This window comes from Thalassoroseus pseudoceratinae (genome assembly GCF_011634775.1).
Classification (GTDB): domain Bacteria; phylum Planctomycetota; class Planctomycetia; order Planctomycetales; family Planctomycetaceae; genus Thalassoroseus; species Thalassoroseus pseudoceratinae.
Genome location: NZ_JAALXT010000003.1, coordinates 1038086 through 1095756, shown reverse-complemented (window position 1 = coordinate 1095756; position 57671 = coordinate 1038086). Strand labels below are relative to the sequence as shown.

Annotated in this window: 49 protein-coding genes (2 of these 49 running past the window's edge); 22 read left to right on the top strand and 27 right to left on the bottom strand. The window is 54.1% G+C overall.

The window, feature by feature from the left end; translation table 11 throughout:
* Nucleotides 1-461, top strand: the 3' portion of a protein-coding gene (locus G6R38_RS14270) for a beta-propeller domain-containing protein (protein WP_166826568.1). Its footprint begins 478 nt before the window's first position; the window shows 461 of its 939 coding nt (coding positions 479-939); its start codon lies beyond the left edge, outside the window; the stop codon is at nt 459-461.
* 249 nt (nt 462-710) lie between these two features.
* Here the strand turns inward: G6R38_RS14270 and G6R38_RS14265 are convergent, their stop codons facing one another.
* Together G6R38_RS14265 and G6R38_RS14260 are read right to left on the bottom strand one after the other, a co-directional pair.
* Nucleotides 711-1931 (bottom strand): glycosyltransferase family 4 protein, encoded by a 1221-nt coding sequence (locus G6R38_RS14265; RefSeq protein WP_166826565.1) that lies wholly within the window; start codon nt 1929-1931, stop codon nt 711-713.
* Between the two features lie 139 nt (nt 1932-2070).
* Entirely contained in the window at nt 2071-2934 is an 864-nt protein-coding gene (locus tag G6R38_RS14260) for a hypothetical protein (RefSeq protein ID WP_166826562.1), read from the bottom strand.
* A gap of 597 nt (nt 2935-3531) precedes the next feature.
* On the opposite strand from G6R38_RS14260, the gene coaE reads away from it, so the two are divergent.
* From coaE to nusB, 4 genes are all read left to right on the top strand, one after another.
* Entirely contained in the window at nt 3532-4230 is a 699-nt protein-coding gene (gene coaE / locus G6R38_RS14255) for a dephospho-CoA kinase (RefSeq protein ID WP_166826559.1), read from the top strand.
* Between the two features lie 175 nt (nt 4231-4405).
* Nucleotides 4406-5842: a transcription termination factor Rho gene (gene rho, locus G6R38_RS14250; protein ID WP_390881395.1), complete on the top strand. Its 1437-nt coding sequence runs from the start codon at nt 4406-4408 to the stop codon at nt 5840-5842.
* 264 nt (nt 5843-6106) lie between these two features.
* A complete protein-coding gene (ribH, locus tag G6R38_RS14245) occupies nt 6107-6661 on the top strand; it encodes a 6,7-dimethyl-8-ribityllumazine synthase (protein WP_166826556.1) in 555 nt (184 codons plus the stop codon).
* A gap of 293 nt (nt 6662-6954) precedes the next feature.
* Complete coding sequence (nusB, locus tag G6R38_RS14240; protein ID WP_166826552.1) at nt 6955-7368, top strand: transcription antitermination factor NusB; 414 nt, start codon at nt 6955-6957, stop codon at nt 7366-7368.
* A 29-nt stretch (nt 7369-7397) separates the two neighbouring features.
* Here the strand turns inward: nusB and G6R38_RS14235 are convergent, their stop codons facing one another.
* The 12 genes from G6R38_RS14235 to speD all read right to left on the bottom strand — a co-directional run bounded on the left by G6R38_RS14235 (nt 7398) and on the right by speD (nt 21828).
* A complete protein-coding gene (locus G6R38_RS14235; RefSeq protein WP_166826547.1) occupies nt 7398-8915 on the bottom strand; it encodes a cytochrome P450 in 1518 nt (505 codons plus the stop codon).
* 85 nt (nt 8916-9000) lie between these two features.
* Nucleotides 9001-10011, bottom strand: coding sequence for a 2-hydroxyacid dehydrogenase (locus G6R38_RS14230; protein ID WP_166826543.1), 1011 nt, complete (start codon nt 10009-10011; stop codon nt 9001-9003).
* Nucleotides 10008-10961, bottom strand: a complete 954-nt coding sequence (locus G6R38_RS14225; protein WP_166826540.1) for a hypothetical protein — start codon at nt 10959-10961, stop codon at nt 10008-10010. Before G6R38_RS14225 ends, G6R38_RS14230 begins: the two co-directional genes overlap by 4 nt.
* A gap of 63 nt (nt 10962-11024) precedes the next feature.
* Entirely contained in the window at nt 11025-12902 is a 1878-nt protein-coding gene (locus tag G6R38_RS14220) for a DUF5060 domain-containing protein (RefSeq protein WP_240928196.1), read from the bottom strand.
* Nucleotides 12903-13059: 157 nt separating this feature from the next.
* Entirely contained in the window at nt 13060-14166 is a 1107-nt protein-coding gene (locus G6R38_RS14215; RefSeq protein WP_166826533.1) for an SPFH domain-containing protein, read from the bottom strand.
* Nucleotides 14167-14360: 194 nt separating this feature from the next.
* Nucleotides 14361-15434 (bottom strand): hypothetical protein, encoded by a 1074-nt coding sequence (locus G6R38_RS14210; RefSeq protein WP_206028581.1) that lies wholly within the window; start codon nt 15432-15434, stop codon nt 14361-14363.
* Between the two features lie 14 nt (nt 15435-15448).
* Nucleotides 15449-17101 carry an FAD-dependent oxidoreductase gene (locus G6R38_RS14205; protein WP_166826530.1) on the bottom strand — a complete coding sequence of 551 codons (1653 nt, stop codon included), beginning with the start codon at nt 17099-17101 and terminating at the stop codon, nt 15449-15451.
* Between the two features lie 150 nt (nt 17102-17251).
* Nucleotides 17252-18814 (bottom strand): polyamine aminopropyltransferase, encoded by a 1563-nt coding sequence (locus G6R38_RS14200; RefSeq protein WP_206028580.1) that lies wholly within the window; start codon nt 18812-18814, stop codon nt 17252-17254.
* A gap of 63 nt (nt 18815-18877) precedes the next feature.
* The gene (locus G6R38_RS14195; RefSeq protein WP_206028579.1) at nt 18878-19180 is read right to left on the bottom strand and encodes a DUF350 domain-containing protein; all 303 of its coding nucleotides are present in this window, start codon (nt 19178-19180) and stop codon (nt 18878-18880) included.
* 6 nt (nt 19181-19186) lie between these two features.
* Nucleotides 19187-19381, bottom strand: coding sequence for a hypothetical protein (locus G6R38_RS14190; protein WP_166826526.1), 195 nt, complete (start codon nt 19379-19381; stop codon nt 19187-19189).
* Between the two features lie 36 nt (nt 19382-19417).
* On the bottom strand, nt 19418-21334 hold the full coding sequence (locus tag G6R38_RS14185; RefSeq protein WP_166826523.1) for a DUF4178 domain-containing protein: 1917 nt from the start codon (nt 21332-21334) through the stop codon (nt 19418-19420).
* A complete protein-coding gene (gene speD, locus G6R38_RS14180) occupies nt 21331-21828 on the bottom strand; it encodes an adenosylmethionine decarboxylase (RefSeq protein ID WP_240928195.1) in 498 nt (165 codons plus the stop codon). The genes G6R38_RS14185 and speD overlap by 4 nt, the downstream gene beginning before the upstream one ends.
* A gap of 184 nt (nt 21829-22012) precedes the next feature.
* On the opposite strand from speD, the gene G6R38_RS14175 reads away from it, so the two are divergent.
* From G6R38_RS14175 to ilvD, 3 genes are all read left to right on the top strand, one after another.
* Nucleotides 22013-22795 (top strand): inositol monophosphatase family protein, encoded by a 783-nt coding sequence (locus G6R38_RS14175; protein WP_166826518.1) that lies wholly within the window; start codon nt 22013-22015, stop codon nt 22793-22795.
* Nucleotides 22796-22849: 54 nt separating this feature from the next.
* Entirely contained in the window at nt 22850-23368 is a 519-nt protein-coding gene (locus tag G6R38_RS14170) for a hypothetical protein (RefSeq protein WP_166826515.1), read from the top strand.
* A gap of 61 nt (nt 23369-23429) precedes the next feature.
* A complete protein-coding gene (gene ilvD / locus G6R38_RS14165; RefSeq protein WP_166826512.1) occupies nt 23430-25115 on the top strand; it encodes a dihydroxy-acid dehydratase in 1686 nt (561 codons plus the stop codon).
* Between the two features lie 31 nt (nt 25116-25146).
* Here the strand turns inward: ilvD and G6R38_RS14160 are convergent, their stop codons facing one another.
* The 3 genes from G6R38_RS14160 to G6R38_RS14150 form a co-directional block, all read right to left on the bottom strand.
* Nucleotides 25147-26814 carry a tetratricopeptide repeat protein gene (locus tag G6R38_RS14160; RefSeq protein ID WP_166826509.1) on the bottom strand — a complete coding sequence of 556 codons (1668 nt, stop codon included), beginning with the start codon at nt 26812-26814 and terminating at the stop codon, nt 25147-25149.
* A 48-nt stretch (nt 26815-26862) separates the two neighbouring features.
* The gene (gene ispG / locus G6R38_RS14155) at nt 26863-28011 is read right to left on the bottom strand and encodes a (E)-4-hydroxy-3-methylbut-2-enyl-diphosphate synthase (RefSeq protein ID WP_166826505.1); all 1149 of its coding nucleotides are present in this window, start codon (nt 28009-28011) and stop codon (nt 26863-26865) included.
* A 63-nt stretch (nt 28012-28074) separates the two neighbouring features.
* Nucleotides 28075-30867: a M16 family metallopeptidase gene (locus G6R38_RS14150; RefSeq protein WP_240928194.1), complete on the bottom strand. Its 2793-nt coding sequence runs from the start codon at nt 30865-30867 to the stop codon at nt 28075-28077.
* 233 nt (nt 30868-31100) lie between these two features.
* Between G6R38_RS14150 and G6R38_RS14145 the strand changes: the two genes are divergently transcribed.
* Both G6R38_RS14145 and G6R38_RS14140 read left to right on the top strand, forming a co-directional pair.
* Nucleotides 31101-32366 carry an outer membrane protein assembly factor BamB family protein gene (locus tag G6R38_RS14145; RefSeq protein ID WP_166826502.1) on the top strand — a complete coding sequence of 422 codons (1266 nt, stop codon included), beginning with the start codon at nt 31101-31103 and terminating at the stop codon, nt 32364-32366.
* Between the two features lie 71 nt (nt 32367-32437).
* Nucleotides 32438-33382: a PP2C family protein-serine/threonine phosphatase gene (locus G6R38_RS14140; protein ID WP_166826498.1), complete on the top strand. Its 945-nt coding sequence runs from the start codon at nt 32438-32440 to the stop codon at nt 33380-33382.
* Between the two features lie 55 nt (nt 33383-33437).
* On the opposite strand, the gene G6R38_RS14135 is transcribed toward G6R38_RS14140, so the two are convergent.
* From G6R38_RS14135 to G6R38_RS14110, 6 genes are all read right to left on the bottom strand, one after another.
* Complete coding sequence (locus G6R38_RS14135; protein ID WP_166826495.1) at nt 33438-34715, bottom strand: NADH-quinone oxidoreductase subunit D; 1278 nt, start codon at nt 34713-34715, stop codon at nt 33438-33440.
* 120 nt (nt 34716-34835) lie between these two features.
* Entirely contained in the window at nt 34836-35126 is a 291-nt protein-coding gene (locus G6R38_RS14130; protein ID WP_166826492.1) for a GIY-YIG nuclease family protein, read from the bottom strand.
* A 66-nt stretch (nt 35127-35192) separates the two neighbouring features.
* Nucleotides 35193-35726, bottom strand: coding sequence for an NADH-quinone oxidoreductase subunit C (locus G6R38_RS14125; protein WP_166826489.1), 534 nt, complete (start codon nt 35724-35726; stop codon nt 35193-35195).
* 63 nt (nt 35727-35789) lie between these two features.
* On the bottom strand, nt 35790-36359 hold the full coding sequence (locus G6R38_RS14120; RefSeq protein WP_166826486.1) for an NADH-quinone oxidoreductase subunit A: 570 nt from the start codon (nt 36357-36359) through the stop codon (nt 35790-35792).
* A gap of 117 nt (nt 36360-36476) precedes the next feature.
* On the bottom strand, nt 36477-36956 hold the full coding sequence (locus G6R38_RS14115; protein WP_166826482.1) for a DUF2203 domain-containing protein: 480 nt from the start codon (nt 36954-36956) through the stop codon (nt 36477-36479).
* 130 nt (nt 36957-37086) lie between these two features.
* Nucleotides 37087-37638: a NuoI/complex I 23 kDa subunit family protein gene (locus G6R38_RS14110; protein WP_166826477.1), complete on the bottom strand. Its 552-nt coding sequence runs from the start codon at nt 37636-37638 to the stop codon at nt 37087-37089.
* Nucleotides 37639-37932: 294 nt separating this feature from the next.
* Between G6R38_RS14110 and G6R38_RS14105 the strand changes: the two genes are divergently transcribed.
* Nucleotides 37933-39075 (top strand): GTPase, encoded by a 1143-nt coding sequence (locus G6R38_RS14105; protein ID WP_166826473.1) that lies wholly within the window; start codon nt 37933-37935, stop codon nt 39073-39075.
* A gap of 12 nt (nt 39076-39087) precedes the next feature.
* Here G6R38_RS14105 and G6R38_RS14100 read toward each other — a convergent pair whose 3' ends face one another.
* Nucleotides 39088-40476 (bottom strand): TIGR01777 family oxidoreductase, encoded by a 1389-nt coding sequence (locus G6R38_RS14100; protein ID WP_166826468.1) that lies wholly within the window; start codon nt 40474-40476, stop codon nt 39088-39090.
* 94 nt (nt 40477-40570) lie between these two features.
* On the opposite strand from G6R38_RS14100, the gene G6R38_RS14095 reads away from it, so the two are divergent.
* The 3 genes from G6R38_RS14095 (at nt 40571) to G6R38_RS14085 (ending at nt 44691) form a co-directional block, all read left to right on the top strand.
* The gene (locus G6R38_RS14095) at nt 40571-41338 is read left to right on the top strand and encodes a 4'-phosphopantetheinyl transferase family protein (RefSeq protein ID WP_166826462.1); all 768 of its coding nucleotides are present in this window, start codon (nt 40571-40573) and stop codon (nt 41336-41338) included.
* Between the two features lie 176 nt (nt 41339-41514).
* Nucleotides 41515-43584: a DUF1559 family PulG-like putative transporter gene (locus tag G6R38_RS14090; RefSeq protein WP_166826437.1), complete on the top strand. Its 2070-nt coding sequence runs from the start codon at nt 41515-41517 to the stop codon at nt 43582-43584.
* A gap of 30 nt (nt 43585-43614) precedes the next feature.
* Nucleotides 43615-44691, top strand: coding sequence for an ABC transporter ATP-binding protein (locus G6R38_RS14085; protein WP_166826433.1), 1077 nt, complete (start codon nt 43615-43617; stop codon nt 44689-44691).
* A gap of 73 nt (nt 44692-44764) precedes the next feature.
* On the opposite strand, the gene G6R38_RS14080 is transcribed toward G6R38_RS14085, so the two are convergent.
* The gene (locus G6R38_RS14080) at nt 44765-46630 is read right to left on the bottom strand and encodes a sulfatase family protein (protein WP_166826424.1); all 1866 of its coding nucleotides are present in this window, start codon (nt 46628-46630) and stop codon (nt 44765-44767) included.
* A gap of 91 nt (nt 46631-46721) precedes the next feature.
* Entirely contained in the window at nt 46722-47378 is a 657-nt protein-coding gene (locus G6R38_RS14075; RefSeq protein WP_261345386.1) for a Maf family protein, read from the bottom strand.
* Nucleotides 47379-47504: 126 nt separating this feature from the next.
* Here G6R38_RS14075 and G6R38_RS14070 point away from each other — a divergent pair, with 126 nt between their 5' ends.
* The 4 genes from G6R38_RS14070 (at nt 47505) to G6R38_RS14055 (ending at nt 53313) form a co-directional block, all read left to right on the top strand.
* A complete protein-coding gene (locus G6R38_RS14070) occupies nt 47505-47897 on the top strand; it encodes a thioesterase family protein (protein WP_166826417.1) in 393 nt (130 codons plus the stop codon).
* A 120-nt stretch (nt 47898-48017) separates the two neighbouring features.
* The gene (locus tag G6R38_RS14065; RefSeq protein WP_166826414.1) at nt 48018-50009 is read left to right on the top strand and encodes a redoxin domain-containing protein; all 1992 of its coding nucleotides are present in this window, start codon (nt 48018-48020) and stop codon (nt 50007-50009) included.
* 42 nt (nt 50010-50051) lie between these two features.
* Nucleotides 50052-50645 carry a hypothetical protein gene (locus G6R38_RS14060; protein ID WP_166826412.1) on the top strand — a complete coding sequence of 198 codons (594 nt, stop codon included), beginning with the start codon at nt 50052-50054 and terminating at the stop codon, nt 50643-50645.
* Between the two features lie 331 nt (nt 50646-50976).
* Entirely contained in the window at nt 50977-53313 is a 2337-nt protein-coding gene (locus G6R38_RS14055; protein ID WP_166826409.1) for a hypothetical protein, read from the top strand.
* Nucleotides 53314-53333: 20 nt separating this feature from the next.
* Here G6R38_RS14055 and epmB read toward each other — a convergent pair whose 3' ends face one another.
* On the bottom strand, nt 53334-54338 hold the full coding sequence (gene epmB, locus G6R38_RS14050) for an EF-P beta-lysylation protein EpmB (RefSeq protein WP_166826406.1): 1005 nt from the start codon (nt 54336-54338) through the stop codon (nt 53334-53336).
* Between the two features lie 165 nt (nt 54339-54503).
* On the opposite strand from epmB, the gene efp reads away from it, so the two are divergent.
* The 4 genes from efp to G6R38_RS14030 form a co-directional block, all read left to right on the top strand.
* On the top strand, nt 54504-55073 hold the full coding sequence (efp, locus tag G6R38_RS14045) for an elongation factor P (RefSeq protein ID WP_166826402.1): 570 nt from the start codon (nt 54504-54506) through the stop codon (nt 55071-55073).
* Between the two features lie 41 nt (nt 55074-55114).
* Nucleotides 55115-55291 carry a hypothetical protein gene (locus G6R38_RS14040; protein WP_166826399.1) on the top strand — a complete coding sequence of 59 codons (177 nt, stop codon included), beginning with the start codon at nt 55115-55117 and terminating at the stop codon, nt 55289-55291.
* Between the two features lie 65 nt (nt 55292-55356).
* A complete protein-coding gene (gene miaB, locus G6R38_RS14035) occupies nt 55357-56823 on the top strand; it encodes a tRNA (N6-isopentenyl adenosine(37)-C2)-methylthiotransferase MiaB (protein ID WP_166826396.1) in 1467 nt (488 codons plus the stop codon).
* 24 nt (nt 56824-56847) lie between these two features.
* Nucleotides 56848-57671, top strand: the 5' portion of a protein-coding gene (locus tag G6R38_RS14030) for an alpha/beta hydrolase family protein (protein WP_166826392.1). 196 nt of this gene lie beyond the right edge of the window; only the first 824 of its 1020 coding nucleotides appear in the window; the start codon lies at nt 56848-56850; the stop codon falls past the right edge of the window.

The window sequence follows — 57671 nt, the reverse complement described above, 5'->3', positions numbered from 1 at the left end:
TTCCGCACCTCTTAGATTTCGCGGTCTACCACTATTCATCCGACGGTGAAGTTCTTGATCGACTCGATACGACCGTCTCTGGCGACACCGATCACAACGTTCACACCTGGCCATTTACGGCAATCCGACATGGTGACGGACACACACTCGTCTGTTGCACCCATGGAAATCGTGTTGTCGATTTTGATAATCAGGGAGAAATTGTCTGGACGCTCACCAACGACGATCTACCCGGCGACTGGCTTCAAGATCCTTGCGGAGCCCAAGTTCTTCCGAATGGTCACATCGTGATCACAAGTTATGCCGGCGGACGCATTGATCCCTACGCGCCTAAGTTATTCGAGGTGACTCGGGCCAAGAAAGTCGTTTGGAAATATGTGGATGGTCTGTCGACCGGAATCCATCATTTTCAGATTCTGACTACGAACGGCGAACCGGTGCCAGGAGCCGCCTTGAAGTAGGTGCATATTGCACATATCAGCCCGTGAATTCTTTCGATTCCTGACATCAGGCAGTTCAAGTGACATTCGTTGTCAAAGCCAATTATGCCGCACGACGACTGACACATCATGTCGTCGTTGTTCGGGTAACGATGGTGTAAGGTCTCCCCGCTGTTCCGAACGTTCTCTATGGAAGCACAGACGTCGAGAGACGGAACAATCGTTGTCTAAAGAATTCAATTGAGTGAAGTGGTAGACGGAAACGAAGAATTAGACGCGAACATCCGCTGGAGTGTTTGCATCGAGTGTTAGTTCGGACTCTGGAGCGGGACTCGCATTCAGCACTCCCTCGTAGATGTTAATTAGCAACTCGTAATTCTTTTCGGATGTATATCGTTCTTCGTAGGTGTCTCGCGCAGCGCGACGCATTTTGAGCAGGTCGACATTATCCCAGATTTCCCGCATTCGATCAGCAAAGCTATCAGCATCGCCAGGAATGAAATGCAGACCGTTATGGCCGTGTTCAACAAGGTCGATCATGGCACCGCAGCGAGACGCCACCACCGGCGTGCCCTTCGCAAAGGCCTCAATCATGGAGAGGCCAAAGGGTTCGAGCCAAACGGATGGAAAAACGAGACAACGTGCTTCACCGATGAGATCAAGAACTTCGTCGTGTGAGCGTTGTCCGAGCCATTCAATCGACGGATTTTGTTCCGTGGCCGTTCGGACTTGCTCGGCCATTGGCCCATCACCGATGATCTTGAGGGGAATTCGATTCTCGAAACGCTTCCAAGTCTCAAGGAGAGTTTCGATTCCCTTTTCCGGTGAAAGTCGCCCGACGAAGATGGCGTATTCTCCCGATCCACTTCCGATGCCCGGATCATGACTGACAAAGTTCGGCTTGACGACGATCTGTTCCGGGGAGATGCCACCCTCAATGAATAAGTTTTGGCCAGAATCGGTCAACGCGATGTAGCGATCCACTTGATTTTGCCACGTGCCAAGCGCCCAGCGTGTGGCCAACATGGCGGCCGTCACGGCCGACGCGGAGCGACTACCGCGATAGCAGCGATGCATCACCGCCGGCCAGAAGGTTCGCGTTGTCATACATTTTTGGCAGATTGAGCCGTCACGCACCATTTGGGCTTTGGGACAGAGCAATCGATAGTTGTGCAGCGTCTGAACAACCGGCACCCCCTCCGCCTTGGCAGCCGCGTACGCGGACGGCGAAATCAACGGGAAGATATTGGTGCAGTGCATGACGTCCGGACGTTCTCGGCGAATCAATGATCGAATCTCACGATACGATTCACGGTTCGAAAACGTCTTCTTCGCCAATGCCAAACTGTTCAACTGGTCAACTTCGTCGTTGTGACGTGTATATCGAATGACCTGATGACCGTGTGATTCCATCAACGTGCCCTCCGCGGCGAAGACCTGGTCTTCACCACCGGGACGCTGGTAGAAATTGTGACACTGAAGAATTTTCATCGATGGCTGCTTCCTTTTCGATGCGACGTGCCATCGGCTTTCCGTGGTCGCCGAGTCGGTTCCGAACCCAGCACTTGTGTGGCTGCCGTTCCGCGGTTTGCTGCGTCTTTGATTGTCGTTGCTAGCTCGCCGATCATTTCTACATCCCTTGTGCGACCAACGTTGGTGCTTGTATCGGGGTTGCGCGAAACGGTTCGCTAATCTGGTTCCACAGGCGGTGCCAACGCGAGTACTGACGAGACAATCTCTTCACAATAGCACGTGGCGAGTCGCTCGCAGCCATTTGGAATCGGCCCCAAACGAAGGGATTTGAACGTAAGTCAACCGATTGTTGCTGATTGGTAATACAAGCGACGGCCCCCACAGCCATCGCGATCTCTTCATACTCAGAGCCCCAAATCCCTGAATTTACGGGAAAGACGAGGACTGGCTGCGTTACCGCAAAGATGGATTCCAAGCTTTCAACGCCTGTTGACATTTCCCGATAGAACTCGAGGGAGTGCGGTTTGGAATCACCTTGTGCAATGGGTTGGACCCCAAAGTCGACTAACCCGGTCAACGCCCAGCGATGCCAAGCATCATGATCTTGGGGAGACATCGCCGCTAACTGAGCAGCGTCAAAAAGAACGGTGACGGAAACGTTCAGCGAAATCAGTTCTCGAATCAATCGGGAATCTGGCTGAGCGTGTTCGGATTCGAGCGTAACAGCTAGGGTTCTTTCGGCAATCGGCTCCTCGCGGCGGACACGTTCCATCGCTGAATACAATGAACGGAACTGAAAACCGGCATCGTGAAGAGCGTCAAACTGTTGCTTCAGCAATGGCACATAACGACCGTCGGCGTGTTGGCTTCCGATCGAATCTCCACCGATACTGAGCACTGCAATTCGATCAGAGGACGACTTGGTGGGGGCTTTCTGTCGGGGCATGGGACAGAGGGACGCCAGCGATGGAGTGATGGCTTCTGATAATCCGATTTTCCGATCGCGATTGGTCATAGGCATAGGGGCGGGATTGAGGAGAGGTGGGTTGTGAGGGCGGTGAAACATACCTTCGGGCGGCGTGATGTCAAAAAGAATCCGAGTGTCGCAATCGAATCGATCGAACTTTTCAAAATCATCGCCGATTGAACCGGCAAAATGCTTTTTTTCGGCCCACGACGTGACATTGGTGCGTATAATGGCGGTGGTTTTCGAGTTTGCGGGGGATCGGTTTTCTCACCTCGAGAAAAAGAAATGAAGTCAGCCATTTGTCGTTGACAGTGAGAATTGAATACGGCAACATGGAACCAACGGGTGCCCAAATCGCCCCCGATCTTCACTCTTGCGGAATTCAGATTTCGTCCCCAGCAATACGAAGCCAATTTGTCGCTTGTGTTCGGTCTGCCCCATATCGATTCCATAAATTGCTCCCCATCACGACATCAACATTCTTCGCCAAACTCATCAGCTGAATGGGATCTCTCAGAACTGCCTAACGTCATGTGCATTTAGCTGACAGTCTTTCACTGACCTTACTGCCTCGAATCATCAAATCATCGAACATGTCGGCGACGGCATGGGTTTTTCTAATCCTGTTTACTTCTTTGTGAGTTCTCTCCGGTGAATGCCATCTCAAATCGGCAGCTTCCTTTAATTGGAATTGTCGGCGGCATTGGGTCCGGGAAATCGTCGGTCGCAAGACATGTGGCTGATCGTTTCCCCATCCGGGTGCTCGACGCAGACAGCGCCGGGCATGCAGTTCTCGAAGAAGACGTCGTCAAAACGCAGATTCGAAACCAGTTTGGCGATGAAGTGTTCAATGAGTCGGGGGCGGTGGATCGGAAGATTTTGGGGCGACGAGTTTTTGGCGATTCGCCCGCGTGTCGCGAGCAACTTGACCAACTTGAACGAATCGTTCACCCCCGCATTCGGAAGCGACTTTTGGCTCAGATCAAGACGATCCGCGACAACGAACCAAATGTCCAAGCCATTGTTCTCGATGCTCCAATTTTGTTCGAGACGGGTTGGCACGAATTGTGTGATGCGGTCGTCTTCATCGATGTCCCGCATGACATTCGCCAACAGCGATTGCAAACAGGACGGGGATGGAGCCAAGATGAGCTGATCCGACGGGAGGCCAATCAACTCCCGCTTGAGGAGAAGCAGACACGGTCCGATTGGACCATTCGTAACACTGGCGAACTGGAAGACTCTGCTCGACAGTTCGCAGAATTTTGGAACACGCGTTTTTCTTCACCGCTCAGATCGGCATTTCACGACGATACCGTACTCGAAGAAACGCAGCCATATGTCGAATGAATAGACACCACGAAGCAAGATCAATGGGTACCCCCTTTGAATTGACGATCACCCCAGCCTGAGACTCTCAACTCCTAGCTACTAACCTCCTTCGTTCTGAGCCCGCATTGCTCACAGATCACACGTCGTGATCTGCATCTTGAGCAAATGGCTTCTGAAACCAAGGCCACTCACCATGCCCAAATCATCCAAATCATCCTCTGAAGCAACCGAATCGGCAACCAGCACCGCAATCAAGGACGCACCGTTGAGTGCGGTCCGCCGTTCGTCCCGTCAGAATTCCAGCTCGAACACATCGAGTGGTAGTGGCGGGCGGGATAAGAAGGACACGCCGGATCTCTCAGACTCCGATATCCATATCGCCGAACTCCAGCGGATGACGATGAAAGAGCTGCTGGATCTGGCTAGGAAAGAGGGATTGAGCGAGTACACAGGACTGAAGAAACAGGACCTCATCTTCAAGATTCTCAAAGAACAAACGAAGATGAACGGCCTGATGTTCGGTGAAGGAACACTGGAGATCCTTCCGGACGGATTCGGGTTTCTGCGAAGTCCCGATTATCATTACCTCCCCTGCCCTGACGATATTTACGTTTCGCCAAGTCAAATTCGACGGTTCGGTTTGCGAACTGGGGCGACAGTGGCTGGTCAGATTCGGCCGCCGAAAGAAAACGAACGTTACTTCGCGTTGCTGCGTGTGGAAGCCATCAACGGAGAGGACCCGAACATCCTTTCCGACAAGGTGTTTTTTGACGATCTAACACCTCTACACCCAGAAACCCGGTTGCGGCTTTCGACCGATCCAAACATGCTCAGCACACGGGCCGTTGACATCGTGGCCCCGATCGGCATGGGACAACGCGGTTTGATCGTCTCGCCGCCACGGGCGGGGAAAACCATCCTGCTTCAACAACTCGCCCAGGCAACGCTCAAGAACCATCCCGATGCATACGTCATCATGTTGCTCATCGACGAGCGGCCGGAAGAAGTCACCGAGATGGAGCGGCATGTCAAAGGCCGTAATAGCGAAGTGATTTCCAGCACCTTCGATGAACCGCCGAGTCGACACATTCAAGTCTCGGAGATGGTGATCGAGAAAGCCAAACGCATGGTGGAGTACGGCCACGATGTGATCATTTTCCTCGATTCCATTACACGACTCGCTCGTGCCTGGAACACGGAAGTGCCGCACTCTGGGAAAATTCTGACGGGTGGTGTCGACGCGAACGCATTGCAGCACCCGAAACGATTCTTCGGAGCGGCTCGAAATGTGGAGGAAGGCGGGAGCTTGACCATCATCGCGACGGCTCTCGTCGACACTGGTAGCAAGATGGACGAGGTGATCTTCGAAGAGTTCAAAGGCACCGGCAACACGGAACTGCATCTCGACCGGCGACTCGTCGAAAAACGTGTGTGGCCTGCGATTGATGTCAACAAGTCCGGCACACGTCGTGAGGAATTGTTGATGGATGAAGAGGAACTTCGCCGCGTGTGGATTCTCCGACGAGTCCTGAACGACATGAACCCCGTCGAGGCTATGGAACTGCTGACGAACCGCATGAGACGGACCAAAACCAACGAAGAATTCCTGCTCAGTATGAACCTAGGCTGATTTTGCCAGCGAAAAGAGCTGTCATTCGGTGATGCCGTTTCACCATCGTTGTCATCGATGGCAAAACAGTGATTCATGGCCAATGGTCCCACGGACCTGGCGTAGCAATGCTCTGAGTCAACAATCGGACCGAATGCGTCAGTCGCGGCATCAAAACACGAGCCGCCTTCGGTCATTGCTCTTTGCTTCGTCATTGATGCTCCTGTTCTTGGGCCAAGCCACGTCGGGAAAGACACAACAACCGTCGGATCAGATTGAAGTCGAATGGCTGACTACCGGTTCGTCGAGAAGTTGCTACGATCCACGGGTCCATATTTGATCAAAACATGTCGTGAGGTAACGAAGTTGGCAAACACGATTGAAGGCGAATTATTGGCGAGCGATGGTGCGTATGCGGTTGTTGTTTCGCGATTTAACAGCTTGGTGACGGATCGCTTGCTTGAAGGCGCTTTGGATACGCTCCGCCGACATGGTACGCCGGACGATCGCGTTACGATTGTCCGTGTTCCGGGAGCGTTCGAGATTCCCGTGGTCGCCGATCGCTTGGCAAAGAGCGGCCAGTTCGTTGCCGTGATCTGTCTGGGAGCGGTCATCCAGGGCCAAACCACTCATCATGAGTACATCAATCAACAACTGGCAGCCGGTCTGATGCAAACCAGTCACGAAACGGGGCTACCAGTTTCGTTCGGTGTGCTGACTTGCCAGTCGATGGAACAAGCCATGGACCGAGCCGGCGGCAAAGCCGGGAACAAAGGTGTCGAAGCTACGTTGGCGGCTATCGAAACAGTCAACGTGTTGCGGAAGCTCGACCAAATCTAGCCTTCAAGTATCGGCTTTGTCTGCGGTTCGCCCCGGAAGGACAATTCCGAGGCGATTGGGAATGGCAAACCGCGCTCTAGACAGTTCTGCCGCACCGAGTCAGAATTGAATACAACGCTCAAGCAGTGCGGTGAGACTGTGAATCTGGGGATCGTTGGTCGCCCAGATCAATGATGAAATCAACGATCGTCTTTTTGGAACCAGTCGTCATGGCTCTCTAAGCAGAGCCATGTTGATATGATCTCAGTTAACATCAACTGGACTCGCGCCCCTTGGGGCATTCGGAAGGAATCATGGCTCGTCGTAGTAAAGCCCGTGAAGTCGCATTGCAAATGCTCTATCAAATGGATGTCAATGCGGACACCGACCCCAAATCGGTGCGTTTTCAGATTGCGGAGGAAATTTCCGAACCCGATCTCTGTGAATTCGCCTGGCAGGTCTTTGCTGGCGTGATGGAATGCCGCGCGGACGTTGATGCCCGTTTAGAGACGGTTGCCGAGAACTGGAGTTTGTCCCGCATGGCAATCACGGATCGAAATGCGTTGCGGATCGGAGCCTTTGAGATCTTGCACAGTGACACGCCGTATCAGGTTGCCATCGACGAAGCGATCGAACTGGCTCGGAAGTTTGGCTCAGCTCAGTCTCCGCAGTTCGTCAATGGCTTGCTCGACAAACTTGTGACGGCCGATCGGAAATCGGATCGTTAGACCATCGAGCCGATTGAAATGTAATTGGCCTAAGTCGGCAGTTCCACCATGTCTCTGACGTTGCCCGCGACAGTCCCAACGCCCCTTGCGTAGTTCTCGCCCGTAGGCCGCGTTCGCATGAGCATTCCCTGTTTCGGGATGATGACAATGGTGCCCTGCCGATCGATTGGACGTTCGGGAATAAATTCGAGCTGAAATTTCTGTAGCAGGTGCGAGAGTACGATTTTGATCTCTTGCATCGCGAATCCGGCACCGATGCAAATGCGTTGGCCAGCACTGAACGGGTTATATTCATAACCCGTATAGTGATGATCAGAAAAGCGGCTGGGTTGAAAACGTTCTGGCTCCGCGAAGATTTCCGGCATGTGATGTGTGTGATAGATACTGCCCATCACTTCTGTTCCCACCGGTAATTCGAACCCGCCAAGTTCGGCATCCTGGGCCAACACTCGGCCATTCCATGGGACCGGTGTAATGATCCGCATGCTCTCTTTGATGACTCGATCAAGCAAGGGGAGCCGCTCGAAATCGGATGGCCGAGCCGTCTCCCCGTTCAGCTCACTTTGGAGTTCCTCGACCAGATCGGCGTAGATCTCGGGATGTTGCGAAAGTAAGAAACACGTCCATGTCAGAGCATTCGCACTAGTTTCGTGACCGGCCGCAAACAGAACGTTGACGTGGCCGATAAGTTCGTCTTCCGTCAATGCTGCTCCATCGGTCTCGTCACGAGCCTTGAGCAACATGGAAAGGACATCATCGGCTTTATCTGGTTCTGCCCGACGTCGAGCAATCACGCCCTGAGCCCGGCGATAGGCGATTTCCGAGACCTCAAGGAGCTTGCGATACGGCAACCCCGGTAGATCATACGGAAACAAGCGAACCAATGGATTGCTCACCAGGGCCAATCCGGTTTGCACGCCAGCGGTAAGCTCAGTCCCACCATCCTCAAGGCTTTCACCGAACAGGCACACGCTGGCGATTTCTCTGGCGAGTTCACGCATTTCCACCGCGATATCAAAGGTCTGCCCAACTTGCCAATTCGAAGTCATTCGTTCCGTGACTTCGATCATCGCATCGGCGTAGGTTGCCACCCGATTCGGGATAAAGGCCGGCGCCATCATCTTTCGTTGTCGCCGGTGATCGTCACCGTTTACGCCAAACAAGCCAGAGGCAAAGACCCGCAGGGGGGCGGTCCGTTCGGAAGTATCGCCATAAGGATGAAGAACGCCGCTAAGGTGAAATTTGTGATACGTGTCGTGTTTGGTGGCGACTTCCTTGAGCAACTCTGGCCCGCGAACCAAAACGGATCCTGGACAGTCCTTTTTCCACGGCGTGAAGAGACGAGTTCCGCCACCCCTGACAATCGAGACCACGGGGCCATGCTTTCGGAACAACTCATTACCCAGCGCGACCGAATCGCGACTGAACCGAGACATTGCTTTCAATCGTCCCCAACGGGTCCGTGCGATTGGACCGGGGATTTCGAGTGGCAGTCGATTGCTTCGGGGACTGACGGGGATGTGAGGGGTTCCAGTTGCAGTCGCCATAATATGGGATTTCAAATTGACCAATAATTGAGAAGCGGTTCCCTTTGTTTAACCACCCAGAATGGGCAACTGCAAGTGTTTGTTGCTAACCGCCGGAAAGTTTCGCGGCGGAGACTTCGTTGGGGCACTCTCGACCGTCTGCAAGGTCTTGCAGATTGCCCAGCGTGGTCCCGGCTATCTGTTGTAGGGCTTCTTCGGTGAAAAACGCTTGATGCCCCGTGACCAAGACATTCGGAAACGTCAAAAGCCGGGCGAAGACATCGTCCCGAATGACAAAATTCGAAAGATCCTCGAAAAATAAGTCGCCTTCTTCTTCGTAAACGTCAATTCCCAGTGATCCCACGCGGCTGGTCTTCAAGCCATCGATCACGGCAGGTGTTTCGACGATGCCACCGCGGCTGGTGTTGATCAACATGACTCCCGGTTTCATTTCTGCAATGGCATCTGCATTGATGAGATGGTGTGTTTGCGGAGTCAGAGGGCAGTGCAATGTGATGACATCCGATTTGGCATAAATCTCATCGAGCGAAGTGTAGTTGACTCCAAGTTCAACACAATCAGGATTCTCTCGCACATCATATGCAAGCAAATGGCAACCGAAGCCGCTCAAGATTTTCGCAACTACGGCCCCAATGATTCCCGTGCCGATGATACCAACAACTTTTTCATGAAGGTCAAAACCCAAGAGCCCATCGAGTGCAAAGTTACCTTCACGGACTCGGTTGTAGCCGCGATGGATTTGTCGGTTTAGAGTAAGCATCAAACCGACGGTATGCTCCGCGACTGCGTGTGGCGAATATGCGGGCACTCGCACAACCGTTAGCCCGAGTCGTTCCGCTGCGTTAAGATCGACGTTGTTAAACCCGGCACACCGTAACGCGAGAACTTTCACACCACTGTCCGCTAGCACTTCGAGTGTCTCGGCGTCCGCTTGATCGTTAACAAACAAGCAAGCAGCATCGTAACCCTTAGCCAACGGTGCCGTTAATGGCGTCAGCCGAGGCTCGAGGAACGTCAACTCATGAGGAGATTCCTGATTGGCTTGTTTGAAGAACTTTCGATCGTAGGGCTTCGTGCTGAACAACGCGACTTTCATTCGGCGTTTACCTTTTCTGCAGTTTCTTCTTGGTTGATGCGCTCGATAAGTTTTTCGCGACGACGATCAATGCCTTGCCGGATTCGATCGAAATGAGTCTGAGGAAGCCGTCCTGCTTTGACTCGGTCCTCCAGTCGTTCCAATATTTCGTCCATTGATTTGAGCTGACGTTTCATTGCTTGAACGTGATTGAGAATCGGCCGCCTGAACGGAATGGGAACCGGTCGTGCGATCGGTCGACCAGCAAATCGTTGATAGAGTTCCACGATATCAGGATGGACGATCCGCAGTTCATTATAGTCCTTCGCCGTATACGTCTTCGGTTTGCGGACGATATTTCCGTTGTCGTCTTCCCTCGGCTCGGTCACGGTGATCGTAATGTCCTGACCATTCGTGTCGGCAATCTCGATTTTCTTTTTGTCCATCTGAATGGCGATGGAACGTTTGCCGTTGACCGTTTTCGTTTGCACGCGAAGATTCTTCACGCCGGGAACCATCACGCCGTTGAACTTCAATCCGCCACCGGGATTGCCCCGTCTGATGCGGCGATTCGCAGCCTTTATTGTGATGGCTTGCTCGGCGGCGTTGGCTAGGAACTTGTTTGGACTACTCGCGAGTTGCTTCAAGGCTGTTTGGGCTGCAGTTTGAGTCGTCACATCGTCGGAACTGAGCATTCGCAAGAGAACGCTCACACAATGGAGCGTCAACAATTTGTCGTCGGTCTTGGCAGCGGAGGCAATTGCGTCGACAGCTTCTGCACCGACCTTCGTTAAGTCTTCCGTAGCGGCCCGATGGTTGGGATGTCCATCGGCCGTTAGCTGACTGATCCAACCTTCGATCAATCGTTGTTGCGATGTCTCCGCCACGGCGGGCGAATTTGCAACTGCGTTTGGTATCGAGAAGACTAGCGACGCAAGCATCTGCAATTGTCCAATGACTTGCCAATTCATTGTCGTTCTCCTCGTTGGAAAGGATACCAATCGAACTACCCTTCGAACGCAAACGCTAATCACTCACTTTTTCCGACGAGCGATTGCAAGCCAGTCCTCATTGGCATCGGACGGTGGTTGCCCCAGTGTCGATGTCTGACCGCCTTTGATGCTCGTTATTGACGCCGATTGCAGTTCACCCCCCGTTCGTGGATTGAACCAAGCGATCTCGAATGGGCCCTGTTGATCAGTAAGGTCTAGCGAATGTTTCTTGCCACCGGGTTGGTAAACGAGATAGATCTCCCCGGGCTTCGCGAAGCAATAGCAAGAGTTGTCGTGCTTTGGGTTGCCGACAAGTTCGTCGTGATTCTCCAACTCTGCAATCGGAATCTGGTGGTCGCGAAAGAACTTCAATGCAATTCGGCAGTAATCCCAACTTTGGTCACGACTTCGCCAATCCTCGGCAAGCAGGTCATTCTCGGGGAATTGATAGCCAAAGTAATACTCCACCCCGGCACCACCACCCATGAGGGCGCCCCAAAGAGTTTGGCGACGAACTTCGTGTTGGGTGTAGATGAACTTGCCCGTTCGGTCTTTGCCATCGAACCCCTGGTAACCCAAGTCGGGAGCTTGGCCGTGAGCTGCCGAGCCAGATTCATCGAACGCGACCACCCAAGGCTGGCCCGCCTCTGCGGACTCTTCAACCCACTTCACAGTCTGATGATGTGTGTCCTTGATATGACTATTCTGCAGCGAGCATCCACGAAGCACGGAGCCTTTGCCGAGCAATGGTCGATACACCTTGTCTTGCTGGTTGGGATAGGTATGAACAACGATCAAATGATTGTACGGGTCGAGCTCGTGGATGTACTTCGCCATTGCGCGTTGTTGCTGCGTTGACTGCGTGTTCTCTTCCCCGAGATTCCAGTTCAATGCCAAGTTATGGGCGAACCGAGCAATAATTTCTCGGCAATACAATTTGCGTTCGGGGCCCAAGTCGCCACCATCCAACGATTCGGGAACGTTCTTTCCTCGCCGATGGCGATTGTCATCGTTTTCTGTCTCCTGCAACTTGAAATGCAGATACATTCCCAAGTTCGTGCCATGTTCGAAGACGATGCCCCACTGGTCGAGTTTCGAGCAATCGTAGTGCCGTTTGTCATCTCGCTCGACGAATGGCCAAACGTTGTCGCCATCTCCGCCAGCATTGTATGTCAGAAATGAAAACGCGTTGACGCCTTTGCCGGAGAGGTAATTGATCGCACCGATGAGCCCCTTGCCTTTTCCGTTTTTCCAGGTCGGATCGCCCGTTCGCCAATCGCGAATGTGAGGTGCCCACGTTTTCAAGGGAACTTTCTTTTTCCGGGCAACCGTGCCATCGAAATCCCGATAGCCCAGCAGAGTTTCCGGCGCGTCGGCACCGGCCTTCAAAAAGTACTCGCCAGATTGAGCAAATCGAAGATATCGTTTCCCGACGTACTGCAAACGCCCGCGATCACGGGGATGGTTTGACCCCGATGCGATCGGCTCAATCGTAAACTGCCCAGTGATGCCGTCGAATGGGGCAACGGCACTCGAGGTGACATTGCGGTCGAGTGCCACGAGTGAACCGCGGTGAAAACGGATCTCGTAAGACCATTGCCCCGCCTTGTCCGGCGAAAGATGGGCACGCCACTTGTTTCCGGAAGTCGCGGATGTATTGGCGGCTTGTCCGTCCGCAGCGAAGTAACCCGGCACAAGATAATCCGGTGAACCGGATTCATGTCGGAAACGAACCTCGAAGCGAATGTCGGTAAACGGATTCGGTTCCGTGTCAGTCTCGCTCATGGCGGGGCCATCAAGCGTCAGTGTGATGGTCCGCCACGGTCTCCGTTCACCAGAAATTGTAACGGCGTCATCCGCAAGTACCGAGGATGTGCATAGCCAAAGAACCATCGGGACGAGAGTGAGGTATCGAAACATGGGCGAGCGGCTCAAGACAGAGGTGAAAGGGGATCTAAAAACTCCGCAACACCTTCGCCTGGGACTGCATCGTGAGACCAACTCACCCGAGCACATGCATCTCTAAGGACACAGCGAAGAGTCGCGGCTGCAACATGTTCGATACCGGCGTCATCCCTTACGGAGCTGCCGGAGGTGGCGGCGGTGGCGTTTGCCGAAAGTAGACTGCCAACTGCGGGACTTGGCTTGCTGGTTGCCAGCCGGACATGCCTGCACTCCAGACGTAAGTTTCCGGCGTGATTTGGCCAGCACTGATCTGACTACCGAGTTGTTGCTCACTCATCGGTGGAGATGTTTGGCCATTCGATGAAGTGTGCCATTGCACTGCTTGCGGCGGAGGCGGTGGGACTGGCGCTCCAGCCGGAGCTGCTCCGCCTTGCGCAAATTTGTTTGCCATCGCGAATCCCATCCCAAGTCCCATCCCTTCGGAAGCACCGCCACCCGCGGGGTTGTTGGCCGCAGCTTCGATCGCCGTTCCCATCTGATACGCCTGATATTTTCCCATATCGCCAATCACGCCCATGCTCGTGCGTGTGTCCATCGCCTTTTCGACGGCTTCCGGCAGCGAAATGTTGACGATGAACATGTCCGGCAAATCCAAGCCGTACTCATCGTCCACGCGTTCGACGGCGTACTCACGCAACTCCTTCGAGATCTCGCGATAATTCGACGCCAAATCCAGAGCCGCGATGTTTTTTTCGCCGAGCATATCCGTAAATGCTTCAACGATGATCGACCGCAGCAACTCGTTGACTTCGTTGCTATCGAACTCCGAGTCCGTACCGACAAGTTCAGTCAGCAAAGCCCGCGGATCCTGGCACTTCAACGAGTACGTTCCAAAGGCCCGCAGTCGAATTGGACCAAATTCCGGATCGCGGAGCATAATGGGATTCGGCGTACCCCACTTAAGCCCAGTCAGTTTCTTCGTGCTAACGAAGTAAACTTCCGAGCGAAACGGGCTGTCGAAGCCGTATTTCCAACCTTGCAAGGTCGAAAGCAGAGGCAGGTTGTCAGTCTTCAGCGTGTAGTTGCCGGGCTCGAAAACGTCGGCCAGTTCTCCACGATGCACAAAAATCGCCACTTGACCGGGGCGGACAATTAACTGGGCTCCATTCTTGATCTCGTTTTGATATCGAGGGAACCGCCACACCAACGTTGAGTGGGAATCGTCCAACCACTCAATAATGTCGATGAGTTCATTTCGTAGTTTCTCGAACAATCCCATGGCCGGAACCTCAAATCAATCGGAACGGAGACAACTGTCGCTGGGTAAATTTCACAATACCCTTCTGACCACATTTTACCTCAGGCACGATCGAGGTTCAATCAACTCAATCGGCAGGAATGTCGAACGGAACTCGATATTCACTATTGTCAGAAACATTGTCGAACACCATACGCCGTTACACGCGGACCAGGCTAGTCAATCGGTGTTGAGAACTTAGGATTGCGTCTGCGTTTCCAAATGTATCCGTCCAAAACATAGTGGGTAATTTGAGGGACGGCGAGTAACGGAACGACGAAATTCTGCCAAGATTCAATCTCCCAAGGCGTGCCAAAAAGCCAAGACCGATCCTGCCACACGCTGCGGTCCCAGACAAGTTCCTCGACATAGGCAAATAGCCAAATCGTCGCCAGGAAAATGAAGAGTTGTTGAAACCGCGTTGTGGGCATTGAACTTTGTTGATGGGTTTGCCAGTACCAATAGACGAGGGCTAAATAGGGGACCCCGTGGATAATCACATTCGTAACCGTAAATGCATAATCCGAGTTAAAAACAACAATACCCACATACCAGCAAATGGCAGTCGTTAGGACGACCAGATCCTTTCCTGGGTTCGGTCGGCCGACTGTCCAACGCCAAATTGAACTCCCCGCATATGCAATCAGACTCAACCAATAGATCGGCCGAAGAATCTGATGAATGAACACAGGAAGCGATACAAAGTTGTCAGGTAGGAACCAAGCAAAATTTCTTGGCAAGTGGGTATGCCAATAGACGAGCGGATACACGGTCGCGAGATAGATTGCTAGTGTGTCAATCCATTTTGAGAGCCGATCGTGTTCTTTAGCTTTTGCTCGATAGAGCGCAACCCAGCCATATTGTTGACGAACAAAATGAAATACGGCTAAGTATGCTAGAATTCGCCAGAAAACCGTGGGCCCCCAAAGTCGATGAATCACAATCCCGATAACGAATGCCATTATTGGCACGCCGAGATAAAGTGGCCAATCCCGCTTCAATTCATTCGGAACGAAGTACACACGGAATGCGGTCGAGTAAACATGAGCGACATCGACTAAAAGAATCGCGGGGACCCATGCCCACTCTGGCGTGTCTGAGTCAATAACACCTATGTATGACCCGAACCATAGTAAAACTAGTGAGACAACAGCGCTTCCGAGAAAAACGCTCAGGTCAATCGCCGGTGAGAAGAGCCATGGGAATCGATTGTGGCTAGCTTCGGTTGTTGTCATTGGTTGAATTGTCACCAAAACAGCTCCGGCTAGGATGCGTTCGCGCTCTGCTGAAGTTCGTTGGCTACCCAGTCTGCTGCACGATTGCCTTGGTCAAAAGCTTCCTCGAACAATGCGACACCGGATAGATCCGAGTTTGCGAAGGCGATTCCATGATAGGGCTCGATAGCCGCTTGCCGGTCTGGTCCCCAAATCAATCCTGGTGTGGGCTGGATCATGGCGTGTCCCCAACGCATGACGTCAACTCGAGTGGTCAGTCGGCGGATATCGGGATGAGCCCGTTCAATGTCGCTAAGCGCTGCGTCCGCCCACGCCTCACGTCCCTCATTCAGCAATTCCTGTCGTGCGATGTGAGTTTCAGCATCACAGAGCGGGAGATACCATGTTAGTACTGTCGGACCATAATCCACGAGTGCCTGATGTGTGGCCACAACATAGCCTAGTGAGGGACTATCTGCGATCACATTGTCCCAGCAAAGTGGATAGTCACTGTCTCGAGTCGCAGGTCGATCTTTTAAAAAAAGGTTGGCGACAACCCAGGAACTATACTCAAACGATTGAATATGTTCGGGACGATTCTCTCGCCAGTCTCGGATCATGTAGGGGGTGACAAACTGCGGGGTCGCCATGATGACTCGATCAGCTTGTAGACCGATCGTCTCGCTTCCATCCGATGAGACGGCAATCACTTGAACTGGTTCATTGGAGTCCGCAATAGAGGGGATAACCTCTGCGACGGCCCAGCTAGTTTTGAGCCGCGACCCGTTACGTTCTCGCAAGTGGTTCACGATTCTTCCATTGCCTTCCGGCCATGTGATGAACGGCTGCGTTTTGGCACCGGAATGTGGCAGTCTCGCCGCAAAGTAGAAAAGTCCAGCCCAAGCACTTGTTCGCTCGCATCGTAGGCCGTAATCGTCTCGACAACAGTAATCTATGAGGTCGTGAAGTTTTGGCGATGTCAGGCCTTGGCGTTTCAACCACTCTGACATGGTGATGTGATCGAGTGCTGTAATTTGTGCGTCTTGAGTGCAAGACGAAATCGGCAAACCAAACGCGCGGCGACCGGCTTCATCTCGGAAATCGGCGAACTTACCAACTAGTTGCCGAAATCGGCTATACTGCTCCCGATCGGATTTCGTTTCGTCAGTCGTGACATATAGTCCCTCATACCAAGCACCTTTGTAGTACACCCGCTCTTGCGGTGCTCGGCAGAGACACTGTTCGGCGATGATTGGTTCACCGTCAGTCGTGCGTCCATCGACAACACCCATCTCGTCAAGCAGGTCAACAAGATCAACGTTCGCTGCGGTCGGGGCTGGTAGATAGTGGGCTCCCCACGGGTATTGGAATCCATTGTGACTCCCGCTCCTCGATGTGCCACCGGCGTGGGACTCTAGTTCGAGGATCTGAAAATCTTTGATCCCGTGTTTCTGGAGTCGCCGCGCGGCGGACAAACCAGCGATTCCCGCCCCGACGATGACGACTCGTGATTTCTGCCATCGGTCTTGCGGAACTTCAAACCGTTTTCGTTCTCGGAGCCGATGTCCGACATTTGCAGACGCTCCGACTAATTCGCCCGGGGGGATTGTTCGCTGACTTGGATTTCGATCGCACCCACTGAGGACAAGGGGTAATCCAATGGCTGATGCTAGGAATTCGCGACGAGTCGAACGAGACTGCATAAAATACCGACTAAGTGGAATTCAAACGTTTGGTCGCGTCGATAGAAGTTCAGACGCTTCGGCCTAGTAGCAATTGTAGTTGTGTTTCCCTCACGACATATGCATGGGAGGACAACCATGACTTGTAATGAGACATCGTTAAGAACAAATCTAGTATCTCTCGTAATATTGGACCAGCATTTGATTGTCGAGTCGATTGACTTCGGTGTCTAAACGAGCCATGTCGGTTGGGAAGTGGAATAGACTCGCGAGGATACTGTCGTTCAGGTATTTCAACGAAGGATCGCCGACGATTTGGTTAGGAGTCGAGAAGGGCTGGAGTTTGGCTAATCCGAAACCCCAAACACCGAAAGACGGAACCGTGATCTGGTACGGATGGACTGCATATCCCGAAGCGGCAAGGGTGTTTTGGATACACCAATACGCCTTACGTGCAAACAGTGGTGAGGTGGCTTGTAGAGCAACAATAGAGTCGGGTTTCAAACGGCGTGCGAGGAGTCGATAGAATCGGCTCGTGTAGAGTTTCCCGAGGGCGTAGTTGTTGGGGTCGGGGAAGTCGATGATAACCACATCGTATGTCGCGGGATCGTCTTCAATCCAGATCATTGCGTCTTGATTGATGACTTTCGTTCTCGCATCTTGCAACGCAAATTGATTGAGCTTCGCAAGCGGAGGAAATTGCTTGGCGAGTGCGGTCATATGGGGATCGAGATCAACTAATGTGACGTGCTTGACGTCGTCATATTTCAAAACCTCTCGCGCTGCTAGTCCATCGCCGCCACCAAGGATTAATACATTCTGGCGAGCGACTGCAGACGCCATCGCCGGATGGACAAGGGCTTCGTGATATCGGTACTCATCACGCGAATTGAATTGTAATTTGCCATCGAGAAAAAGTTGAACTCGTGTCGGGCTTTGTGTAACAACAATTCTCTGATATTTGGTAGTTTCCGAAAACACGATTGGGTCTTGATAGATAACTTCCTCAGCGAGATCCGTCAGCCACCCTGCAAAGACAAATGCTGCCACGAGGATGAGCAGTGTCGCCAGGCCACGAATGCGTAGACCTGTGACTCCTGTGTTCAATACTGGGCGAAGCAACCACGTGCCCCAGAAACCGACCAGTCCATTGAGAATCCCGAATATCAACGACGTGCGTGCCAAGCCGAGATTGGGGACAAGTAGGAGCGGGAACAGTAGTGAGCCTGCGAGTGCGCCGATGTAGTCGAAGGTTAGCACTCTCGAGACGAGGTCTTTGAAGTCCAACCCTTCTCGAAGAATTCGCATGAGTAATGGAAGCTCAAGTCCGACGAGCGTTCCAATGACGAACACGAGTCCATACAGGAGAGGCTGAAACCAGGCGACCTTGGCATAGGCAATGAAGAGAATGGGGGCCGAGAGACCCCCGATCAAGGCGACTGCTAGTTCCACTTCGATGAAGCAGCGTGCCATAGATTTGTCGATCCATCCAGACAGCCATGCTCCACAGCCCATTGCCGAGAGGTATAATCCGATGCAAATCGAAAACTGCGTGACGGAATCGCCAAGCAAATAGCTGGCAAGTGTGCCTGCGACAAGTTCATAGACCAGACCGCACGTCGCGATCACGAACACATTTAGGAACAGGAGTGGGGCGTGAACACCATCCGCCGACTCTGTCGAATCGATCTCTTCACTCTCAGTCGATGCGTTTTCTTCAGTAGATATCATCATGCCGCATCGATCATCGTCGTGTTCATGGCTCGGAATGCCGTTGTCAACATTGAAGCCGCTCGCCTAGCCGTGAATTGCCGCTGCGAGAATCAGGGCGATTCCAAGGATCATTGATCCGATAATGATTCCGAGTGACGTGTTTTGATCCTCCTCGATCTCTTTCCGAATGGAGAACGGAGAGAGTTTCACGATAAGCCACAAGCAGATGGCGAAGAGAAGGACGCCGATGGTTGTGAAGACCAGGGCCGAGATAATCAGTGGGACCAAGTTTTCCATTGGAGATCCGGTTGGTGGAGCGGGGCCGTTAGTGACTTCGTTTTCGGTAGCAGCGAGCATATGCCCGATGAGATTCATCCAGGAATTCATTGTCGTCTATTTTCCTCCCCCATAGCCGCCACCGCCGTAAAACCATCCGCCACCGGAAGACCGTCCCGTTGACGATGAATACGTTCGAGGGGAATCGCTGAGTTTGTTGCTACCCAACTCGATTCCAGAGACGGTAAAAGCGGCATAACTTAAAATACAAACTCCACCCACGGCGGCGTAAATCTTCGATAGTAACGTCATAGCGAAGTCTCAAATGACAGAGATGAATTCGAGCGATCACTCCGATTGGAATGGACTATAGTCGCTCTCAGCCCAGCGCTGAGTTGCAAAGCTCAAATGATGCAACGCGACGCAACACGGCACGATAGCCAAAATGACAATTAAAATGATCAGCGGAGCGACTCTCGGTACATCTTCTCGAATCTGAAGTGCGAAGTATGGACTGGCCGATGCGATGTTCTGCCACTTTGCGCGAACTCGCAGGTCATAATCTCCTTTCGGCAAAGCCGATAGGTAGACCGCCTTCCCACTCGGAACACCGAACTCACGTTTCTCACCGGTCTTGGTATCGATAATCTCGCCAAAAACATAGACCCATTGAGTCGCGGTGACCTTCACCTCGATATTATCGCCACCAGAAATTGGCGTCGAAAGTGGTTGCAGAATTTCTCGCGGTTGATTGGGTTGGAACTGAATGCTTTTGCTATACAGAGCGCGACGACTGCTTGTGGCAAACATGAGTAGACCAATGGCAATTGCCACAGCGGCGAGCATCATGAATGTCTTGTAGACGGATTTGTATGGATAAACCTGGTTGGGCGCAACTCCGGTCGGATCGGCGAGATCGATTCCACCAAAGGCTTGTTCGACTTTCTCGACCGGTAGGTAATGCAGCAACGTGTAGTTAACTTCACCTTGCTTCTTTTTTCGCCGATTTTTCTTCTTTCTGCGTTCCTCATTAAGATCGACGGCGGTTTCGCGTGAAATCATCCAGGGGGGGGAAATGTAGTCCGAGGACTTCACCGTCTCCCCCAGCGAAACCTTCCAGTAGAACTCGCCGATAACCCAGTCAACTTGTGGCCGAGAGCGATCGAAAATCCGAAAACTCCGTCCGTCGTATTCGGCGACACTCCCACGCGCGTAAACGTCCCCCGAGGGAACTCCTTGTCCGAAACTCCAGTGGCCCTCGCTACAAACGAGCCAGCAAAATGGTTGGCGAGGACAGTACAGGAGGTACTCTTCCCATTTGTAGTCGATGCCGTCGTAGGTGACTTTCTTGCGGACAAATCCAATGATTTTGTACTCACGTGGACTGTCCCAGTCCGCCTCGATATCGACTGGATCAAAACGCCCCACCGAGCCAAGTTTGATCCTCGGAGTGACCTTCTTTTTTCCCAACGCTTTTAGGAATTTCAAGTCTCCGTGGTCGCAATCGAGCATCGCGCCACAGTAGGGACAGGCAACTCGTTGGGTTTCGTCGGGAGCTTGGAGTTCTAGCGGGCCCCCACATTGCGGGCAGTTGACCTGGGCAGTCTGCACGCGTCTTTCGGGATTTTCCCGTGACGCAGCTTCCGCGAGGCCCAGGCTTTTGAGGGGCAACTCCCCGCCTGCGTAGAAGACCGGTTGCTCTTCGCTCCAGTCGATTGTGGCAAACTTCCGACCTGCGCCAGAAAGGTCGGCGAATTCGAAGGTCTCACCGGGAACGAGTTGGTACGGAATTTCGCCCTCAGCCGATGCGAATTCACCGCTGCCAATTTCCGCAACCACCATGTTGCCCATCGTCGGGATTGTGATTTCCTGATCGATCTCCAAGTCGTCGGCTGATGGTGTTGTGAAGGTACTGGGCAGTTCCTTCTCGAAGGTCAGGTAGTACCGGCCTTGGGCTTCGGCGAGCCATCCCCATCGTTTGCCCCCTTGGAACGCGGCGTACCATTCATCCCACACGCCGCCCGCGGAATGCCGAATTTGAGCTCGTCCAACGAGTTCAAACGGCACACCTTTGAATTTCCCTCGCAAGCCAACACGCAACGGAGAGTCGGTTTGCACCAAATCGGAAACCTTGCCAAGGTTTTCCAATGCACCGTCCGCACGTCCGACCGCAGATCGACAACTCGGGCAAATTGTGACGACCGAACTATCGACGGTGAATTCAATCGGTGCGGCACACGCGGGGCACGAAGCTTGAAAGCTCATCCGCCGCCTCCTTTCACCGTGGGAATGTTCGATTTGATCGCAGCGGGAACTTCTGTTTGGCCGTCTTGCAGCTTCGATGGCCCACGTGCGAACGTCGACCGTCCACCCAACGACAATCGTTGAATTTCGCTGCCGGTCGAGAGGCCACGACTCACCTCGACAACTTCCACTTCGCTGGGATCGAAATGTTTTGCGAGGATGTAAAACGCGTCCAGTAGATTGGTTGTTTCCCCGCAGGTGAAAACGTCGGCCGCCATGTAACCGCGTTCCGGCCATGTGTGAATCGAAAGATGCGACTCCGCCAACGTTGCAACTCCGGTGACACCTTGCGGGCTGAATTCATGGACGTGCAAGTGCAGGACCGTAGCATGAATTTGCTCGGTCGCATCAAGAATCGCCTGACGCACGGTATCTGCATCGTCGAGTCCGTGCCGACAATTCCAAAACTCAATTAGGAGATGACGCCCCAGTGGCTGCGGATTGCTGTCAATCACGAGGTCCGCCGTTAGACTTTGGGTGAATTGAGGAGCAGCCTACCATGTCACTCCACCTCATCCAAGCAAGCGCACAAAAAATCCAGACGCAATCCGAACGAACACGACCGACGAGTTGCCGATCTTCAAGGCACGCTTCATAATGTCGCCGTTCTTGCTCCCCAGAAATTTAAAAGGAGAAATCATGGAGGATTCGGATTTGTCTCTAATGCTGGAAGTCGCGATGGCAGCGGCTCGGATTGGTGGTGATGTACTCGATTCTTGGTCGGAACGGTTCACCGTCAGTGAGAAAGCCCGTGCTGACCTCGTGACCGAGGCCGATCTCGAAGCCCAAAACGCGATCCATCGGCATTTGAGTTCGATTTTTCCAGACCACGGTTTTCTGGGTGAGGAAGGACTTTCGGAACCACAGGGAGATTCCCGGTATCAGTGGATTATCGACCCCCTCGATGGCACCTCCAACTACGTTCACGGTTTTCCATACTATTGCGTATCGATTGGTCTGAAAAAGGACACAGAACTCGTCGGGGGCGTGGTGTTTGATCCAAACCGTGACGAAATGTTCTTCGCCGGGAAGTCTCAAGGGGCATTCCTGAATCGTAAGCCGATTCAGCCGACGGATACGGCCGATGTCGGCCAAGCAATGACGATGGCGAGCTTGCCACGCGGTTCTGGAGCGGAAGACCCCGCCGTCGCCCGGTTTCTCCAAGTGCTGCCGCACGCCCAAACCGTGCAGCGGAGTGGATCGGCTACGTTGAATTTGGTTTATGTGGCGTGCGGGCGGATCGATGCGTTTTGGTCTTCGAGTTTGAAACCTTGGGATATGGCTGCTGGCGCTGCGATCATCACGGAAGCTGGCGGCCGAGTCTCGAAACTCGGCAACGGACCGTTCGATGTCTCACAGCCGGAAATACTGGCCAGCAATGGTACGTCTCTGCATGACGAACTCGTTCGCTTGCTTGAATAAGTCGAGACCTTATGAGACGCTGTTTTCTTCTCAGCAACTTCATGGGGATTTCGCATGTCATCGCGTCGCCAACAGGCTCGTCGCCCACGACAACCGGACTCAGAAGAGTCTCGTGAAATCCCTTGGATGGTTGTTGTCGCACTCGTCGGTGCGTTGATCTTGGCGTTCACCTGGAGTTTCATGGCGGCGGCTTATGCGAAGGAAGTGGAGGGGTGGCATTCCACGGGCGATTCCGTCTCGGTTGATATCCGACGGACAGCCATTCGCTCTTTCGTTGGTTTGATTGGAAATGGTTTCAGTCAAATCCCAAACGCCCCGGCCGTCATCAAATTCAATTTTGCCAACAAGATTTGGCTTCCAATTGGTGGTTTCGCTTTGTTTCTTGTTGCGGTGGGGATTGGAGTCGCCTTGAATCGGCTCGACCAAGAGTTATCGAGCGAGCCAACATGGAAGAAGCCCCGCGAGTTTGCGACTCCGAAGGGAGACGGCTCAAACACCTCCCGCAAACCGAAGAAAAAGCGAAGACCGTTGCCACCACCCGGCCACCCCGGTTCAAAACGACGCCGGCCGTGAGCACGCACGGTTCTTCAAGTTTCTATTGCTACGCGAATTCTATACCTGCGAAAGCGGACAGATGTCACATCCTTTGAATTGGAACAGTCAGCGGCTCACCCGTGGTTGGCAACGTGGTGTCACCGCGTTCTACTACGGACTTGGGCTCAGTGAAGAAGACTTCAGCAAACCCCAAGTCGGAATTGGTGTGCCCCTGCTGGATGGGAATTTGTGCAACGTCCATGCATACGAGTTGGCTCAGCAAATCGCGAGCGGATGCGGTGAATCGGGGTTGATCGGCTTTCCGTTTGGCGTGCCCGCGGTGAGCGACAATATCTCGCAAGGACACGAGGGCGGCAACGCTTCGCTTCCGAGTCGGAACATGATTGCCAACGCAGCCGAAGCGGTTGTGTCGGCTCATGGGTACGACGCATTGATCGGGCTACACAATTGCGACAAGAACGGTCCGGGATTCGCAATGGCGCTTGCCCGGCTGAATTATCCCGGCTTGGTCGTCAGCGGCGGCAGCATTCTGCCAGGATGCAAAGGCGAGAATAAATGGACGATTCTGGACGTCTACGACTCCCAAGCAGCGGCCGGTGTGGGGGCGATTCCCGAATCGGAAGCGGAGACAATCCTGCGAACGGCATGTCCGGGACCTGGGGGTTGCGGAATTGCCGCGTCGTTCAATACCTGGGGAATCGCTTTGGAAGCAATGGGGTTGATGCTTCCGTTCTCCAGTTCCATTCCCGCAGTCGCACCGGAGAAACGCACGGAATGTCTCAGTGTTGCGGCTGCCGTGCGAAATCTGCTCGCCGAGAACATTCGCCCTCGCGACATCCTCACAAAAGCCGCGCTTCGCAATGCGGCAGCGACGATGGCGGCTATCGGAGGTTCGACCAACGGTATTCTCCATCTACTCGCGCTCGCGGTTGAAGCGGGAGTCGAATTTGGACTGCGGGACATCCAACCCATCTTGCGAGAGACCCCGGTCCTTTGCAGCTTTGCTCCGCGTGGCAAAAAGACGATGGTGGACCTTCACGAACTCGGAGGGACACCAATTTTGCTGAAGCACTTACTCGATGCCGGCATCCTCGATGGTGATGCCTTGACGGTCACCGGGAGAACGCTGGCTGAGAATCTGAAGGATTTGCCCGATGTGCCGGTTGGCAATGAATTGATTGCTCCGCACGATGCTCCGTTCAAGACCTTCGCAGACATGCAAATCTGCTTCGGAAATTTGGCACCGGGCGGCATTGTCTTCAAGGTGTCTAGTATCAAGCAGCCAGAATTCCGAGGACGTGCGGCGTGTTTCGATGAGCCACGTGAAATTGTGAAAGCCGTCGAGGATCGGCGAATTCAACCCGGCAGCGTGATTGTGCTTCGTAACCTGGGGCCGGTTGCTTCAGGAATGCCGGAGGTGCTGATCGCGACGGCAGCACTTGCGACCCCAGAGTTGGATGGCCGAGTTGCGTTTCTCTCAGATGCCCGAGTGTCGGGGGTTTCCCACGGTGCGATCGGCGTGCACTGTGCTCCCGAGGCCGCGGTTGGTGGTCCCATCGCCTTGGTTGAAGACGGCGACGAAATCTCTTTCAATCTCACCGGCGGAGACATCACGCTCCACGTCCCCGATGCGGAACTTGCAAGACGCCGAGAAAACTGGATCCCACCGCAGACGCGACACACTCGCGGCTATTTGGCCGACTTCGCTGCCACTGTTGCCGGAGCCGATCGCGGATGTGTCAGCCGCATCCTGCACCCCGAGTAACGGTGGAAACGAACGTCGTCGGGAAGCCGATTTATGGTTTCGCGGCGACAGCAGGCTCAGACGTTTTTGGCGAATTGGCTTTTGTTGTTTCTTCGACGGAGACTTCTTTTGCGGGATCGTCTTGGAGTAGTTGCGACAGATAACGAGCCTGATAGATCGCAGGAGAATCGTCTGAGACTTCTGTCAGAATCTTCACACGTTCCACATTTGACGATGTGCACTCCGCAAGCAAAAGCCGAGCTTGCTCGCGGTGAAAGCCTCGCTCGCCAAATTGATCAATGTAGCTCCCAAACGTTTGAGCGGCCTGGTCAGGACGATCGAGTTCGAATTGACAGATGCCAATCCAAAAGTAGGCATCGTCGAAGGCTCTGGCGTGACTTCGTCGCACTTCCGTGGGAACGTTTGGAAATGTAATCAAGCGAGTGCATTGAAGACGGACGTTGATGAATTGCTGAATCGCACTTGCGAGATCACCAGCGAGTTGCGAAGTCCGGGCCTTCAATTGCAACTGCATTGGTCGTCCGATTTGCAATCTTTGTTGCATGGCGTTCGGGTCTTGGCCGGCATTAGTCGTGCCGCCCGCTAATTCGACACTAAACGGCATTTGGAATGGGAACCAAAGATCCGTGTAACGCAATGGTTCATCCGTTGTGTATCGGGCGACCATCCGTTCTTCGGGATACGGCCACAACGTGATTTTTTCGACCGAGGGAAGTTCCCGCGTTGCTTCCGGCACGGGTTGAGAAATCACAGCCGACAAGTCGTCGCCGCTGGCCGCCTGCTGCAGCATCTTCATGCGTGGCGACCAAAGTGAACTCGTCCCAATGGCCTGAGCTTCCCAGGTGTCCAATTCCAATTTTTGAAAGCTGTCTTTCTCTGCAGGGTACAGAGACGCCCAAAGACTGCCATTTTCTTGTAGTTGCTTCAAACTCGCCGCGACCGGTACGGCTTGCGGGTCTGGATCGACGGTCGTCGGTACAGGAACCCCAACCACAGGGTCGAAAAGTTTGCTGAGTCCGTTTTCATCTTCAACGGCGATCAACCAACGATCGGACTGATCGGCCTTCGACGGTTTGATAATGTATGCATCAAGCCGAAGTTGCCTCATCAACTCCGCGAAAATCCATGCTCGTTCTTTCGCGGTCCCCCGACCGAACATCACAATCTCGTAGGGCGTTCTCGGTGGAGAATCCGCTTCCGGTAGCAGTTCGATATTTCGGACCACCCAATCAAACAAGCCCACTTGCAAATCATTATCTTCGGCCAGTGATCGATTGACGATCTCGCGGAACATCCGAGCGTCACGGATAAACTCAACATCCCGCTCGTCGAAACGCGGACTCACCGTACGCTCCAACGTTCCGGACGGCATGTCCGCTTCAATGCTCTTCGTCGCAGCGGGGGTGAGTGCTTTTGCGGGATCGATCGTTTCTCCGGTGCTGATCCACCATTGATTGAGCAACCCGCTGACCTGATCCGGTGAGGTGTCGAGCCCAAGTCGATCTGGTTCGCACATGCCGATGATCGTGCCAACGAACCGATCGACCCGTTTCTTCTTGGTCGGTGACTTCGAAGTTGTGCCAGCGGGTTTCGATGCAGAACCGCAACCGCCGCATCCGGCGACCATCAGCAGCAACAAGCTGACGCAAATCGCTCGCTCACGGAGCGGTTGCAGTGCACCATGCGAAATACAATTCATGAGATCGGACTTGTGGATATCGAGAAGGTCAGCGGAATCACGAAAGAGTTACGTCCCGACTGCAGCACGAGCGTCAATGAGTGCATCGAGTTCGTCTTTGAGCCTGGCGAGAATTTCGTCGTAGGGATAAGCGCCCAAGGACTCTTCACCCTTTTTGAGGTTCACATAGTTCGGTGCACACCAGAGGCCGAGATCAGCATCGTCGGTTTCCCCCGGCCCGTTCACGCGACAACCCATCACAGCGATCGTGATGGAATGGTCTTTCGCGTAGGCGGTCATCTCTTTGACTTGCTCGGCCAATTCGACAAACGCCTCGTTCTCGACGCGGGAGCAACTTGGGCAACTGATGATGTTGAGCGAGTCCAACCCGAAGTCGACAACCGTGCGAACACGTCCTGCCGCAATGTCGTCGAGAATGCCTCGACCCGCACTAATTTCTTCGTGCTTTCGGTCGTTCGGAACGGTCAGCGAAACTCGGATCGTATCTCCGATGCCGCGACTGATCAGTTGCTCGAATGCAATCCGCGTCTTGATGACACCATCGGGGGGCATCCCCGCTTCGGTCACACCCAGGTGCAGCGGAACTTCAGGCCGTTCCGCGGCAAACCGCTGGTTGACCTCGATCACCTTTTGTGGATCGGAATCTTTCAACGACACGCAGTACCGCGTGAACCCTAAGGAATCCACAAATTCACAGTGCTCCAATGCGCTTTCCAGCATTGGTGTGATGGAATCATCGGAGTCGTACTTGTCGAGTTTCGCCGGATCGACGGAACCACAATTGACGCCGATGCGGATCGCGCAGTCATTTTCCTCGGCGACGCCGATGAGGTATCGGACTTTCTCCTGCCAAGGCTTTTCTCGTTCATGGTGATAGAGATGCCCTGGGTTGTATCGCAGTTTTTGCACGTATGGTGCAACCACTTCCGCGAGCCGATAATTCTCTTGCAAATCGATAGAAAGATTCGCGTCGGTCTGCTTGCGAATTTCGATCAGCGCGGCCGCTTCCTTTTTGCTATCGACGGCCACGCGGACAATGTCCGCACCTGCTTCGCGAAGCTGCTGAATTTGCGAGACGGTGGCATCGACATCCATCGTCTTGGTCGCAGTCATACTTTGGACCGCAATTGGGTTGCCATCACCAATGGTAACCGAGCCGATGGTGACTGCTCTGGTAGGATTCCGAGGCAATTCCACAGGGAAAACCTTTATCGCATGTGTTGGTGTTGATGATCGAGGTCACCGCAATCGGTGACCGGTTTACTTGTCAGAGTCTTTCTTGAAGTCTCCCGCAACGGCGGTAAACAATTTTTCGGGGGACACGTATTTCTTGAATGTCGAGCGTACATCCTCAACCGTGACGGCTTCGATCGACTCTTCCTGCTTCGAGTAGTACTCCATTGTCCGTCCGGCTTGAGCGGTCGCCGCTAGCAATGCGGCCAAGTTGGCATCACTGCTACGGCTCACATCTTGCTTCTGAAGATAACCTTGCTGAGCCGCCTGCAACTCCTTCTCGGTGACTCCGTCTTGGATGAACTTTTCGATCTCCTCACGAATGGCAATTTTGACCTTTTCCAGGTTCTCCGGATTATAGATCGCATACGTGTAAAAAGCCGCCCGTTTATCCAGATCGGAGGCATTGAAGCCGGAACCGACACCGTAGGAGAGTCCTTCTTTCTGCCGTACACGATCAGCCAAACGGGACGAAAGTGAACCGCCGCCCAGAATGAAGTTCGCCAAAACCATCGCCGGGTAATCGGGGTGATCATCGGCCATTGGAATGGCGAGTCCGCTGAAGTAAACGGCGTTGGCTTTGTCCGGTGTTAGGATTTCCTCGTACCCGCCAGCGATCGAATCCGCAACACGCGACTCAAGGCGTTCATAGTCCTGTTTCGCATTCCAGCCGTCGAGGATCTGCATCATCGTGGCGAGCGTTTCATCGGGTTCGAAGTCTCCAACGATCGCCAATTCACCATGATTCGCTCCCAGATACTCGTCGTACAACTCGCGAATCTGATTTCGCGTGACTTCCTTCAGCCTTGCGAGTTGTTCTTTCGGCGTTGGAATGTAACGAGGGTCATCGCTCGGCCAAGGTGTGATGTGGCGACGAACGGCATTCGTGGATAGTGATTGCGGATCGTTGAGTTGTTTTTCGTAACCAGCGATCTGTGCCTGCAGGATGAGCTTGAGTTCGCTTTCCGGAAGTGTCGGTTCGCGAAGGACCTGACGCAGCAAATCCAACACTTTTGGCAACCGCTTGCAATCCGTTTCAACGCGGACGGTAATCGTACCGGCGTCGCCAGAGGCGGCGATTGACGACACGTATTGATCGAGCTTGTCCTGAATCTGTTGCCGAGTCAGCTCTTTGGTCCCACGAAGCATCAAGGTCGGAAGGAGCTCACACGCTTTGACCTTTCCACTGAGGTTCTTCGCATTGCCGTACCGTAGCGTTAGCCGAAGCCGCACGGCTTCCCCTCGCGTCTTCTTCGGCAACAAGGCCACCTTCAAATCATCGCCGATCGTCAAACGTCGGGTTCGCTGTTCGATGTTCTCCGGCGAAGTATCGAAGACCTCACCAGCCGAGACGACTTCTCGTCCTTTGTAATCGCCGATCATCTCAGCGAGGTCTGGCGTCGGTGGCACTGACACTCGTTGTGCGGCCTCTGTGGGAATGAAAAGTCCCACGGTTCGGTTGTTGCGTTCGAGATAAGTTTTTGCGACGCGGTTCACATCCTCGGCGGTCACTTTTTCCAGCCGATCGCGATAGATAAAGTAGAGCCGCCAGTCACCCATTGCCGCCCATTCCGAGAGCTGAATCGCCAACCGCTGCGTGTCTCGTGCCGTCTGTTCGCGGTACTTGAGGAATTTCTGACGGATACGGTCGACCTCTTCCTCGGTCACACCATTTTCCCGTACTTCGTCAATAGTGTCGAGCATGACTTGCAGGATGGCATCGGGCTCATTCCCTTCGGCGGCTTCCGCCATGAACCGGAGAATGCCCGGATCATGCAGTGCGTAAGCCGCTCCACTCACCGACGCAGCCCGTTGTGTTTCCACGAGCGATTTGTAGAGCCTTCCCGATGGCGATTGCGTCATGATTCCTTCGAGGATGTCGATCGCCGGATAATCCGGATGCCCTCCAGACGGAATATGGTACATCACCCCAGCGATTCCAACTTCCCCGACACGACGCAATGTCACCAAACGTTCGCCGTCTTGGGCTGGCTCTTCCGTGTAGGTGTTATCCAAATCGCGTTCCGGCTTCGGAATCGAACCAAAGTACTTCTGCGATAGGCTCAGAGCTTCGTCGGAATCGAACTTGCCAGCGATCACCAGCATGACGTTGTCGGGTTGGTAATACTTTCGGTAGAACGCCTGAAGGTTTTCGATCGGCACCCGTTCGATGTCCGCTCGGTTTCCGATTGTCGATTGACCATAATTATGCCACTCGAAAGCGGCGGCGGTCATTTTCTGTGACAGGACGCGTGATGGATTGTTTTCGCCGCGTTCGAACTCATTCCGCACGACCGACATTTCGGATTGCAGGTCTTCATCTTTGACAAAGCTATTGACCATCCGATCGGCTTCCAGCCGAATGGCGAATTCTAGGTTATCGCCGACCGCCGGGAGCGTTTCGTAATAGTTTGTCCGATCGAGCCAAGTAGTGCCGTTGAAGACAGCGCCGCGTTCGGTCAGGATTTTGGGAATGTCAGGATGGGTTGGCGTTCCCTTGAACAACATGTGTTCCAAAAGGTGAGCCATTCCCGCTTCGCCGTAGCCTTCATGTCGCGATCCAACGAACACCGTCATGGCGACGGTGACGGTTGGTTTGGACGAATCCGGAAACAGCAGCACCCGCACGCCGTTGGGCAATTTGTACTCGTCAATCCCTTCGATGGAAGTGACCAACTCAAGCTTCGAGGCTGGCTGTGATGAAGCGGTCGATTTCGAGGGACTTTCGGCAGCCGATGCCGGTTCGTCGAGATTCATAAGAAAGGACAATCCGATTCCAAAATAGGTCGCGGTCAAGATGCTCAACGCGGGCCGTCGCATGCATAACTCCTGCTTGCCAAGTCGGACAAACATCCAAGATGAATGAGAACCCACTCGCAATGAGATCCATATCCGAGGGGTTTGCTCTAGATCCTAGCAACCCCGTTAGAACAAGGAAACCGTCCAGAGATTTGCGATCCGGAAAGAGTTTGTGATAAGTTGTTGAACACCGCAAACGTTCGCGTTTTGCGGCTGGCCAGGTAATGTTCCTCCCTCCCCCATGCGAGCCAACCATGATCTTGAAACACCCCAACCCAATCTCTCTATTTTCCGGATTGATACTGTTTGCCGTGAGTTTGGTGCAGATCGGAAGTGCGGAAGAGAATTGGCCATCCTACCGGGGTCCGCAAGGCGATGGACACGCTCGGGAAACAGGACTGCCGACGGAATGGGGAACCGCCGATGTGGCTTGGAGCACCCCCCTGCCCGGCGAAGGCCAATCATGCCCCACGATTTGGGGAGAACGTATTTATATGACGGCTTCGCTGCGTCGTGGCGAAGAGCGTGTTGTGTTCTGCGTCAATCGCAACGACGGCCGAATTCTCTGGCAAAAGACGGCTTGGACGGGGCGCCCGGAGCCAACTCACAAGATGACTGGCTGGGCCTCGGCAACCTGCGCGACGAATGGAAAGTACGTTTACGCGTTTTTCGGTCACGGCGGCGGGTTGTTCTGTTACACGACCGACGGTGATCTCGTTTGGAATCAGAAACTCGGTAACTTCGAAGGGCCATGGGGAACGGCAGCGAGTCCGATCCTGTACAAGAACCTGGTGATTCAGAACTGTGATGCCGACGTCAATGCCGCGATCGCAGCCTTCGATCAGGAAACTGGCGATCAAGTCTGGCGAACGAAACGGGAAAATTACCGGGGATGGAGCACTCCCGTGTTGGTTGATGTCAAAGGGAAAAAAGAACTTGTTCTCAACGGACATCTGGGTGTGCGTGGTTACGACCCGGACACCGGAAACGAACTCTGGTTCTGTCGAGGCTACAACGGTCGTGGCACGCCGATGGTGACACCGGGAGCCAACGGTCTGCTGCATGTGATCTGCGGTCGAGGGGGCGATGCCTTCGCGATCCGTCCTGGTGGGCGAGGCGACGTAACCGCGACGCACCGTGTTTGGCATACACCACGGTTGCGGGGGCGTGACTTGCCTTCGCCGATCGTACTGGATGGTCAAATGCTGGTCGCAAACATGGCGGGAATCCTGTCGAGCTACAACTCGGACAATGGAAAGAATCTCTGGCGTGGACGACTCGGTGGCAATTACTCCGCGGCTCCACTGGCTTACCAGGGACTCGCGTTTTTCCTTAGTGAAGATGGTCGAACCGTCGCAGTGAAACCCGGGCCGCAAATGGAAATCGTCACCGAGAACCTGCTGAAACCGGCCGCCGAAGAGGTCTTTCGCTCCACGCCGACCCCAAGTGACGGGCAAATCTTCATTCGGTCAACGCGTCGTCTCTATTGCATTGGCGAGCGCAACCAAGATGCCAGCTGACTGAGATAAAAATTCGTGGTCCTGCGTTGTTCCATATTGTCTCTGACCCCCGTTGGCGAAAGCGATTTCTGATGGAAGAGCGAGACACAGGCAGCGAATCCAACTTCGGTATTCCCTACTTTCGCCGTCTATTCGGCACGCGACCGGAACCTGTCGAAGTGTCTTACGCAGGCGCGAGTCATCCCGGTCGCGTCCGGCGAACAAACGAAGATAACTTCGCGATTGTTCGCCGACGACGGACTCGCGATGTCTTATTGACAAGCTTGAACGCTGATTCGCTTCCGGCAGCGAACGACGAGGCCTACGTCTTCGTGGTTGCCGATGGCATGGGGGGGTATGCGGCTGGTGAAATTGCTAGCCAAGCCGCGATTGAGGTCGCCTGGCAGATTGGAGCAACGGAACTCAAATGGCCAATGATTCATGGCAAGCATGAGTCACTTGAGCTTGAGTCCAAACTTCAGACGTATGGAAAGTTGATGGACCATTTTCTCCGCGAGATGGTCAACGCGGACCCAGACCTAGAAGGAATGGGAACAACCTTCGTTGCCGCCTACAGCCTGGGGATGGAGGTCTTTGTTGGGAATATCGGAGACTCGCGGGCTTACGTTTTTCGGGACCACGAACTGCTGCGGCTTACCCGTGATCATACCCTTGCGGAACAGTTGATCGAACGAGGAGTCATGGAACCCGACACCCCAGAAGCCGATCAGTTCTCCCACATTCTTGTGAATTGTCTAGGCGGATCGAGCGAAGGGGCGGTTGCAGAGATTCACCACGTGACACTTCGCGACGGCGATTTGCTGCTGCTTTGCACTGATGGATTGACTGACATGCTGCCAGATCACGAAATCGCAGCCGTGATTGATGATCGCCAGTCGCCGGATCAAGCGGTGCAGAGTTTAATCGATCTCGCATTGGAAGCCGGCGGTGAAGACAACGTGACGGTGGTCATCGGTGAGTACCACCAACCTTCAACAGCCGATGCTGAAAACGCCACCACTGAAGAATTCGAATGAGGTGACGAATTCCATCACCTCATCCTTGAGCGGGCCTCTCGGTTGTGCTGACGCCCTATCGATCAATCTCGCCCATCACGACATCCAGAGACCCAACAATTGACGGAATGTCCGCGATGAGTGTTCCGGGGCTAAGCAGTCCCGTCACTGCAAGGTTGCAGAATGAAGAACTTTTGGCTCGCACGCGAAGTGGCTCGGCTTCACCGTTGCCGACGACATAGAAGCCCATCTGACCGCGTGGGCACTCGGTTTCGAGATAGCACTCGTCCTTTGGCAGCTTCGTACTGAATTTGTGAGCGACTCGGAACGTGCCTTCTGTCGACGGATATTTCTCGATGGCTTGTCGGACGAGTCCGATTGACTCGACGACTTCTAGCATTCGCACGTAGAACCGACACCAGTTGTCACCAAGTTCGGCTTCCGGTGGGGCATCGTTGAATGGCGCAAACGGGACTTTGAAGTCGTATCCCTCATACATCCGTGTGTAGATCGGTTCGCCATCGCGTCGCAAGTCGTGGTCGACTCCACTGCCCCGCAACACCGGGCCCGTGCACCCGTAATCAATCGCCTCTTCGCGACTCAGTGTTCCGATGGCGGCTGTCCGTTTGATGAAGATCGCATTTCGCGTCAGCAAGGCATGGTACTCTTGGATTCGCTTCTCCAGCCATTCCAAGAAGATCAGAACGGCATCCGTCCATGCGAGTTGGGCAGACGCGCCTTCTTTGAGAACCGGCCATTTCTTGCGAAGACCACGATCCGACGAGGTGATCGACGCCAAGCCTGGCGGGATCGTAATGGTCTCTGGCAGATCGTGAGTTGCCCCACCAATTGTGATGTAACTGTAAGTCAGTCGCGCACCGCAGACTTCTTCGAACAAATCAAGAATGATTTCACGTTCGCGGAAGGCGTACAGGAACGGGCTAAATGATCCTAAGTCGAGGCCATAAGCTCCCATCGCAACCAAGTGGCTCGCGATCCGGCCGAGTTCGGCGATGATGACTCGCAAGGTCATCGCTCGCTCGGGAACTTCCATTTTGAGAAGTTTTTCCGCCGTGAGCGCCCAGCCGAGATTCATGTTCATCGCGGCGAGATAGTCCATGCGGTCCGTATACGGGATGTATTGAACCGGCGTGAGATTCTCACCGATCTTCTCGGCACAGCGATGCAGATAGCCGATGTGTGGCGTGACTTCACGAACGACTTCACCATCGGTCCGCAACAGCAACCGCAGCACGCCGTGCGTACTCGGGTGCTGCGGGCCCATGTTCACCAACATCTCGTCGGTATGAACGTCAAACTCAACTACCCGAGGATCTTCGATCGCCATGCTCATGGTGTGTGGTCCGTATTATCAATCAGTAGGTCAGGCAATGCCCAACAAATTTTTGGGGGATGACGGATTTTGAAATCTAGGGGCCAGCAACAGGACATCAGGCGCAACCTGACCTACAACTTAGCCACCACAATCGGCGAACTTTGGCCAACGGTTATATCCAATGGTTGGGTCATTTGAGCGTAAGTTTCTGATCAATTCGACTTCTCGTCTGCTCGCTTCTTGATCTGAAGCAGTTTCGGAAGACCAAAGAATCTCCTTGCGAACCGTGAAATCACGTTGTTCGGCATCTGAAAAATCAGCTGCTACGAGAGAACTATTCACGCTGCCAAAATAGGTCAAGGTTCCAGTCAAATCTTTGCCGACGTAAATTTTGCCGTTTGGGTAAGTAATCTTGAAAATGACTTTCATTTTCGCCCCTCGATCACTTCCGCACGTCCTATTACAATGTTGTGCACAAGTGATCTCACACTGCCCTTACTTCCCGCGAATCCCGTGGTATTCCAGTGGGAACTCGTAGTCTTTTCGCAGGGCATGGCCGACCCAGTCTTCGGCACAGAGGATGCGACGGAGGTTGGGGTGGCCAACGAAGTTGACGCCGACGAGATCGAAGCACTCACGTTCGTGCCAGTCGGCAATCGCCCACACACCGGACACCGTCGGAACTTCCGGAAGTTGGCCGGGTTTGTCGTCTTTCCAGCGGGGCAGAATGACTTTGATGACAATCGCGTGTTTGTGGGTGTAGCTCGACAGGTGATAGACGACTTCCACGTGCGGATCGTGACCAAACTTCTTGGCTTTTTTCTCGTCCGGCTCGCAGTAGTCAACGCCTGTCAAATCGTTGAGATGATCGAATCCCAGACGCGAGTCTGTCTTGAGGAATGTTGCAACCTCCGCGAGGGAATTGGCCGACACTTCGATCCAAGGATCGATTGATTCCGTGTGAAGTTTCGTGATGACGGAATCGCCGAACTGTTGAACGAGGGAGTCGAAAATCTCTTGGGGCGACATGGCAACTCTCATACGAAAACCGCCGGCGATTGACCGGCGGAGACTTGGGGTGGTCGATCAGAATTAGACGCCAACTGGTTCCCGCGGTTGCGATGGGGCGGGAGCCTCGACTGGCGGGGGAGTGCGTGGACGAGCGGCTGCCTGTTTCGCTTGCTCCGCGACGGCACGGACCCAATCCAGATCGCCACGCTTCCACACGTAGGCGAAACCAACCAGCAGCACACTGAAGAAGACAAGGATGTCAAAGAAGCCAGTCCAGGCCAACTGACGTGCGGTATCAGCAGCGACGGCGGTTGCGTTCGCGTCGCCCAGGAGCGTTTGACTCAGAACTTCTCGTTGGGGTTCGCTCAACGCGGGATCCGCCAATTGAGTTGCGGTGCCGTAGACCATGGCCCAGGGGAAGAAAAAGGCGACTTCAACATCGAAGATGATGAACAGCAACGCAACGACGTAAAAGCGGAGATCGAACTGAATGTAGCTCGAGCCGATGGTTGGCTCACCACACTCGTAGATGGAATCTTTTTCGGCTGTTGGCAGTTTGGGCCGAACGAGTCGTCCGATAAGAAGTGGGACGATCAAGCCGCCAATTGCCACAAGCGTGAACAGGAAGAAATGACCGACAATGCTCGTCATGAGTGGTGTCCGTTCGACTGGTTTGATCTTCGTTCGGCAAAAGTCTAACCGATCGCGTCTCGACAACCAAGCATACGAGGCCGGTTTCCAGCGATTTCCACTGAACCGAATTCCCCGTCAGAGAACTTCGTCGAAGTAGTCGCCACCAGTAAAGTCGTGCACGGGGTCAACGGAGCCGTCTTGGAGAGATTGGCGACCACCAATTCCAGCGTCGACTTCGTGCCAATATTGAATTTCCGGCTCGCCCAGCTGCCAACACAAGCAAGCTTCACGACCGTTGATCCAGGTGTGGAAGTCGACCAGTCCGGCGTAGGGGTCTTTCAATTCGACACCCAACGATTCCAGTTCTTCGACAAAGGAATCCAATCGAGACAAGTCGTCTTCGAGTTCCTGCTCCATCTGCTCAAGTTCTTCGGTGTAGAGCCTGCCGACTTCGCGGTTTGATTCTCCTCGAAGCTCAAGAACCCGTGTTAGACGAGATTGGCGATCGTGAATATCTCGGTAGAGTTCGACGATGTCGGAGACGATCGAACGGACGAGTGGCAATCGAGATTGCGCCTCGTCAACTGAGAAAAACCGTTTTGCTGCAGCATTCATGACCGCTCCCTTCAACCCAATCGCGTTGCGACCTTGCAACACTCGGGATGCAAATTCGATTGACGTCCGTTTCCGCGAGCGCGATTCAAATATTATTGTCGCTGACCTAAATTAAATCGTAATTCCGACGCTAACTTGGAGTCTCCGAATACTCGAATGGACTCGATTCCCCTTTGACCCAAACCGGTTCGTCGAGAACTTTCGACTCCGCCACCGCGGTTGGGTTCAATGTGGCTTGTCCCCAAGCGACCTGCAACGGAAGCTTCGCGAAGTCGACGACACAACCGTCTCGACTATAGCAGCTTAGGTCATGATTCGAGCCCATGAAGATACAATCCACTGGACAGGGTTCCACACACAATGCACAAAACATGCACTTCGTGTAATCGATGACGAATGTGTCGACTCGGAACCCTTTGCCGACCGGGCTTTTTTCTTTTTCGATGTAGATGCAATCGACCGGACACGCGACGGCACATTTCTCACAGCCAATGCACGTCGTGAGATCGAAGCGGTGAAAACCACGGTATCGCGATTTCACCGGAACGGGCACCTCAGGGTACTCGTAGACTTCGGTGAATGTGCGGCGACGGTACGTCTTGAACCACGTCAGCAGGGTAATGGCCATTCCCTGCACAACGGTTTTCACCGTGACGTAAATATTGCGGAACCATTCACCCATGATGGACCTCGTCAGGTGCGTTTTCAATTCACGATTTCACCCGACAAGCATGAGATCCATGCCGTTAAGGAGAATGTCGCGGTGCTGAATCGTTGCAGATGTAGACTCTGTTTTCGACAATTGCCATGATTATAGATGGCATGCGGCCCAACGCAAGGGAGCCAATGCGGAGAAAAAGGTCTTCGAAATTGGTCCCGTTGCCTCAACGCGTGTTATCAGCGATTATGCACGGCGAAACCGTCGTCTTCCGATTTTCTTGTGATCGAAATTTTGAACCAAAGTACTTCCCACACCATGAACGAAACGACGATCGCAGGCGTGCTCACTCCCGGCGGACGCGGTGCTGTCGCGACGATAATGGCGACGGGGAATCTCGCGCATGGCATTGATGATTTTTTCACGGCTGCAAATGGTCGCCGTCTTACGGACCAGGTTTTAAATCGTGTCGTCTTCGGGCAGTGGGGGGATGATCCGGCAGAAGATGTTGTCGTCTGTCGCGTATCTGAAGAGGTCTGTCGCATATCTGAAGAGCAAGTTGAGATTTCGTGTCACGGTGGTGATGCGGCGACACGGCGCATCCTGTCGGATCTCAATTCTGTAGGAATGGAAACCGCCCCACCCAGTAAGTTGCTTGCTCGGACACAATCCCCGTTTGAAGCCGATTGGACTTTGGCTACATCGCGAGCCGTAACAACGAAAACGTTGCGAATTCTGTTGCAACAACGGTGTGTTTTCCCAAAAGCCATTCAGTCGATCATCGAGATGTTCTCGGACGGATCGCACGAGGCAGCTCAGCAATCGCTAAGGGAAATCTTAGAATGGGGGCGATTCGGACAACATCTGAACCAGCCATGGGAAGTGGTTTTGTGTGGCCGACCGAACGTTGGTAAGTCGTCCTTGATCAATGCCTTGCTGGGTTTTCAGAGGGCGATCGTTTTCGACCAGCCCGGCACGACTCGCGACGTCGTTCGGGGAGAAACCGCGATCGATGGTTGGCCGATGCGGTTTGCCGACACCGCCGGTATTCGAGAGACCGCAGAATCGCTGGAATCTGCGGGGATTGAACGAACTCGGCAGATGTTGGCCAAAGCCGACCTGCGATTGATTGTCTGTGACCTCAGCGAACCCTTGGATGCCGACACCGACCAACTTCTCCGTGAATTTCCGGATGCATTGCATGTGGCGAATAAGTTTGACTTGCCAACGCAATGGCCAGCGGATCGGTTGGCGGGAATGCACTTAGTTTCGTCCGCGACTCGGCAAGGTCTTCCAGGATTGGTTGAAGCAATTGGCCAGCGATTGGTTCCGATCGTGCCGAACGACGATCAGGCCATCCCGATCTCACCACGGCAAATCGAAACACTTCAAATAGCACACGATTCGCCACCGGAAACGGCAGTTGAGATATTGAATAGCTTGGTCACCCCCGAACGGTGAAATGTTTAAGGCCTATTTGCCGAGCAAATGACGCAACGCCGGTTCGAGTTCCGGGTAGCGAAAGCTGTATCCGCTTTCGAGCGTCCGATTTGGTAACACCTTGGCACTTGCGAGCAGGAGTTCGTCTGCCATTTCACCAAGTGCCAACTTCGCCGCAAAACCCGGTAGCGGAATGATGGTTGGTCGGGAGAGCACTTTGCCGAGAGTTTTTGTGAATTCTTTGTTGGTCACTGGATTCGGGGCGGTCGCGTTGATCGGGCCGGAAAGATCGTCTTCGGTCAATGCATGATGGATGATGCCAACAAGATCTTCGATCGCGATCCAACTCCACCATTGTTTGCCACTTCCAACCTTCCCACCACCGCCGAGTTTGAATGGCGTGAGCACCTTAGACAACGCTCCGCCTTTCGGTGTGAGTACCACGCCAATTCGCACATTGACTACACGAATGCCCTTCTCGCGGGCCGGTTCGCACGCGGCTTCCCACTCTTGGCAGACATCGGCCAAGAAACTCTCACCCGGTGGGCTGTCTTCGGTCAGCTCTTCATCCCCACGGTCGCCATAATAGCCAATTGCGGAGGCGCACACCAAAGTCTTGGGAGGGTTCTCCATGGCCGCAAGGCTTTCACAGAGTAGTCGGGTACCCTCGGTCCGGCTGTTTCTGATTCGACGTTTCTTGTCTTTCGTCCAACGCCCCTGAATCGACTCTCCAGCCAAGTGCACGACGGAATCGAACCCTTGGTCAGCAATCGCTGTTGAGTCGATCGTCCCTTCCTGGGGATCCCAGGCGACGGTTTCTCCCTGCTTGTCCGGACTGCGCGTCAGACCCGCGACGGAATGACCGCCGGATGTCAGAAACGTTGCGAGTTCCGAGCCGACCAATCCGCTTCGTCCGCTGATTAAAACTTTCATGGGTTGCCGATCTGGATGTTTTTGTTGAGTCCGAAAATGAGTCATAGCGTCGGCTTTCGTGACGCGATGACGAAAATCAAACATGCGTCGCAATTTTCGTCGCACGATCCCGCCGCCGAACGCTGCACCAAGAAAACCGAACGGGACGCGATATTCGATATCGTCTGTCAGGATGCTTGATTCATCACCGGCGGGCGTCATCAGATGCCGATGATGCCATGCGGCGAATGGGCCGGCTAACTGTGTATCTTCGAATTGCCGACCCGGTTGCACGTTTTTCAGTTCCGCCAACCATCTTTGTTTGATCGGCCCGACGACACCGACACGGATTTCCGTCTGCTGGCCATCTTCGAGTCTCTCCAACGGTTGCGAGACTTCCACACTCTCCCACGGCGGAGCCAGTCGCTCAAACGCACCCGGGTTGGAATGCCATTGGTAGAGGAACTCCGCGGGGACAGGGATTGAGACCGTTTGTGTAAATTTCGGCATCCATGGACCTTCTTGTCGGATTCGATGTGGGAAACTATTGTAACACGAACCGATTTGTCCATCAGATTTTCGTCCTCTTATCCAGCAAAAATCGTTGACGTTTCCTCCTCGACCTCAATCAACTCAGCTTGCCAACGGAGACTGTGTCGTCGCTTGGCTCCGTCCGGAACTTGTCCACGGTTCCCGAGCGATCCAGGAGTGTGAGCGGATTTTGTGTTCGGACGAATTAGTGCGGTATCGGCGATTTCTTCGACCGGCCGATCGGCATCGGTTTTTGGTGGCTCACACATTGAAACGGATTTGGCTCAGCAAATTCTTGCAAACTCCCGCCGATCGTTTGCGATTTGAAATCGACCAGTTTGGGAAACCTTCGCTGTTGGGTGACCATCACCGTCGTCTTGCATTCAATCTGTCCCATACGACTGGCCTGGTGGCCTGCGCTATTGCCGACGCTGGGACCGTAGGGATTGATGTCGAAGATTGCTCTCGGGCAATTAATATCGAGATCGGCAAAACGGTCTACTCGGAATCCGAGATGAACGCGATGCGTGCTCTGGAGGAATGCGAACAACGTAACCGTTTTTTTCAACTCTGGACCTACAAAGAAGCGTACTCGAAGGCGCGAGGTTTGGGGTTTCAACTGCCCATGAAGCAATGTGAATTTCACTTTCCGCCCGAGCAGTCCGTTCAGCCGAAGTTTGGGGCCGACGTGCATGACGATCCGAGTCGCTGGCGGTTCGTGTCCCGATTAATCGAGCCGAACCATCGTTGTGCCGTGGCGGTGCCGATCGAACGGGAGAGCCCCGGTCGCGTGGATTTCTATGAGTTCTCGGAGCGAGACTTGCGAGCCGAACCGGAATAAACCTCAGACGGATGGCGTTAGCCCTTCGAATTGCGCAAACACCGGCAGTGAAGGATTGTTCCGGAACTTATCGGGTGTTAGGATTAATTGTTCTGTCGTTCTCGTTCGCGGAAGATTCAAGCCAGACTCTCTCGATCGGTTTTCTTTGGCGATTCCGTCTGATGAAGGTGGCGTCCATGCCTACTCCGTTTGCTGTGCAGTGTCCATCGTGTAAGGCACGATTGAAAATCAACGCCCCCGATGCGGTCGGGAAAAAGGTCCGTTGTCCCAAATGCGAGACGACCTTTCGCGTGAGCCAACCGAAATCCGCGGGGCCTAAACGGAGCAAACCGAAGCCGCCGGTAGATGAATTCGGTGACGATGAATTCGACGATTTCGAGGATTATGAAGACTACGAGGATGATGGTGGCTTCGACGACTTCGAATCGCCACCGACGCGACGCCGATCAGCAAGCAAACCGGCCACTAGTCGTTCGGCAAAATCGAAAGGCAAGTCCGGCGGAAGTCGGAAGAAAAAAGGCAAGAAGAAGTCGAGCAGTTCCGGTCCATCCCCATTGCTCATCGGTGGAAGTGCAGCAGCGGCTGTCCTGTTGATTGCCATTCTGATCTTTGCTTTTAGCGGTGGAAGTGCGGCTACGGGGTCGGACGGCAACGTGGTCGATATGACCTATCTGCCCCAGAACATGGTGGGATTTGCCTATGTCGATTGGCAGCAGATTGTCGATTCTCCGGAGTTCTCGAAGTACGAGAACACCCCGCAATTCCAGCAGGCCATGAAAGAAATGACGGCTGCCACAGGATTGACGAGTCGAGATGCAAAAAGTTTTACAATCGGATTAGTTGCGGCGGAACCGGGCGGGCGAGCCCCTGTGGATGACCAGGGCACCGTCGTTGTTGTGCGTCTGGTCAAACCTCTGGATCGATCCAAATTGGAGAACGATCCAACAACAAGCAGCAGCGACTACAACGGCCAACAGATTTATTCATCGAGCCAAGGCGGTACAACCCAATTGTTGCTACTGGAGAACGATCAGGTGATCGTTTTTGGCCAGCAGTTGAAGACCATCCAACAAGTTGTCGATCAAGGAACGACATCGCCGCGGCGAACACAATTCGACTTTGTGGATAACACGCAAGCACTCTTTGCCGCGTTCGTTCCGCCGGATCCGAATGCGTTTCGAGCGGAGGCATTCCAAGGAGCGGCCCCGCAACTGCCACCGATGATTCCCCCGAACATCGCGACACCATTACAAGCCATGATGACGGCCGTTCAAAGTGACTTCATCGGTGGTGCAATCGGTTTAACTCCGTCTGGTGATCGCAGCAAGTTTAAGCTGCAGGTGCAATGCGGTTCTTCTTCGAGCGCAAGCACGATTGCCAGTTCCGGCGATCAATTGCTCTCTGAGGTCAGCACGCTGCTCGAGGGGTTCAAAGCGATGATGCCGCCGGAGCAGCAAACTGTCGTGACGGACCTGATGGATGGTATCGCGTTCGACTCCAGCGGCCAAACAGCGGAACTCAGCCTGGTTGTTCCCAATAATATTGCCGATTCCATGCCCGGTGGCGGTCTGCCTGGGATGCCGTCGCTTCCTGGCTTCGGCGGTGGTGGAGGCAATCCTGTGTCGGACGCCAGAGATGCCGCGCGAAACGCTGGCAGCAAGAACAATCTCAAGCAGATTGGGCTGGCATTCCATAACTATCATGCGGTCTACAAATCGCTGCCGATCACCAAGAGTGAACCGAAATACTTCGACGAAAATGGCCAGCCGAAATTGAGCTGGCGGGTTCACATTCTGCCGTTCCTCGAACATGTGCCATTGTATGAACAATTTCATCTCGACGAGCCTTGGGACAGCCCCCACAACCGCCCGCTCGTGAATCAGATGCCCGATATTTTCAAGAGGCCCGGATCGGCTTTGCGACCTGGCCACACCACATATCTTGGGGTCAAAGGGCCAGGGGCGATTTTTGAACAACCTGCGGGTTTGGGATTTCGTGACATTACCGATGGGTTGTCAAATACGATCATCGTGGTTGAAGCGGCTGACCAAAACGCTGTGATTTGGACCAAGCCGGGCGATTTCAGCTACCAACCCGCGAACCCGACGAATGGTTTAATCGGTCCCTCAGGAAGTTTCAACGCCCTGCTCTGCGATGGAGCTGTGCGTGTCATTTCCCAAACCATCGATCCTCAAACTCTGTTGCATTTGTTCCAGCGAAATGACGGAAACCCTGTCAATTTCTAGGACCGACGGATTCAGCCTCTGGAAATCGAAATGAGCGATCAGCCGCAACAGGACAGCGAGGAAACCCACGACCATGAAGAGGGCCTCACCGGAGGAAATGTCGTCGTACTTGACGATGGCCCGTATGACGAGCCGCTGAACGTGGCTGGCGAGCCGACATTGGAGGTTCGCGATCTGTGTCGGTATTTCGGTCGCCTCAAAGCGGTCAACCACGTCGAATTTCGAGCGTATCCCGGGCAGGTCGTCGGATTCATCGGCCCTAACGGTGCTGGGAAAACCACAACGATGAGGATCCTCGCTACGCTGGAAATGCCGACGGCGGGCGATGCGTTTATTTGCGGCCACTCGGTCGTGGATGATCCGGATAAAGTCCGCGGGATCCTTGGGTTTATGCCGGATAGTTTTGGCAAGTACGCCAACATGAACGTCGTGGAATACCTCGACTTCTTCGCTCGCGCCTACGGTTTTCGTGGTTCGAAACGACGAGATGCCATCGAGCGTGTCTTGGTCTTCACAGAGTTGAGGAAACTGGCCGAGAAGCCAATCGACACGCTTTCCAAAGGGATGTCGCAACGTTTGGGGCTCGGTCGAACGTTAATTCACGATCCGGAAGTCTTGATTCTCGATGAACCCGCCGCCGGGTTAGACCCGCGTGCTCGAGTGGAACTGCGAGAACTCATCGGCCTGCTTGCCAAAGAACTGAACAAGACTGTGCTGATCAGTTCTCACATCCTGACAGAACTTGGCGAAATCTGTAATTCTGCGGTCATCATCGAAGCTGGGAAGATTCTGGCTAGCGGGACGATCGACGAAATTCGAGCGATGCAGCGTCAGAAAGCACGTGGGCATAGCACGTCTTCCACTCTTGTTTGTCGCGTGCTTTCGCGTGGTGAAGAACTCGAACGTTGGGTGCTTGAACAACCGTTTGTATCCGAAGTCAAACGAGCAGAACAGGTGCTGACGTTTGATTTCGAGGGGCCCGCGGAACCGCAAGCCGACTTGCTCAAGAAAATGATCCAACAGGACTTCCCAGTCGTGGAATTTCAGAGCAAATCCGAAAGCCTCGAAGACGCTTTCATGGCTATTACAGAGGGCATCACGCAATAAAAATCGGGTTTGTCATCGAATCAACGAATGACAAACCCGCCGAAGATCAAAGGCTGACACTTCTTGGTATTGATTACCGCTCCTCGACCTGTGAACCGATGTGGTTGATCAGGTTTTTCGGGATGCCACCCATTCTCATGCGTTTGCCGAAGTCCGGGTGATTGAAGTTCGTTTCTTGAAGTTGCTCCCAAACCGGTTTTGCGTCGGCACCGACGATATCCAGTGCATTGAGTGCGAGCGTCGATGTGAAGACGTCTTTCGTCTGAGGATCGGCATATTTCACCAGTACTTCTAACGCTGCATCGCGATTGGCTTTTGAACCGTATCGGGCGACGGCTTCTGCAGCTGCGATGGCAACACTGGCCGAGTCGTCGCTGAAGCGTTCGATCAAGTCATCTTCAGCGAATCGAACAGCTTCTTCGCCGCGAACTGTGAACCCGATCACTGCCCAATAGCGAATGGCCGCATCGTCCGCGAACAATTTCGGCAGTAGCTTCGTGTTGACTTGTTTCGCCGGGCGGAAGGTCGCTAAATCGGCGACTTCCAAGATTTCACGAAGCGGATATCGGTCGGGATCGTGAGCCATGTCGTAGATCGTTGAGTTGCCGGCTCGTTCGTGCATCATCGCTTCGGGCAGAAATCCCGTATCGCGAGTTTCCATCAGAAAATCGTGTTGAGCGATTCGCAGGTCGCGTAACACCTTCGCGTGTTCCGGCGAATTGACGAGGTTGTGGACTTGGTCTGGGTCGCTGCGGAGATCGTATAATTCTTCACTCGGTTTGACCTGCCAGAAGTGCGATTGCTGTTCGTTGAGCTCCCCTGCATCGAAGCGGGCTTTCCAAACTTTCGTGGTTGGAGTTTGGAACATGTAGTCCACGTGTTCGCCGTATCGTCGATGCGGCAGATAGTTGCGGATGTATTGAAACCGTTGATTGCGGATCGTGCGGACCATGTCGATTCGTTCGTCCATCCGCCCCCGGAAACCATGAAGGAATGGCTTTGCACCGGCCTCGTGCCGTCCTAGGAATGCTCGGCCTTCCATGTGCGAGGGTGGTTCCACACCGGCCAAACTCAGCACGGTCGGAGCAAAGTCAACGAAGGCGACCAGGCGGTTCGATTTCGAGTTGGCGATGGATTTCTCCGTGGTCAGTGAACGATATTTCTCCGGAATCGACACCACCAACGGGACGTGCAGGCCGGAATTGTACGGCCAACGTTTGCTACGTGGCATGCCCGCACCGTGGTCTCCGAAGTAGAAGACAATCGTGTTCTCACGCAGTCCATCGTCATCGAGTTCCTGTAAAACGCGACCGACTTGTCGATCCATTTCGGTCAGCTTGTCGTAGTACTGAGCCCAATCCTGACGAACCTCGGGAGCATCGGGATGATACGCGGGCACCCGCACTTTGGCCGGATCGTGAACCGGTTTGTGACCCTTACGTTTGCGAATTTGGCTTTCGTGGGTCGTTGTGAAGTTGAAGACAGAGAAAAACGGCTGACCATCTTTCCGCCCACGCCAATGGGCTTTGCGACTCGATTCGTCCCAGACTTCGCCCGGTTTGCGGAGGTTGTAGTCTTCTTTGGAATTGTTGGTGCAGTAGTATCCGGCTTCACGCAGATACTGCGGGAACATCTTGAACGAGTCCGGCAGTTGGACCATGCTCCGCATGTGCTGTGCCCCCAGGCTCGGCGGATACATTCCGGAGATGATCGTCGTCCGGGCTGGTGCGCAAACGGGGGCGGTGGACCAGGCATTGAGGTACACGATTCCGCGACTGGCGAGGGCGTCGATATTCGGAGTGTCCGCGTATTCGTCGCCGTAACATCCCAAGTGGGGCCCGTTGTCTTCGCTACTGACCCAAAGAATGTTCGGGAGATCCGCCGCTGACACCGGCAAGGAACTGAGGCCGACAATGGCCCATGTGAGGAGAAAACGCATGATGATTCGTCCTTTGATCGGATGTGTTTGCGTGTGCGCGTCTAGTATTCCATGCCGTTCTGTCCGATGCCAGTCATGCGGCCGGAATGATTCAGTCCAATGTCAAATCACACAGTGCTTCAAGGACTTCACGTTGCGGCAGACCGATCACGTTGCTCAGGCTTCCCGTCACCTGCGACACAAACACGCTGCCTGCATCTTGGATGGCGTACCCCCCTGCTTTCCCCACCGGTTCGCCGGTTCGCAAATACCACTCGATCCATTCGTCTGATAAGTTGTGGAATGTCACTTCGGTTCTCACGATCTGTTCGATTGTCCGTTGCCCGTCTGTCAGGCAAAACGCAGTGGCGGCCTCGTGAGGTTTTCCCAGGAGATATCGTCGAAACCATTTCCGTACTGTCGATTGCCAATCGTCATGCGGAGGTTGGCCCAGCACGATTTTCTGATCATCGGACTCCGGTTGATCCGCCACAATGACCGTGTCGGCTGTCAGAACGAGTCGTGGCTCCTCAGGGTTCTGAATTCGATCGCTGGTTTGCTGACAGACATCTTGCAGTTTTGTCCGCGCGATGGATTGCAAACGGGCGGCGATTTCGGTCCATCCATGCAGCCCGGCAAAGTTCGCTTCGTCGCTGGAACTCGGCGGCAGAATCTCGATTTGCCGATCGCCATTGGGCAGTAGCTGCGCGAGCAATTCCCGTCTCCGTGGCGATCGGGAACCGAGAACAACAGGAAAATTCGGCCGCATTGCAGTCCTTCGGGGTTGATGAATTGATCGGCAAACGGAAACACTCTTTTCATGGCAGCAAAAACGTGAAAAGATATCGGGGCAAGCCGAGTGTCGTGTGCCGTGCTGACTATTGATGGATTGATCATGCGGAATTTGAAGATCGGGGCAACTCAAGAGCATCAATTTACGGCGAGTGAGGCACACTCTGTGCAACTCCCCGGATTGCCGTTGGTTCTTTCCACACCGCACTTGATCTGGCACTTGGAGACGGCGGCCATGAAATTGCTCGAACCGTATTTGGAAGCTGGCGAACTTTCGGTCGGGACGCATGTTGACGTCGAACACCTGGCCCCAACGCCCATGGGAAGCCCGGTTGTTTGCACGGCTCGCGTGATTCACGTGGACGGTCCGACGCTGTCGTTTCATGTGGAGGCCCACGATCATGTCGATCTGATTGGTCGAGGGATTCACAAACGCCGGGTATTGCTGGCCGAACGCATGACCAAGGGGATTCTTCGCAAGATGGCCTCTTCGTAGTGCGGCAAATTTTCGGGATCTTCGCCAGAGCTGAATAAAATCTTGGCACCGTATTCAATCGGAACTGGTATAGCTCAACAAACTGCCACGAATCCAATTATTCGTTCGTAGAGGGTTTTCATGTCGACACGCACCATTGGTCTGGGCACTTTAGCCTTTCTGGCTGCACTTGGAGCTTGCTTCGCACCTCGACTTTATGCAGCAGAAAAAGACAACTCAGCTCGGCAATCGCGGATCGGCCGACAGGTCGAACCGTGGGTTCTGTCGGACTTTCGTGGCAAAGATCATGCGTTGAAGGATTTCGACGAGAAATTCTTGGTGGTGGCGTTTATTGGAACGGAATGCCCATTGGCCAAACTCTACGCACCGAGATTGGTCGAACTGGAAAAGGAATACGCGGATCGTGGTGTCGGTTTCTTGGCGATCAATCCGAACACGCAAGATTCCTTGACCGAAATCGCCGCTCATGCACGAAAGCACCAGTTGTCGTTTCCTGTGCTGAAGGACGTCGGAAATCGCGTCGCCGACCAAATGGGAGCGATTCGCACGCCTGAGGTCTTCGTGTTGGATTCCGATCGTCGGATTCGGTACGTCGGGCGGATTGACGATCAGTATGACATTGGTGTCGCACACGAGAAACCGCGTCATCGGTTCTTGGCCAATGCCCTGGACGATCTGTTAGCCGATCAGGAAGTCGCGACCGCGGAAGTCGAAACCGTCGGTTGTTTCATTGGACGAATTCAGTCACCGAAAGCCGATGCCAAGGTCACCTGGTCGAATCAGATCAGCCGAATTTTCCAAAAACGGTGCGTGGAGTGCCATCGGAAGGGCGAGATCGCGCCATTCGCGTTGACGGAATACGAAGAAGTCGTCGGATGGGCCGACATGATTTTGGAAGTCGTTGGCGATCGTCGAATGCCGCCCTGGCACGCGAATCCGAAATATGGTCACTTCCTCAATGATCGAAGCATGACGAAAACCGAAGAAGACCTAATTTTCCAATGGGTTCAAGACGGAGCGCCAGAGGGCGACCCTAGTCAACTGCCGGAACCGATTTCCGATCCGGTGGCGGGCTGGCAACTTCCCCAGAAGCCGGATCTTGTAATCCCGATGGATGACAAACCTTTCGCCGTACCGGCGTCCGGTGAGGTGAAGTACAAGTATTTCCGTGTCGATCCCGAGTTCACGGAAGACAAGTGGATTCGAATGGCCGAAGTCGTTCCCGGCAACCGAGCGGTCGTGCATCACGTGCTGGTTCTTGTCCGGCCACCGCGAGAAGCCCGTTCCAACCCCATTGCCCAAAGTGAATGGCTTGTCGGATATGTGCCCGGTCTGCGCGCAAAGCCCTACCCGGATGGCATGGCGAAACTGATCCCTGCCGGCAGCGAATTCATCTTCCAAGTTCACTACACACCAAACGGTAGCCCACAAGAAGATTTGAGCCGAGTCGGTTTAGTGTTTGCCGATCCGGAGGACGTGACGCACGCCATCGTGACGACCAAGGCGGCTTACAAAAATCTGGACATTCCCCCGCATGCGGACAACCATCGTGTCGAGGCGAAATCGAAAAGTGTTCCGATTGATGTGCAACTGCTGGGATTCATGCCGCACATGCACTTGCGAGGAAAATCGTTCTCGTACGAGGCAATCTATCCCGACGGTCAAACTGAGATTCTTCTCGATGTGCCGGAATACGATTTCAATTGGCAAACGGCCTACCGCATCGAAAAACCACCGACACTTCCCGCGGGAACTAAGATGCATTGCGTTGCTCATTTCGACAACTCCGACAAGAACCTGGCGAACCCGGATCCAACGAAAAACGTCGGCTGGGGGGATCAAACATGGGAAGAAATGATGATCGGTTATTTCGACGTCGCGATTGCCGTTGACGCGAAGACCTTGAAGGTAAAGTCGGACGCTCCGAAGTTTGGTGCACTCTTAAAGGAATTGGTTCGACGAATCGACAGCAACGAGAACGGTGTTATCGACCGGTCTGAGGTCAAGAAGGAGCACGTCCTGTTGTTCAACCGGTTCGACAAAAACAAAGACGACAAACTTTCTCCCGATGAGTTGCTATTACTCGGGCGTTTCCTGCAAAATCGGGAGTGACGATCGTTCCGTCGTGAAATGCGCTCAATACGGAGTCAGTCGATGCCCCGTGTCATCTGGATTGCATTGGTTTGGCTGTTCTGCTGCCCCGGTCTTTCGCGGCAAGCGATCGCCCAAACCATTCAACAGCCGATTGTCCGTGACTTCGGAGCCGCGACGACTTTATCCGTGCCAGACCGTGGAACGGCGTTCATCGGAGGTGTGGGTCAGTCTGCGATTGGACGACGGCAGGCCGGTTTCGGGCCATGGCGTGGTTCGTCTGGGATCGGCCGGGCCACTTCCGGCGGGAGCATCTCCGCTACCGTCACCATTCACGATTGTGCGGCGATGGACGCGTATTTGTTGCAGTCTGCCGACGAGCCGGGTCCTCACAACGTCCGGCTCCGTGGGGTGGCTGGGCAGGCGTACGAGCAATTAACGAACTCAAGTGTCCGGCCCACCTCAGCGCACACCCCGCGAGACATTCCACCGAAGCCCGTTCCTGCGATTTCGCGTGCTGAACGCTTCTTTCAGCTCGGTCTGGCGGCTGAATCTCGTGGCCAGACTGGTGTAGCGAAACTGCACTTCCAAACCGCCGTTCGCTTGGGGTCTCAAGCGGCGTCGGACCATTTGCGGAGAAACTCGCAACCGCGTTAGTGGGCTAGCCGACCACTCCGCGAGAACTTGCTGGGCCATCCAGTGAGTTCGATCTCAATGCGGGGAATTTCTCTCGTCCGGAAATCCTGGACTGGTCAGTGGAAATGGTCAGATGGTATCCTGATAATACAGTGATACCCTTGTGACAGAATCCCATTACCAATTCTTCAACTGGGTGTCCTGTTCCATGGGGTTGTTGACGTGAATATGGTCATCAGTCCCAGTGTGACATAGACGACCGGATAACGGTCTCGACAAGCCGTTCCGTCATCCAACAGGAATGGGGCGTCGATCCTTTCAAAGATTCGCATTCCGAAATAAAGCCAGTTCTATGGATTTGCCAACATGCCCGAGTTGTCATCAGTCGGTTATTGATGACGAAGCGGAAGAATGTCCGTTCTGCGGTGCGTCGATGTCCGGGCCGCGTCAACCCAAGCCCGCACCGACGACAGCCACGAAACCGAAAGCGGCTCCGAAGCCGAAATCAAAACCCAAATCGTCGTCGGCTCCAGCAAAATCCAGCGGTGACTCGTCGGCTCCGAAGTCGGACGACCCGTTTGACGTGCAAGGTGAAAAGGTCAGCAAGTATGTTCGCTTGCGGGTCAAACCGAAACCGGGACGCGAATATCGTGTCGTGTGCCCGATGTGCGAAACGGCTGGCTACACCTCAGAACAAGCCGCTGGTAAGCCGGTGCGGTGCATCAATCCTGATTGCTTGATGCCGATCTTCACTTGCCCCGAGCCAGAAAAAGAACCCGAACCAGAACCTGAGAAGTCCTCGGGATTGTCGGCAGGAATGCTGACCGCGATAGCGATTCTTTTGCTCGGTGGTGGTGGGTTCGGCGTGTGGTGGTTCGTCCTGCGTGAAGACCCGTCGATCGCCATGCAGAACGCAGCCAAACCGGGCATGACGGACGCAGATTTCGAACGCCAACGCAAACAAATCGAAGCCCTCGAGAATCCCAAGGGCAACCAAGCCACCGAGGTTGTCGCTACTGAACCTGAGAAAGTGACACCGGAGGAACTTCGGCAATCCGCATTGACCGAGATGGTCAAGTATTCGGAACACACGCCGCAAATGGGCAACCGTGACCCGGCCTACGGTATTCAAATGATTGCTTCGATTCACGCCGCACGGGGTGATGAAGCAGCTGTCCGGAAGCAATTGGCACGTCTTACGAAGCTCGGCGTGCAGCGTCCAGACTATCGCATTATTCCGTTGACCGATCTTGCGTGGAATCAAATCTCGAACGGTCAACCGACGGCGAAGACGTTGGATGAAGCACTCGAATTGGCCGGGAAGGTTCGCGGAACCGGTCAGCCGGATTGGCGAGCCATCACTGGGTTGGCTGCGGTTTTGGTCGCGGAAAATCGAGCGGACGAAGCCGCTGACTTGTTGTCGAAACTCCGCACCCGCGAGGACAAGGAAGTCTACTGGGCGAAACTCCAATCGCTACGGGAAACCAAGAACTTCGATTTTGCAAAACAAATGCAGCACGCCGCTTTGGTGGAACCAGCCGATCCGTCTCGGGTCAGTGTCACCGGAACTTTGGCGACTCATGGCAAAAGCAAAGAGGCATTGGAATGGGCGAATCGCATTCAGGACATCAATTCACGGGCCGAGGCTTTGGCAACGTGGGGTGAAAACGTGGCTGCGAACCAAGCGGCTCAAAGCCAACTCGTTACGCTGACCGGGTTCGACGAATCCTTGGGCGGCCTCTCCGCCGATGTTCAGAGGTCGGTTCGCACACAGGTGCACGCTCGTGTCGCACGTCGATTGGCAACTCTCGGGCAGACCGATCTCGCGAAGACTTGGTTGGCAAAAGCAGATACCGAAATCGCGAGTTCCCAAACTCCAGACGCCCGACCTACGCCCGACGTGAAAGAACTTTACGATTATCAAATTGCACTTCCATGGGCGGATGCTTTGGAGCTATCCGCGATCGCGACCGCCGAAGCCGCGGCGGCTCATCGACAACTTGGACAATCAGATCAGTCAAAGTCATTGGTGGAGAAAACGCGAGCGTTGATCGCAGCCATCACGCCACCATTGGACGCGATGCAAAGTCTTGTTTCGGAAATCGATCAGAACTCCGCCTCTATCCAAAACACGCTGGGGCAGGAGTTGAACTTGTTGACGGATGATCAGAAACGGACGGCTGAGAAACAGTACCGACGACATGCCTACGATCTCAAAACCGCCGCCGAAAAATATCAGGCATTGCAAGAGGTTCTGCTCGCGAAGGCCAATGGTGAACCGGCTCCGGCGGTCGCATCCTATCAGCAAAAGATCGATCAAGTATTAGCCGAGGGTTCGGTCGATGAGCTCGCCGACTTGATCAATTCTCCGCCTCGGAAGATTGGTTCCATCCAGGTTGCGGAAGCAGCCATGCGGGCTGCGAGCAAGCTTCTTGAGAATGGGAAATTGAACGAGGCTCTCACGTACATTCGCCGCTTGGAGCAGTTTGATCCTGCCGAAGATGCGGCGGAAATGGTCGGCGGAGCGGCGGTCAACGTGATGGACGCCGAAGCCGTCTTGAAGGCCATCGGCGAGAGTCGATTGATGCCCACACGTCGGGGGGCCGCGTTGCGAGGATTTGTTGTTGCACTCAACGCTAAATACCCCGAAGCACCGGCTACAGAGGAAGAAACATCCGAGCAAAAGTAGTCGAAATGTCGGCGGTCATGTCACGGGCTTAACGGAAGTTTATGCATCTCTCCCGGCAGTTCTTGCACGAATGTCGGGACGGCATAGCCGGGGAGTCGTCGTCGCATCTCGGCGATCAATTCCAGGCCTTTCGTTTCGTCCACCGCGAAGTGGGCGGTCCCGGCGACGTGATCTGTCTGATGCAAATAATACGGGATGACGCCCAAGTTCGTGAGCCGTTCGGACAATTCCGTCAGTGCGTCAACGTTGTCATTGACGCCTTGCAATAACACCGATTGGTTCAATACGGGGATGCCTGAGCGGACTAATGTGCGTAGTGAGTCCGCACAATCCGCTTGAATTTCCTGCGGATGATTGGCGTGAACCACCACGAACGGCGTCATTCGGAGATTTTGTAGCCAACTGATCAACTCCGCTGTAATGCGGCTGGGTAAGACGATCGGCAAGCGGGTGTGGATTCTAAGGCGTTGCAAATGCGGAATGGCGTCGAGTCGATCGGTCAACCAATGCAGTTTGCGGTCAGAGAGCATCAGTGGATCGCCGCCACTGAGCAAGATTTCCCGAAGTTCCGTGTCAGCCTCGATAGCGGCAATCGCCGGTTCCCATGCCGTAAGCCCTTGAGGTTCCTCGGCATACGGATAGTGACGGCGGAAGCAGTATCGGCAGTGGATGGCACATTGCCCGGTGACGATCATCAAAGCTCGTCCGGAGTATTTCTTCAACAACCCGGCGGCGAGGTGCGAATCCGATTCTTCAAGGGGATCGGAGACGTAGCCCGGCACCTCATCAAATTCGGCATCCAACGGAAGAACTTGACGCAGCAATGGGTCCGACGGGTTGCCTTGTTGCATCCGTCGCAGATAACTCTCGGGCACTCGCAACGGAAACAACTGAGCCGCTCGCCGTGCGGGTTCAGTGCATTCTGGTGGCAGTCCCAGACGTTCAATAAGGTCGGCCGGTTCACGGACCGCGCGGGACATTTCCTGTTGCCAGTTGACGGGCGTTGTCGTGGGTGTGGAAATCATCGAGTGACAATCATTCGGAAAGCATTCCTCTCGGGCGGAGGATTTGTTATTCTGAGCCGAATTCAACGCGGTCCGGCCCGGTTGTGGCCCCCGCATCATCGCAACCCAACCGTCGCTGCACAAGACGCGTGACGGCATATCGTACGGACCGGCCGAGACAGAATCATGCCACAAATTAACACCGGAGACTTTCGCAAAGGAATTAAGGTCATTGTCGAAGGTGATCCTTATGAGATGCTGGAGTGCAATTTCGTCAAGCCGGGAAAAGGCCAAGCACTCTATAAGACTCGACTGCGGAATCTGCTCAAGGGAACCATTCTCGACCGAACCTACAAGAGTGGCGATAGCCTCGAAGGTGCGGACGTCCGTAAAAATGATGCTCAATACTTGTACCGTGACGCCAACGGCTACATTTTCATGGATCAAGATTCCTTCGAGCAATACACGCTGCCGGCCGACAACGTGGCGGAGAAAGTTCAATTTCTCAAGGAAGGTGATATCTGCGGCTTGATGTATTGGAACGATGTTCCGATCGACATGACACCGCCGCAGCACGTGATTCTCGAAGTGACCTACACCGAACCGGCCGCACGAGGGAATACGGCCACCAATGTTTCAAAACCTGCCACGGTGGAAACCGGTGCCGAAGTGCAAGTGCCGGCCTTCATCGAGAACGGTGAGAAAATCAAAATCGATGCCTCAACTGGCACATACATTGAACGTGTACGGGAGTAACGCCCGAACGCGACAACCACTTTCGTCTCGGAGGGAGCCCAATGACGATTTGGAATCTGGTGTTGTACGGAGTGGCCACAGGATTGGCTTTGCGTTCCTTACTATCGTTGATGGCGAATCACCGTCAGCACTATCGGTATCAACTGATCTTGCAGACGCGTGAAGAGTTGGTTCGGCAACGGACAACCAAACCGGAAGACGGCCAGACCGCAGCGTGATTGAAACCCATTCGCACCCAAAGGGACGAACCGCACTGTTCGTCGTTTGATTTCGTTGGCTAGCGATGTCCGAAGAAACTACTACCCCGCCCCACAATTCCAAGTTGTTCATTGAGACCGTCGGCTGTCAGATGAACATGCTCGATAGCGAACTGGTCGTGGGGGCGTTGCGTCAGCGTGGATATGAACTCACCAAGGACGTTCGTGCCGCCGACACCGTGCTGTTTAACACATGTAGCGTACGCGAACACGCCGAGCACAAAATTTACAGTGCGTTGGGACGGCTCAAGTTTAGCAAGCGGCGCCGACCGAATTTGGTGATTGGTGTGATGGGGTGCATGGCTCAGAAGGATCAGGAATTGATCTTTCAGAAAGCGCCGCATGTGGACATCGTGGTGGGAACTGGGCAACTCGCTGAGATTCCCAGTCTGATCGAGACCGCACGCGCCGATCGCGATCAAACACTCGCCGTTAGTTTGGGACGCCGAGATGGAAATCGGCAAACGGTCGCCAGTAGTTTTGAGAGTTACGATCCGCTCCGCGAACCGGAAATGCGACCAACGCCCTACCAAGCGTTCGTGCGGATCATGATTGGTTGCGATAAGTTCTGCACGTATTGCGTCGTCCCGATGACACGCGGTCCGGAGCAGTCACGTTCGCCACGCGAGATCGCCCGTGAAGTTGAGGTGTTGGCTGAGCAAGGTGTGAAGGAAGTCACGCTTCTCGGACAAACCGTCAATAGCTATCGCCACACCGAAGACGGTCAACTCGTGCGGTTGTCCGATTTGTTGGAACGGATTCACGACACCGCGGGTATCGAACGTATCAAGTTCGTCACCAATTACCCGAAGGACATGACCACGGACTTGCTCGAGGCGATTCGTGATCTGCCCAAGTGTAGTCACTACCTGCATGTGCCGTTGCAGTCCGGTTGCGATGATGTGCTCAAAACGATGAAACGGGGCTACACCGTCGCCGATTACAGTGACATGATGGACCGGATCAATTCCATCGTTCCAGGATGTTCGGTTTCGAGTGACTTCATCGTCGGTCATCCGGGGGAGTCGGAAGAGTCATTCGAGAAAAGCTTGGACTCGATCCGCAAATGGCGTTTCAAGAACAGCTTCATTTTCAAATACAGCCCGCGCCCGGGAACGAAAGCCGACACCCTGTATGAAGATGACATCCCCGAGGATGAAAAGCGGCGACGCAACAACGTCATGCTCGACCTGCAAAACGCCATCAGCGAGGAAGACAACGCGGAATTCATTGGTCGCGAAGTGGAAATCCTCGTGGAAGGTTTGAGTAAGTCGGCTGTCAAAGCCGGTGAGCAAAACTCCACGGACCCACGTGCTCAACTGGTTGGTCGCACTCGGTGCGATCGGATCGTAGTGTTCGAAGGCAATCGACGTCTTGCCGGTTCAATGGCTCGGGTCGCGGTTGACGACTGCACTGCAACCACGCTCATCGGGCACGTTGTTACACGCGAATATCAGCACAATCCCACCTCGGGCTTGCCGATTTTACAGTGATCGCTCCTCAGGAGAGTAAAGCGTATGCCTCGCACCCTGATCGTCGTCTTCGTTCTTGTCAGTGGCTCTGTGGCCTCTCGGGCAGTAGTCGCAGAACAGAGATTCAACTCGGTCCCGAAAACAGGGACGGTTGTTGAGAAACCTGCGAAGAACGAGGAGACGGCGGTTCCGGATCGGTATCGAATCCAAGAGAGCGAATTCAAGTACGAAACCGAATTCGACCGGATGAGCGGTCCTGTGCGAATCTCCAAGGTGCGGTTTCCGTCGCCGATCACAACGGAAGTCAAAGTCAATAACACCGTGCATGGAGATTACTTCCAGCCGGCTGGCGAAGGTCCCTTCCCCGGCGTGGTGATGTTACACATCCTGGGGGGCGAATTTCCGCTTTCTCAGAGCATCTCAAACGGTTTGGCCCGTCGCGGAATCGCCGTTCTGTTTATCCGGTTGCCCTATTACGGCGAGCGTCGGGATCCGAAAATCCGTCGGCGTTTAATTTCCCCCGACATCGAAGAAACCGTTGAAGGGATGCGACAAGCGATTCTCGATATTCGCCGGGCCGGTGCTTGGCTGCGGAGTCGTCCCGAAGTCGATGCGAATCGATTAGGCATCACCGGGATCAGTCTCGGTGGCATCATGACCAGTCTTGCCGCCCAAGCCGAACCGAGATTCCAAAACGTGGCGATCTATTTGGCGGGTGGTGGATTGCCGGCCGCGATCTGGGATCACCCGGACCCGAAACTCCGCAAACTGCGAGAAAACTGGGAAGCCAAAGGGTTGGATCGTGAGGCGTTCCTCAAACAGGCGGCACCGGCCGATCCACTAACCTATGCCGACCGACTGAAGAATCG

Bases quoted from the DNA above. Each gene is read 5' to 3' on its own strand.
- G6R38_RS14190 (WP_166826526.1), bottom strand. From the start codon at position 19,381: ATGACGTTACTATCGAAGATTTACGCCGCCGTGGGTGGAGTTTGTATT.
- G6R38_RS14215 (WP_166826533.1), bottom strand. From the start codon at position 14,166: ATGGGATTGTTCGAGAAACTACGAAATGAACTCATCGACATTATTGAG.
- G6R38_RS14135 (WP_166826495.1), bottom strand. From the start codon at position 34,715: ATGAGCATGGCGATCGAAGATCCTCGGGTAGTTGAGTTTGACGTTCAT.
- G6R38_RS14055 (WP_166826409.1), top strand. From the start codon at position 50,977: ATGGATTTGCCAACATGCCCGAGTTGTCATCAGTCGGTTATTGATGAC.
- G6R38_RS14100 (WP_166826468.1), bottom strand. From the start codon at position 40,476: ATGCCGAAATTTACACAAACGGTCTCAATCCCTGTCCCCGCGGAGTTC.
- G6R38_RS14220 (WP_240928196.1), bottom strand. From the start codon at position 12,902: ATGTTTCGATACCTCACTCTCGTCCCGATGGTTCTTTGGCTATGCACA.
- rho (WP_390881395.1), top strand. From the start codon at position 4,406: ATGCCCAAATCATCCAAATCATCCTCTGAAGCAACCGAATCGGCAACC.
- G6R38_RS14160 (WP_166826509.1), bottom strand. From the start codon at position 26,814: ATGAATTGTATTTCGCATGGTGCACTGCAACCGCTCCGTGAGCGAGCG.
- G6R38_RS14040 (WP_166826399.1), top strand. From the start codon at position 55,115: ATGACGATTTGGAATCTGGTGTTGTACGGAGTGGCCACAGGATTGGCT.
- G6R38_RS14225 (WP_166826540.1), bottom strand. From the start codon at position 10,961: ATGAATTGGCAAGTCATTGGACAATTGCAGATGCTTGCGTCGCTAGTC.
- nusB (WP_166826552.1), top strand. From the start codon at position 6,955: ATGGCTCGTCGTAGTAAAGCCCGTGAAGTCGCATTGCAAATGCTCTAT.
- G6R38_RS14125 (WP_166826489.1), bottom strand. From the start codon at position 35,726: ATGTCGCCCCAAGAGATTTTCGACTCCCTCGTTCAACAGTTCGGCGAT.
- miaB (WP_166826396.1), top strand. From the start codon at position 55,357: ATGTCCGAAGAAACTACTACCCCGCCCCACAATTCCAAGTTGTTCATT.
- G6R38_RS14105 (WP_166826473.1), top strand. From the start codon at position 37,933: ATGAACGAAACGACGATCGCAGGCGTGCTCACTCCCGGCGGACGCGGT.
- G6R38_RS14150 (WP_240928194.1), bottom strand. From the start codon at position 30,867: ATGCGACGGCCCGCGTTGAGCATCTTGACCGCGACCTATTTTGGAATC.
- G6R38_RS14080 (WP_166826424.1), bottom strand. From the start codon at position 46,630: ATGCGTTTTCTCCTCACATGGGCCATTGTCGGCCTCAGTTCCTTGCCG.
- G6R38_RS14090 (WP_166826437.1), top strand. From the start codon at position 41,515: ATGCCTACTCCGTTTGCTGTGCAGTGTCCATCGTGTAAGGCACGATTG.
- G6R38_RS14075 (WP_261345386.1), bottom strand. From the start codon at position 47,378: ATGCGGCCGAATTTTCCTGTTGTTCTCGGTTCCCGATCGCCACGGAGA.
- G6R38_RS14175 (WP_166826518.1), top strand. From the start codon at position 22,013: ATGGAGGATTCGGATTTGTCTCTAATGCTGGAAGTCGCGATGGCAGCG.
- G6R38_RS14185 (WP_166826523.1), bottom strand. From the start codon at position 21,334: ATGAGCTTTCAAGCTTCGTGCCCCGCGTGTGCCGCACCGATTGAATTC.
- G6R38_RS14115 (WP_166826482.1), bottom strand. From the start codon at position 36,956: ATGAATGCTGCAGCAAAACGGTTTTTCTCAGTTGACGAGGCGCAATCT.
- G6R38_RS14130 (WP_166826492.1), bottom strand. From the start codon at position 35,126: ATGAAAGTCATTTTCAAGATTACTTACCCAAACGGCAAAATTTACGTC.
- epmB (WP_166826406.1), bottom strand. From the start codon at position 54,338: ATGATTTCCACACCCACGACAACGCCCGTCAACTGGCAACAGGAAATG.
- G6R38_RS14195 (WP_206028579.1), bottom strand. From the start codon at position 19,180: ATGAATTCCTGGATGAATCTCATCGGGCATATGCTCGCTGCTACCGAA.
- G6R38_RS14235 (WP_166826547.1), bottom strand. From the start codon at position 8,915: ATGGCGACTGCAACTGGAACCCCTCACATCCCCGTCAGTCCCCGAAGC.
- G6R38_RS14060 (WP_166826412.1), top strand. From the start codon at position 50,052: ATGCCCCGTGTCATCTGGATTGCATTGGTTTGGCTGTTCTGCTGCCCC.
- G6R38_RS14065 (WP_166826414.1), top strand. From the start codon at position 48,018: ATGTCGACACGCACCATTGGTCTGGGCACTTTAGCCTTTCTGGCTGCA.
- G6R38_RS14070 (WP_166826417.1), top strand. From the start codon at position 47,505: ATGCGGAATTTGAAGATCGGGGCAACTCAAGAGCATCAATTTACGGCG.
- G6R38_RS14110 (WP_166826477.1), bottom strand. From the start codon at position 37,638: ATGGGTGAATGGTTCCGCAATATTTACGTCACGGTGAAAACCGTTGTG.
- ilvD (WP_166826512.1), top strand. From the start codon at position 23,430: ATGTCACATCCTTTGAATTGGAACAGTCAGCGGCTCACCCGTGGTTGG.
- G6R38_RS14140 (WP_166826498.1), top strand. From the start codon at position 32,438: ATGGAAGAGCGAGACACAGGCAGCGAATCCAACTTCGGTATTCCCTAC.
- efp (WP_166826402.1), top strand. From the start codon at position 54,504: ATGCCACAAATTAACACCGGAGACTTTCGCAAAGGAATTAAGGTCATT.
- G6R38_RS14205 (WP_166826530.1), bottom strand. From the start codon at position 17,101: ATGCAGTCTCGTTCGACTCGTCGCGAATTCCTAGCATCAGCCATTGGA.
- G6R38_RS14260 (WP_166826562.1), bottom strand. From the start codon at position 2,934: ATGCCTATGACCAATCGCGATCGGAAAATCGGATTATCAGAAGCCATC.
- G6R38_RS14145 (WP_166826502.1), top strand. From the start codon at position 31,101: ATGATCTTGAAACACCCCAACCCAATCTCTCTATTTTCCGGATTGATA.
- ribH (WP_166826556.1), top strand. From the start codon at position 6,107: ATGGCTGACTACCGGTTCGTCGAGAAGTTGCTACGATCCACGGGTCCA.
- G6R38_RS14200 (WP_206028580.1), bottom strand. From the start codon at position 18,814: ATGATGATATCTACTGAAGAAAACGCATCGACTGAGAGTGAAGAGATC.
- G6R38_RS14230 (WP_166826543.1), bottom strand. From the start codon at position 10,011: ATGAAAGTCGCGTTGTTCAGCACGAAGCCCTACGATCGAAAGTTCTTC.
- G6R38_RS14120 (WP_166826486.1), bottom strand. From the start codon at position 36,359: ATGACGAGCATTGTCGGTCATTTCTTCCTGTTCACGCTTGTGGCAATT.
- G6R38_RS14265 (WP_166826565.1), bottom strand. From the start codon at position 1,931: ATGAAAATTCTTCAGTGTCACAATTTCTACCAGCGTCCCGGTGGTGAA.
- G6R38_RS14170 (WP_166826515.1), top strand. From the start codon at position 22,850: ATGTCATCGCGTCGCCAACAGGCTCGTCGCCCACGACAACCGGACTCA.
- G6R38_RS14085 (WP_166826433.1), top strand. From the start codon at position 43,615: ATGAGCGATCAGCCGCAACAGGACAGCGAGGAAACCCACGACCATGAA.